Source organism: Pseudomonas allii (assembly GCF_055380095.1).
In genome coordinates this window covers 6,481,534-6,538,169 of record NZ_AP039450.1, presented here as the reverse complement: position 1 = coordinate 6,538,169, position 56,636 = coordinate 6,481,534, and the positions used below count along the sequence as shown (strand labels likewise).

At 61.6% G+C, this 56,636-nt stretch carries 49 protein-coding genes (2 of these 49 only partly in view); 22 read left to right on the top strand and 27 right to left on the bottom strand.

Features of this window, described 5'->3' with window-relative positions:
* The 6 genes from hflK to cfaB form a co-directional block, all read left to right on the top strand.
* A protein-coding gene (gene hflK / locus ACZ445_RS30100) for a protease modulator HflK (protein WP_179030131.1) crosses the window boundary here: on the top strand, positions 1 to 435 show its 3' portion. The gene continues 600 nt to the left of window position 1, outside the view; only the last 435 of its 1,035 coding nucleotides appear in the window; its start codon lies off the left edge, out of view; its stop codon occupies positions 433 to 435.
* Positions 432 to 2,318 carry a cation-translocating P-type ATPase gene (locus ACZ445_RS30095; RefSeq protein WP_179030132.1) on the top strand — a complete coding sequence of 629 codons (1,887 nt, stop codon included), beginning with the start codon at positions 432 to 434 and terminating at the stop codon, positions 2,316 to 2,318. Before hflK ends, ACZ445_RS30095 begins: the two co-directional genes overlap by 4 nt.
* 116 nt (positions 2,319 to 2,434) lie before the next feature.
* On the top strand, positions 2,435 to 2,686 hold the full coding sequence (bufA2, locus tag ACZ445_RS30090; protein WP_058424339.1) for a BufA2 family periplasmic bufferin-type metallophore: 252 nt from the start codon (positions 2,435 to 2,437) through the stop codon (positions 2,684 to 2,686).
* Between the two features lie 64 nt (positions 2,687 to 2,750).
* On the top strand, positions 2,751 to 3,596 hold the full coding sequence (bufB, locus tag ACZ445_RS30085; protein ID WP_310862906.1) for an MNIO family bufferin maturase: 846 nt from the start codon (positions 2,751 to 2,753) through the stop codon (positions 3,594 to 3,596).
* Positions 3,587 to 4,375 carry a DNA-binding domain-containing protein gene (locus ACZ445_RS30080; RefSeq protein WP_310862905.1) on the top strand — a complete coding sequence of 263 codons (789 nt, stop codon included), beginning with the start codon at positions 3,587 to 3,589 and terminating at the stop codon, positions 4,373 to 4,375. The genes bufB and ACZ445_RS30080 overlap by 10 nt, the downstream gene beginning before the upstream one ends.
* A gap of 87 nt (positions 4,376 to 4,462) precedes the next feature.
* Positions 4,463 to 5,647 (top strand): C17 cyclopropane fatty acid synthase CfaB, encoded by a 1,185-nt coding sequence (gene cfaB, locus ACZ445_RS30075; protein WP_310862904.1) that lies wholly within the window; start codon positions 4,463 to 4,465, stop codon positions 5,645 to 5,647.
* Positions 5,648 to 5,783: 136 nt separating this feature from the next.
* Here cfaB and cls read toward each other — a convergent pair whose 3' ends face one another.
* Complete coding sequence (cls, locus tag ACZ445_RS30070; RefSeq protein WP_058424335.1) at positions 5,784 to 7,223, bottom strand: cardiolipin synthase; 1,440 nt, start codon at positions 7,221 to 7,223, stop codon at positions 5,784 to 5,786.
* Between the two features lie 130 nt (positions 7,224 to 7,353).
* Here cls and ACZ445_RS30065 point away from each other — a divergent pair, with 130 nt between their 5' ends.
* On the top strand, positions 7,354 to 7,875 hold the full coding sequence (locus tag ACZ445_RS30065; protein ID WP_179030133.1) for a DUF3617 domain-containing protein: 522 nt from the start codon (positions 7,354 to 7,356) through the stop codon (positions 7,873 to 7,875).
* Here the strand turns inward: ACZ445_RS30065 and ACZ445_RS30060 are convergent.
* The 8 genes from ACZ445_RS30060 to folE2 are packed head-to-tail and all read right to left on the bottom strand — an operon-like array spanning position 7,859 to position 14,314.
* Positions 7,859 to 8,677 (bottom strand): His/Gly/Thr/Pro-type tRNA ligase C-terminal domain-containing protein, encoded by an 819-nt coding sequence (locus ACZ445_RS30060; RefSeq protein ID WP_179030134.1) that lies wholly within the window; start codon positions 8,675 to 8,677, stop codon positions 7,859 to 7,861. The genes ACZ445_RS30065 and ACZ445_RS30060 overlap by 17 nt on opposite strands.
* A gap of 11 nt (positions 8,678 to 8,688) precedes the next feature.
* A complete protein-coding gene (locus tag ACZ445_RS30055) occupies positions 8,689 to 10,026 on the bottom strand; it encodes a dihydroorotase (RefSeq protein WP_310862903.1) in 1,338 nt (445 codons plus the stop codon).
* Positions 10,027 to 10,029: 3 nt separating this feature from the next.
* Positions 10,030 to 10,590: a gamma carbonic anhydrase family protein gene (locus tag ACZ445_RS30050; RefSeq protein WP_058424331.1), complete on the bottom strand. Its 561-nt coding sequence runs from the start codon at positions 10,588 to 10,590 to the stop codon at positions 10,030 to 10,032.
* Positions 10,587 to 11,000 (bottom strand): phosphoribosyl-AMP cyclohydrolase, encoded by a 414-nt coding sequence (gene hisI, locus ACZ445_RS30045; RefSeq protein WP_058424330.1) that lies wholly within the window; start codon positions 10,998 to 11,000, stop codon positions 10,587 to 10,589. The genes ACZ445_RS30050 and hisI overlap by 4 nt, the downstream gene beginning before the upstream one ends.
* The gene (locus ACZ445_RS30040) at positions 10,997 to 11,875 is read right to left on the bottom strand and encodes a metal ABC transporter substrate-binding protein (RefSeq protein ID WP_058424329.1); all 879 of its coding nucleotides are present in this window, start codon (positions 11,873 to 11,875) and stop codon (positions 10,997 to 10,999) included. The genes hisI and ACZ445_RS30040 overlap by 4 nt, the downstream gene beginning before the upstream one ends.
* 11 nt (positions 11,876 to 11,886) lie before the next feature.
* Complete coding sequence (locus ACZ445_RS30035; RefSeq protein ID WP_058424328.1) at positions 11,887 to 12,753, bottom strand: metal ABC transporter permease; 867 nt, start codon at positions 12,751 to 12,753, stop codon at positions 11,887 to 11,889.
* On the bottom strand, positions 12,753 to 13,421 hold the full coding sequence (locus ACZ445_RS30030) for a metal ABC transporter ATP-binding protein (RefSeq protein ID WP_058424327.1): 669 nt from the start codon (positions 13,419 to 13,421) through the stop codon (positions 12,753 to 12,755). The genes ACZ445_RS30035 and ACZ445_RS30030 overlap by 1 nt, the downstream gene beginning before the upstream one ends.
* On the bottom strand, positions 13,418 to 14,314 hold the full coding sequence (gene folE2 / locus ACZ445_RS30025) for a GTP cyclohydrolase FolE2 (RefSeq protein ID WP_058424326.1): 897 nt from the start codon (positions 14,312 to 14,314) through the stop codon (positions 13,418 to 13,420). Before folE2 ends, ACZ445_RS30030 begins: the two co-directional genes overlap by 4 nt.
* Before the next feature lie 127 nt (positions 14,315 to 14,441).
* On the opposite strand from folE2, the gene ACZ445_RS30020 reads away from it, so the two are divergent.
* Positions 14,442 to 15,644 (top strand): N-acetylmuramoyl-L-alanine amidase, encoded by a 1,203-nt coding sequence (locus ACZ445_RS30020; protein WP_058424465.1) that lies wholly within the window; start codon positions 14,442 to 14,444, stop codon positions 15,642 to 15,644.
* Here ACZ445_RS30020 and ACZ445_RS30015 read toward each other — a convergent pair.
* A complete protein-coding gene (locus tag ACZ445_RS30015; protein WP_058424464.1) occupies positions 15,641 to 16,009 on the bottom strand; it encodes a hypothetical protein in 369 nt (122 codons plus the stop codon). The two genes, ACZ445_RS30020 and ACZ445_RS30015, sit on opposite strands and share 4 nt — an antisense overlap.
* Before the next feature lie 127 nt (positions 16,010 to 16,136).
* Here ACZ445_RS30015 and dksA point away from each other — a divergent pair, with 127 nt between their 5' ends.
* The 4 genes from dksA to ACZ445_RS29995 are packed head-to-tail and all read left to right on the top strand — an operon-like array spanning position 16,137 to position 19,428.
* On the top strand, positions 16,137 to 16,541 hold the full coding sequence (gene dksA, locus ACZ445_RS30010; RefSeq protein WP_058424325.1) for an RNA polymerase-binding protein DksA: 405 nt from the start codon (positions 16,137 to 16,139) through the stop codon (positions 16,539 to 16,541).
* A gap of 27 nt (positions 16,542 to 16,568) precedes the next feature.
* The gene (gene zigA, locus ACZ445_RS30005) at positions 16,569 to 17,777 is read left to right on the top strand and encodes a zinc metallochaperone GTPase ZigA (RefSeq protein WP_058424324.1); all 1,209 of its coding nucleotides are present in this window, start codon (positions 16,569 to 16,571) and stop codon (positions 17,775 to 17,777) included.
* On the top strand, positions 17,777 to 18,421 hold the full coding sequence (locus ACZ445_RS30000; protein WP_058424323.1) for a DUF1826 domain-containing protein: 645 nt from the start codon (positions 17,777 to 17,779) through the stop codon (positions 18,419 to 18,421). The genes zigA and ACZ445_RS30000 overlap by 1 nt, the downstream gene beginning before the upstream one ends.
* Before the next feature lie 44 nt (positions 18,422 to 18,465).
* A complete protein-coding gene (locus ACZ445_RS29995) occupies positions 18,466 to 19,428 on the top strand; it encodes a CobW family GTP-binding protein (protein WP_058424322.1) in 963 nt (320 codons plus the stop codon).
* Here ACZ445_RS29995 and ACZ445_RS29990 read toward each other — a convergent pair.
* The gene (locus ACZ445_RS29990; RefSeq protein WP_058424321.1) at positions 19,422 to 19,817 is read right to left on the bottom strand and encodes a DUF3301 domain-containing protein; all 396 of its coding nucleotides are present in this window, start codon (positions 19,815 to 19,817) and stop codon (positions 19,422 to 19,424) included. The two genes, ACZ445_RS29995 and ACZ445_RS29990, sit on opposite strands and share 7 nt — an antisense overlap.
* Before the next feature lie 117 nt (positions 19,818 to 19,934).
* Here ACZ445_RS29990 and pdxY point away from each other — a divergent pair, with 117 nt between their 5' ends.
* Entirely contained in the window at positions 19,935 to 20,807 is an 873-nt protein-coding gene (gene pdxY, locus ACZ445_RS29985) for a pyridoxal kinase PdxY (RefSeq protein WP_058424320.1), read from the top strand.
* Positions 20,808 to 20,889: 82 nt separating this feature from the next.
* Positions 20,890 to 21,918, top strand: a complete 1,029-nt coding sequence (locus ACZ445_RS29980) for a hypothetical protein (protein ID WP_058424319.1) — start codon at positions 20,890 to 20,892, stop codon at positions 21,916 to 21,918.
* 36 nt (positions 21,919 to 21,954) lie between these two features.
* Here ACZ445_RS29980 and ACZ445_RS29975 read toward each other — a convergent pair whose 3' ends face one another.
* Entirely contained in the window at positions 21,955 to 22,440 is a 486-nt protein-coding gene (locus ACZ445_RS29975) for an acyl-CoA thioesterase (RefSeq protein WP_033897247.1), read from the bottom strand.
* A 291-nt stretch (positions 22,441 to 22,731) separates the two neighbouring features.
* Between ACZ445_RS29975 and ACZ445_RS29970 the strand changes: the two genes are divergently transcribed.
* Positions 22,732 to 24,495 (top strand): cation:proton antiporter, encoded by a 1,764-nt coding sequence (locus tag ACZ445_RS29970; protein ID WP_058424318.1) that lies wholly within the window; start codon positions 22,732 to 22,734, stop codon positions 24,493 to 24,495.
* Between the two features lie 105 nt (positions 24,496 to 24,600).
* On the opposite strand, the gene ACZ445_RS29965 is transcribed toward ACZ445_RS29970, so the two are convergent.
* From ACZ445_RS29965 to uvrD, 3 genes are all read right to left on the bottom strand, one after another.
* Positions 24,601 to 25,008 (bottom strand): SMI1/KNR4 family protein, encoded by a 408-nt coding sequence (locus tag ACZ445_RS29965; RefSeq protein ID WP_028618538.1) that lies wholly within the window; start codon positions 25,006 to 25,008, stop codon positions 24,601 to 24,603.
* A gap of 135 nt (positions 25,009 to 25,143) precedes the next feature.
* Positions 25,144 to 26,013 (bottom strand): Tim44 domain-containing protein, encoded by an 870-nt coding sequence (locus tag ACZ445_RS29960; protein WP_058424317.1) that lies wholly within the window; start codon positions 26,011 to 26,013, stop codon positions 25,144 to 25,146.
* A gap of 189 nt (positions 26,014 to 26,202) precedes the next feature.
* A complete protein-coding gene (gene uvrD, locus ACZ445_RS29955; RefSeq protein WP_058424316.1) occupies positions 26,203 to 28,386 on the bottom strand; it encodes a DNA helicase II in 2,184 nt (727 codons plus the stop codon).
* A 246-nt stretch (positions 28,387 to 28,632) separates the two neighbouring features.
* Between uvrD and ACZ445_RS29950 the strand changes: the two genes are divergently transcribed.
* The 3 genes from ACZ445_RS29950 (at position 28,633) to ACZ445_RS29940 (ending at position 32,936) form a co-directional block, all read left to right on the top strand.
* On the top strand, positions 28,633 to 31,506 hold the full coding sequence (locus ACZ445_RS29950) for a GGDEF domain-containing phosphodiesterase (RefSeq protein WP_058424315.1): 2,874 nt from the start codon (positions 28,633 to 28,635) through the stop codon (positions 31,504 to 31,506).
* 161 nt (positions 31,507 to 31,667) lie between these two features.
* Positions 31,668 to 32,534 carry a transcriptional regulator HexR gene (gene hexR, locus ACZ445_RS29945; protein WP_003177007.1) on the top strand — a complete coding sequence of 289 codons (867 nt, stop codon included), beginning with the start codon at positions 31,668 to 31,670 and terminating at the stop codon, positions 32,532 to 32,534.
* Positions 32,535 to 32,738: 204 nt separating this feature from the next.
* Positions 32,739 to 32,936 (top strand): PA3496 family putative envelope integrity protein, encoded by a 198-nt coding sequence (locus tag ACZ445_RS29940; protein WP_081049250.1) that lies wholly within the window; start codon positions 32,739 to 32,741, stop codon positions 32,934 to 32,936.
* Here ACZ445_RS29940 and ACZ445_RS29935 read toward each other — a convergent pair.
* On the bottom strand, positions 32,866 to 33,840 hold the full coding sequence (locus ACZ445_RS29935; RefSeq protein ID WP_058424314.1) for a LysR family transcriptional regulator: 975 nt from the start codon (positions 33,838 to 33,840) through the stop codon (positions 32,866 to 32,868). The two genes, ACZ445_RS29940 and ACZ445_RS29935, sit on opposite strands and share 71 nt — an antisense overlap.
* Positions 33,841 to 34,035: 195 nt before the next feature.
* On the opposite strand from ACZ445_RS29935, the gene ACZ445_RS29930 reads away from it, so the two are divergent.
* Together ACZ445_RS29930 and oadA are read left to right on the top strand one after the other, a co-directional pair.
* Positions 34,036 to 35,451 carry an acetyl-CoA carboxylase biotin carboxylase subunit gene (locus ACZ445_RS29930; protein WP_003195732.1) on the top strand — a complete coding sequence of 472 codons (1,416 nt, stop codon included), beginning with the start codon at positions 34,036 to 34,038 and terminating at the stop codon, positions 35,449 to 35,451.
* Between the two features lie 11 nt (positions 35,452 to 35,462).
* Entirely contained in the window at positions 35,463 to 37,271 is a 1,809-nt protein-coding gene (oadA, locus tag ACZ445_RS29925) for a sodium-extruding oxaloacetate decarboxylase subunit alpha (RefSeq protein ID WP_058424313.1), read from the top strand.
* A gap of 73 nt (positions 37,272 to 37,344) precedes the next feature.
* On the opposite strand, the gene ACZ445_RS29920 is transcribed toward oadA, so the two are convergent.
* The 3 genes from ACZ445_RS29920 to ACZ445_RS29910 form a co-directional block, all read right to left on the bottom strand.
* On the bottom strand, positions 37,345 to 38,637 hold the full coding sequence (locus tag ACZ445_RS29920) for an autotransporter outer membrane beta-barrel domain-containing protein (protein ID WP_058424312.1): 1,293 nt from the start codon (positions 38,635 to 38,637) through the stop codon (positions 37,345 to 37,347).
* Positions 38,638 to 38,754: 117 nt separating this feature from the next.
* On the bottom strand, positions 38,755 to 39,525 hold the full coding sequence (locus ACZ445_RS29915) for an amino acid ABC transporter permease (RefSeq protein WP_081049249.1): 771 nt from the start codon (positions 39,523 to 39,525) through the stop codon (positions 38,755 to 38,757).
* Positions 39,526 to 39,572: 47 nt separating this feature from the next.
* Complete coding sequence (locus ACZ445_RS29910; RefSeq protein WP_058424310.1) at positions 39,573 to 40,394, bottom strand: ABC transporter substrate-binding protein; 822 nt, start codon at positions 40,392 to 40,394, stop codon at positions 39,573 to 39,575.
* Between the two features lie 113 nt (positions 40,395 to 40,507).
* Between ACZ445_RS29910 and ACZ445_RS29905 the strand changes: the two genes are divergently transcribed.
* Positions 40,508 to 41,407, top strand: coding sequence for a homocysteine S-methyltransferase family protein (locus ACZ445_RS29905; RefSeq protein ID WP_058424309.1), 900 nt, complete (start codon positions 40,508 to 40,510; stop codon positions 41,405 to 41,407).
* Positions 41,408 to 41,411: 4 nt separating this feature from the next.
* On the opposite strand, the gene ACZ445_RS29900 is transcribed toward ACZ445_RS29905, so the two are convergent.
* The 3 genes from ACZ445_RS29900 to ACZ445_RS29890 are packed head-to-tail and all read right to left on the bottom strand — an operon-like array spanning position 41,412 to position 43,184.
* Positions 41,412 to 42,092, bottom strand: coding sequence for a GNAT family N-acetyltransferase (locus ACZ445_RS29900; RefSeq protein ID WP_179028276.1), 681 nt, complete (start codon positions 42,090 to 42,092; stop codon positions 41,412 to 41,414).
* A gap of 10 nt (positions 42,093 to 42,102) precedes the next feature.
* Positions 42,103 to 42,549, bottom strand: coding sequence for a GNAT family N-acetyltransferase (locus tag ACZ445_RS29895; protein WP_179028275.1), 447 nt, complete (start codon positions 42,547 to 42,549; stop codon positions 42,103 to 42,105).
* Positions 42,546 to 43,184 carry an FMN-binding negative transcriptional regulator gene (locus ACZ445_RS29890; RefSeq protein ID WP_071494671.1) on the bottom strand — a complete coding sequence of 213 codons (639 nt, stop codon included), beginning with the start codon at positions 43,182 to 43,184 and terminating at the stop codon, positions 42,546 to 42,548. Before ACZ445_RS29890 ends, ACZ445_RS29895 begins: the two co-directional genes overlap by 4 nt.
* Before the next feature lie 87 nt (positions 43,185 to 43,271).
* Between ACZ445_RS29890 and pdxR the strand changes: the two genes are divergently transcribed.
* Positions 43,272 to 44,807, top strand: a complete 1,536-nt coding sequence (gene pdxR, locus ACZ445_RS29885) for a MocR-like pyridoxine biosynthesis transcription factor PdxR (protein WP_179028274.1) — start codon at positions 43,272 to 43,274, stop codon at positions 44,805 to 44,807.
* A gap of 25 nt (positions 44,808 to 44,832) precedes the next feature.
* Here pdxR and ACZ445_RS29880 read toward each other — a convergent pair whose 3' ends face one another.
* From ACZ445_RS29880 to ACZ445_RS29860, 5 genes are all read right to left on the bottom strand, one after another.
* Positions 44,833 to 49,464, bottom strand: coding sequence for a dermonecrotic toxin domain-containing protein (locus tag ACZ445_RS29880; RefSeq protein ID WP_310862902.1), 4,632 nt, complete (start codon positions 49,462 to 49,464; stop codon positions 44,833 to 44,835).
* A gap of 94 nt (positions 49,465 to 49,558) precedes the next feature.
* The gene (locus ACZ445_RS29875; protein ID WP_179028272.1) at positions 49,559 to 54,163 is read right to left on the bottom strand and encodes a dermonecrotic toxin domain-containing protein; all 4,605 of its coding nucleotides are present in this window, start codon (positions 54,161 to 54,163) and stop codon (positions 49,559 to 49,561) included.
* 104 nt (positions 54,164 to 54,267) lie between these two features.
* The gene (locus ACZ445_RS29870; RefSeq protein WP_464707866.1) at positions 54,268 to 55,359 is read right to left on the bottom strand and encodes a polyamine ABC transporter substrate-binding protein; all 1,092 of its coding nucleotides are present in this window, start codon (positions 55,357 to 55,359) and stop codon (positions 54,268 to 54,270) included.
* On the bottom strand, positions 55,356 to 56,390 hold the full coding sequence (locus ACZ445_RS29865; RefSeq protein WP_179028270.1) for a histone deacetylase family protein: 1,035 nt from the start codon (positions 56,388 to 56,390) through the stop codon (positions 55,356 to 55,358). The genes ACZ445_RS29870 and ACZ445_RS29865 overlap by 4 nt, the downstream gene beginning before the upstream one ends.
* A 131-nt stretch (positions 56,391 to 56,521) precedes the next feature.
* A protein-coding gene (locus ACZ445_RS29860) for an AraC family transcriptional regulator (RefSeq protein WP_058424300.1) crosses the window boundary here: on the bottom strand, positions 56,522 to 56,636 show its end. It continues 878 nt past the right edge of the window; 115 of the gene's 993 nt are visible here — the last part of the coding sequence; the start codon falls outside the window, past its right edge; the stop codon is at positions 56,522 to 56,524.

Here is a 56,636-nt window from a genome sequence, read left to right as displayed (position 1 = left end):
GTGCAAGGTATCAACAAGCGCCTCGTGGAGTTGGCGTCCACAGGCTTGGGTTTGGGTATCGAAGTGACCCGCGTCGATGTGCAGTCGAGCCTGCCAGGCCCGGCGGTGAATGCCTTCAATGCGGTGCTTACCGCCAGTCAGCAGGCGGATAAAGCTGTGGCCAACGCGCGCACCGACGCCGAGAAACTCACCCAGACCGCGACCCAGCAGGCCGACCGCCTGGTGCAAGTCGCCCATGCCCAGGCCAGTGAACGCCTGGCCAATGCCCAGGCGCAAACCGCCACGGTCGCCAGCCTGGCCCAGGTGAAAGACCCAGGCTTGCTGCTGCGCCTGTACCGCGAGCGCCTGCCGAAGATTCTCGGCCAGGCCGGTTCGGTGACCACGGTCGATCCTAAAGACGACTCCCGCTTGATCATCCAGGGAGCCGAACAATGAGCGCACCCATGCTGACCTCCGCCGAGCAGCGCAGTGCTGCCCGGCAATTGACCCTGGCCATGCTGGCCCTGGGGTTGCTGGTGCTGGGCCTGGTGTGGCGCTGGCTGGCGCCGGACCAGAGCGGTGTGAGCCAGTTGCTGCTGGGTGTCGCGTCGCTGTTGGTGGCGGTGCCGGTGATGCGTTCGGCCTGGTACAGCCTGCGGTTCCCGAGCCTGCACGGCATCACCGACCAACTGATCGCCCTGGCCATGCTGGGCGCCTGGGCTACGGGTGACCTGCTGACCGCCGCGTTGCTGCCGATCATCATGATTTTTGGCCATGTGCTGGAAGAACGCAGCGTGATCGGTTCCCAGGAGGCGATCCATGCCCTGGGCAAGCTGACCCGCAGCCATGCGCGTTTGGTGCAGGCCGATGGCAGCATTCAGGAAGTGGACAACGGCACGCTGAATACCGGTGACATCGTTGAGGTGCGCGCCGGCGACCGGGTGCCGGCGGATGGCGTGGTGCTGTCGGGCCAGGCGAGCCTGGACACGGCGCCGATTACCGGTGAGTCGGTGCCGCTGGAAGCCAGCGTTGGCGTGCAGGTGTTTGGTGGGGCGATCAACCTCGATGGGTTGTTGCGCCTGCAAGTGACCCGCACCGGTAACGAATCCACCCTGGGCAAAGTCATCGCGCTGATGCAGAACGCCGAGCGCTCCAAGCCGCCGATCACGCGGCTGCTGGAGCGGTATGCCGGCAGTTATATGGTGCTGGTGTTGTTGCTGGCGGCGGTGACCTGGTTTGTGACCAATGACGCCCAGGCGATGCTCGCCGTTCTGGTGGCGGCGTGCCCATGTGCGTTGGTGCTGTCGGCACCGGCCACGGCGATTGCCGGGATAGCAGTCGCGGCGCGGCATGGGATTCTGATTCGCAGCTCGGCGTTCCTCGAAGAGCTGGCGGACCTGACCTCGCTGGTGGTCGACAAGACCGGCACCCTGACCTTTGGCACCTTGCGCCTGCAATCCATCGACACCACGGCGCCGGACCGGCAGGTGTTGCTGAACCTGGCGGCGAGCCTGGGTTCGGCTAGCAGCCACCCGGTCAGCCGGGCGTTGGCGGGGTTGGCGACGCAGGAACAGATGCTGGCGTTGACAGACATCCGCGAACGCCAGGGCCTCGGCGTGGTGGCGCAGACCGATCAGGGCGAAGCGGCCTTGGGCAGGCCAGAGTTGTTCGAGCAGTTGGGCATCGTGACCACCGCGGTGCCGAACCACGATGGCCCCATCGCCGGGCTGGCGTTGAACGGTCAGTTTCTGGCCTGGCTGTTGCTGGCCGATAGCGTCAAGCCGGAGGCACGCCAGGCCCTGCAAGAACTGCGTGACCTCGGTCTCGGTCGCCAACTGCTGCTCACCGGTGACCGCCAGAGCGTCGCCGACAGCCTGGCGCTGGACGTGGGCATCAGTGACGTCGAAGCCCAGGCCCTGCCGGAAGACAAGCTCAACCGCGTACTGGGTGAAATCGGCAGCGGTTTCCGGCCCATGGTGGTGGGCGATGGCATCAACGATTCGCTGGCGCTCAAGGCCGGAGTGGTCGGCGTGGCCATGGGCGCAGGCGGTGCGGACATCGCCCTGGCGTCAGCGGACGTGGTGTTGATCGGCAGCGACCTGCGGCGCCTGGGCACCTGTGTGCGCTTGAGTCGCCAGTGCCGGCAGACGCTGCAGGTCAACGTGATCATCGGCCTGGGCTGGACCTTGGCAATCGTGATATTCGCCGCGTTTGGCTGGTTGGGCGCTGCCGGGGCGATGATTGCAGCGGTGTTGCATAACCTCAGTACCTTGCTGGTACTGGGCAATGCCGGGCGTTTGCTGCGCTTTCAGGAACCCCTTCTGAAGCTTGAAGAATAATTTTCAGAAATTTTTGCACACCCCTGTAACGCGGATGAGGGGCCTCACTCTAGTGGTGTGTCGAGACTGAACAATCCGTTCAGACCGACACCCCTACGATCATGAGGACTACAACAATGAACATCAAATCCGCTGCTGCTGGTGCCGCTCTCGCGATGGCTGCCGCCACTATGTTTGCCGGTGTTGCCACCCAGGTGCAGGCCGCAGATGCCACCGTTCACTGCTATGGCGTCAACGCCTGCAAAGGCCAGAACGACTGCAAGACCAAAGACCATGCGTGCAAAGGTCAGGGTTCCTGCAAGGGCCAGGGCTTCCTGTCGATGACCAAGTCGATGTGCGACGCCAAGGGCGGCACCGTCGGCGAATAACCGGCAATCCAGTGCTCCCGCAGCGGCTGCCCCCACCGCTGCGGACACTTCCCAGGAGTGTCTTATGCCTGCCTCCCTTTCAAGCCTCGGCTACGGCCTGGGTTTACGCAGCGAGTATTACCAGCAGATCCTAGAACAATCGCCGGCCGTGGATTGGTTCGAAGTGATCTCCGAGAATTACCTGGTCCAGGGCGGCAAAGCCTTGTACTACCTGGATGCGATAGCCGAGCGTTATCCCCTGGTGATGCATGGCGTATCCCTGTCCGTCGGCGGGCCGCATGCCCTCGACACCGACTACCTCAAGCAGATCAAACAGCTTGCTGAGCGCATCCAGCCGGCGTGGGTGTCCGATCACCTGTGCTGGAGCCGTGGCAGCGCCCATCAGTTGCATGACCTGCTACCGCTGCCTTACACCGAAGAAAGCCTCTACCACGTGGCCGCCCGCGTGCGCCAAGTGCAGGATGTGTTGGAACGTCCGCTGGTGCTGGAAAACGTCTCCAGCTACGTGCGTTCCAAAGCCGATGAATTCACCGAGTGGGAATTCCTCAACGCCCTGGCCCACCTGTCGGGGTGCCAGTTGTTGCTGGACGTCAACAATGTGTACGTCAGCTCGCGCAATCATGGTTTCGATGCCTGGACGTTTATCCGCAACCTGCCGCCGCAGAGCATCCGTCAGTTGCACCTGGCCGGGCACATGGACTACGGCGACTACGTGGTCGATACCCATGACCACCCTGTGTGTGACCCGGTGTGGGCGCTCTATCAACAAACGCTGGAGCACCTGGGGCCGGTGTCGACGCTGCTGGAACGGGACGACCATTTCCCACCCTTCGAGGAGTTGCTCACCGAGCTCAGCAAAGCCCGTGAGCTGGGGGCCATGGCGTTGGCCAGGAGATCTTTATGCGCATGACCGATTGGCAGTTGGCCTTTGAACAGCACCTGTTATCCGAAACACCCGTGGCCAACAGTGGCTTCGCCGCGACCCTGCTGGGCGGGCCGACGCTGGATGTGGACACGGGCCTGGCGATTTATCACAACGCCTATATCTCGCGATTGCAGGACGTCTTGCGGCATGACTTCAGCGCCATTCTCTATTGGCTGGGCGATGACGAGTTCGCCGCGCTGACCGAAGCCTACGTGCGCCGTTATCCCTCGGCCCATTACAGCCTGCGCTGGTTGGGCGAGCGTTTCCCGACGTTTATCCTTGAGCACCTGGTGGCGGAGCAAAGTGCGCCGCTGGCGGAGCTGGCGCGGTTGGAGTGGGCGTTTACCCTGGCGTTTGATGCGCCGCAGGGCGAACCGCTGACCCTCCACGACATGGCAAACCTGGCGCCTGAAGACTGGCCGGGCCTGCAAGTCACGCTGGTGCCCTCCGTGCAACAGGTCCTCTGCCACTTCAATACCGTGGCGATCTGGCGCGCCAGCAAGGACGAGTCTGACTTCCCCCACAGCCAGGCGCTGGACCCGGCGCACATCTGCCTGGTATGGCGGCACCAGAATGTGTGCCATTACCGCAGCCTGGAACCTGCAGAAATCTGCGCCCTGGCAAACATGGTGACCACCGGCTGGAGTTTTTCAGAACTGTGCGCCGAACTGGCAGTCACTTATGCAGAGGGTGCCCCATTGCAGGCCGTGACGTGGCTGAAACAGTGGGTCCAGGACGGTTTGCTCGAGCGTCGAGCCCCATAGAAGACGGCTATCAAATCGATAGCCTCCTACTTTGTCTTTGGATGGTCTACCCTCACAGCAGACGTCTGAAACAAGGGGGGACTACTCATGCTCGCGCAACTTCCACCGGCCTTACAGAATCTTCAGCTACCGCTGCGTCTTCGACTCTGGGACGGCCATGAATTCAACTTGGGCCCCGAGCCCAGTGTGACCATCGTGGTGAAGGACCCCACGGTCGTGACCAAGCTGACCCATCCCACGCTCGATTCACTGGGCGAAGCCTTCGTCGAGGGCAAATTGGAGCTGGAAGGCTCCATTTCCGAGGTCATCCGGGTGTGTGACGAATTGAGTCATGCCCTGATCGAAGACGACGAGGGGAGTCGTCCGGTGCGCTCGATCCACGACAAGGCCACCGACGCAGCGGCCATTTCCTACCATTACGACCTGTCCAACGAGTTCTACCAGCTGTGGCTGGACCAGGACATGGCGTACTCCTGTGGGTATTTCGAAACCGGCAGCGAATCCATCGACCAGGCGCAACAAGACAAATTTCGCCATCTGTGCCGCAAGCTGCGGCTACAGCCGGGGGAGTATTTACTCGATGTAGGTTGTGGTTGGGGTGGGTTGGCGCGGTTTGCTGCGCGGGAGTTTGGAGTCAAAGTGTTTGGCATCACCTTGAGCAAGGAGCAGTTGGCCCTGGCCCGGGAACGGGTGAAGGCCGAAGGGCTGCAAGATCAGGTGGACCTGCAACTGCTCGACTACCGCGACCTGCCGCAAGACGGCCGTTTCGACAAAGTGGTGAGCGTGGGCATGTTCGAACACGTCGGTCACGCCAACCTGGCGCAGTACTGCAAGACCCTGTTCGGCGCCGTGCGCGAAGGCGGCCTGGTGATGAACCACGGCATTACCGCCAAGCACACCGATGGTCGCCCGGTCGGTCGTGGTGCCGGCGAGTTCATCGAGCGTTATGTGTTCCCCAACGGTGAACTGCCGCACCTGGCGATGATGACCGCCGAAATCAGCGAGGTCGGGCTGGAAGTGGTCGACGTCGAAAGTCTGCGCCTGCACTACGCGCGCACCCTGGACCATTGGAGTGAGCGCCTGGAAGACAACCTGGAAGCGGCGGCGAAGATGGTGCCGGAGCAGGCGTTACGCATTTGGAGGCTGTACCTGGCCGGTTGTGCGTATGCGTTTGCCCGGGGCTGGATCAACCTGCACCAGATCCTGGCGGTGAAACCCCATGCCGATGGCAGCCACGACCTGCCGTGGACACGAGAAGATATCTACCGCTGAGTCCGTTTTTTCAGAACAATGAAGGTCAAGTGTGGGAGGGGGCTTGCCCCCGATGAAGGTGTGTCAGCCAATGCCTGAGTTGATTGAACCGCCGCTATCGGGGCAAGCCCCCTCCCACAGGGCTCACCGCAGTGCGTTAGAGAATCGGTGAAATAAGCCGCGCGACCCGCATGCCCAGTTGTTGCAGGCGGCGGGTCTCGCGGCTTTCTTGCTGGCTGACCTCGTGGGCCAGGGCGAAGTCGTCCAGCAGCATGTGCTCGACCTCGCGGGCGAAGGCCGCGTCCACCGTCAGCAACATCACTTCGAAATTCAACCGGAACGAACGGTTGTCCATGTTCGCACTGCCGATGGCACTGATTTCGCTGTCCACCAACACCACCTTCTGATGCAGAAAGCCCGGCGTGTAGCGGAACACCCGCACACCGGCGCGTACCGCTTCGATCGCGTAAAGGCTGGACGCCGCGTAGACGATGCGATGATCGGGCCGCGAGGGCAGCAACAGGCGCACGTCGACCCCGCGCAGCACCGCCAGGCGCAGGGCGGCGAACACCGCTTCGTCGGGGATGAAGTACGGGCTGGTGATCCATACGCGTTCGGTCGCCGCGTGGATGGCCTCGACAAAAAACAATGAGCAGGTTTCATACGGGTCGGCGGGACCGCTGGCAAGCAATTGGCAGAGCACGCCGTCTTCCGGGTAGGTATCCGGCAGGATCAGCGGCGGCAACTCGCGTGCCGCCCAAAACCAGTCTTCGGCAAACGACTCCTGCAGGCACGCCACCACCGGGCCGGTGACCTGCACGTGGGTATCGCGCCACGGCGCCAGCGGTGGTTTCTTGCCCAGGTATTCATCGCCGACGTTATGCCCGCCGACAAATCCGGTGATGCCGTCCACCACTACGATCTTGCGATGGTTGCGGAAGTTGACCTGGAAGCGATTGAGCCAGCCGCTGCGGGTAGCGAACGCTTTGACTTTCACCCCGGCGTCGCGCAGCGATTGCACATAACGATGGGGCAGGGCGTGGCTGCCGATGCGGTCGTAGAGCACGTGGATGTCTACGCCTTCAGCGGCTTTTTCCTTCAACAGGGCGTGCAGTTGGCCGCCAAGCTCGTCGTCATGAATGATAAAGAACTGGAACAGCACCGCTGTCCTGGCGTTGCGGATCGCCTCGAAGATTGCGCTGAACGTGGCCTCGCCATTGATCAACAAGCGCACTTCATTGTTGGCCAGGCACGGCATGCGGCCCAGCTTGGGCATGGCGCGCAGAGAGGTGTAGGCGCTGGAGTTGCGTGCTGCCAGGGCTTCCTCGACCCAGGGGCGCCAGTTCAGCGCGGTGATCGCGGTGTGCATTTCCTGGTTGGCCTGGCGGCGGGCCTGGATGTAGGCGTCGAACGTACTGCGGCCGAAGATCAGGTAGGGGATCAGCGTGAGATAGGGCATGAACATCAGCGACAAGGCCCAGGCGATCGAGCCTTGGGCGGTCCTGACGGTCAGCACCGCGTGGATCGCGGCAAGAGTCCCGAGAAAGTGCAGCGTGGCGATGAAGTAGGCGAGCAGGTGCGGGCCAAAAAAATCCATGGACGACGGTACTCCAGACAATCCAGTGCCTAACAGACCATGTTCGGTCACGAATGTCGCTATTTTATTTGGCGTGCAACACTGACGCCTTTGCGGCGTCTAACGCCAACAATTGCCCAGGAGTTACCCGATGAATGCTCGTCTGCTTGGTTTAGCCATGGTTATTGGTTTGTCGCTGCCCGTGGCAGCACAGGCGCAGATGCTGGCGCCGGGCTTGTGGGAATTGACCACCAGCAATATGAAAGTCGATAACCAGGACCTGCCGGACCTGTCGCTGATCCTCGGTCAACTCAAGCAACAGATGACCCCCGAACAGCGCGCTATGCTGGAAAAACAAGGCATCACCATGGCTGGCAAAGGCGTACAGGTGTGCCTGACACCGGCACAGGTGGCCTCTGATTCGATCCCCCTGACCGACCAGCAATCGGGCTGCAAACAGCAAGTGACCGACAAGACTGGCAACCAGTGGAAATTCCGCTTCAGTTGTCCGAAAGCCCAGGGCACGGGCGTCGCTACGTTCCAAAGCCAGAAAGAATTCACCACCACCGTCAACGGCACCTTCAATGCCACCGGCATTCAGCAGAAGGGCAGCCTGGACAGCCACGCCCAGTGGCTGGGTAACGATTGCGGTTCGGTCAAGCCCCGCGCTTAAGCCTTTCGCACAAGGCCTCGACGCTCATCTGACCGAGGTCTTCCCCCTGGCGGCTACGCAGGCTGACGTAACCGCCGGTTTTTTCCTTCTCGCCGACTATCACCAAATACGGTGTTTCGTGGAGGCAGTGTTCGCGGATCTTGTAGCCGATCTTCTCACTGCGCCGGTCCATGATCGCCCGTACGCCCACGCCTTTTAACGCATCGCATACCTGCTGGCCGAAGTCGACCTGGTGTTGACTCATCGTGAGCACCGCCACCTCCTGGCTGGCCCAGCAGGTGGCGGTGATGCGCTGCTGTGACGCATTGCTGACAACCCTGGTCAGTTTGAACGCCCGGATCACACCCGTGCTCGGCACGAGGGGGCCTTGGCTCGGGGCATCGAAATCTCCCAGGCGCCGTACCGAATGATTGGTGTTCGCCAGCTGGCGCATACGCGCCTCGAGCAGTTCCAGGTCGGTCGGCGTGAAGACGCGTTCGTAGGTCAAGTCAACGTAAAAACCGTCTTCGACTACCGCCCCGGCTACGCGTTGAGCGGCGGGAAACAGTTGTTTGACGGCCATCGCCAACAGGCTCGCGCAGGAGCGGCGCAGAATCTCCAACCCCTCGTGATCCTGGGTAGTGATGATCTGGAGCCGGGTGTCCTGTTCCAGCACGTGCTCGCAATCCACCAGCTCACCCTCGACGCGGCCGGCAACCGCCGCTTTGGCCAGCCCCACCCCGATACTGGCAGCCACTTCATAAACTGACAAAGCGCCGTCGTACTCGCGTTGGGTGCCGTCTGGCAGGGTGATGCGGATCATCGCCGTCGTCTCTAGCGCTGGAAATGCAAAGGTAATCCTTGGCAGCTGTCTATTACCTGACCGTTATCAAAGGCCAGGTGCCCGGACACCAGGGTGGTGCTGACGCTATGGCGAAAGCTGCGCTCGGCGAACGGCGTCCAGCCGCAGCGGGCCAGGATCGGTTGGCTGCTGACCGGTTTGCCTTCGGGCTCGGGTTTGATCAGTACCAGGTCGGCCCAATAGCCTTCGCGCAGATAACCGCGATCGGGGATGGCGAACAGATCGGCGACGCGGTGGCTGGTTTTCGCCACCAGGGTCGCCAGCGGCAGGTGCTCATCGGCTACCAACTCCAGTAGTGCGGGCAGGGCATGCTGAACCAGCGGCAAGCCCGCCGGCGCTTCACGGTAATCCAGCTGTTTTTGCGCCCAGCCATGCGGGGCGTGATCGCTGCCGATCACATCCAGGCGGTTGCTCAACAAGGCCAGGCGCAAGGCGTCGCGGTCGGCGCGGCTCTTGATCGCCGGGTTGCATTTGATCTGGTGACCGAGGCGGTGATAGTCGCGGTCATCGAACAGCAGGTGGTGCAGGCAGACTTCGGCGGTGATGCGTTTTTCGGCCAGGGGCTTGTCTTCGAACAGCGCCAGTTCGCGGGCGCTGGTCAGGTGCAGCACGTGCAGGCGCGTGCCATGGCGCTTGGCCAACTCCACCGCAAAAGATGAGGAGCGATAGCACGCCTCGGCATCGCGGATCAGCGGGTGCGCGACGGCGGGAATCTTGTCGCCGAAGCGTTCGCGCAGGCGCACTTCATTAGCCTGAATGCTTGACGTGTGTTCGCAATGGGCCAGCAGGATGGTCGGCACTTCGGCGAACAGTCGCTCCAGGATCCTCGGGTCATCCACCAGCATATTGCCGGTGGACGCACCCATGAACACTTTGACCCCGGCGACTTCACGCGGGTCGAGGGCAGCGACGGTGTCGAGGTTGTCGTTGCTCACGCCGAAGTGAAAGCCATAGTTGGCCACAGAGTGCAGGGCGGCGCGGCGTTTTTTATCGGCTAGGGCTTCCAGGTTCAAGGTGGCCGGGTTGGTGTTGGGCATGTCCATGAAGCTGGTGATGCCGCCGGCCACCGCTGCGCGGGATTCGCTGTAGAAGCTGCCTTTGTCCGGCGCGCCGGGTTCGCGAAAGTGCACCTGGTCATCGATCATGCCCGGCAGCAGCCACTGGCCTTGCGCGTCTATTTCCACTGGCTCGTTATAGCCGTCAAGGCTGCCGACGATCTTCTCGATACGGCCATTGGCGACCAGTACATCGGCGTCGAATTCCTGGCCTTCATTCACCAGGCGGGCATTGCGAATCAGCACGCGGCTCATGGCTCAGAACTCGTTTTGCAGGGCTTTGTAGCCGCGCACCAGATCGACGTTGGTACGCGCCACGTCTTCGGAAAACTCCGAGGCGCTCACGCTCACTGGCGGGAATTGCGACAGGTCGGTGTTGGGACCGATGCGGGTGGTGGAGGGCACGTAGAAGGCGGCGGGCAAATCGCGGCCGTCGACCACCGAGTTGTGGCGCACCACGCAGCCATCGCCCACGGCACAGTTGAACAGCACGCTGTTGAAACCGATGAACACGCGGTCGCCTACGCTGCAGGGGCCGTGGACGATGGAGCGGTGCGCAATGGAGGTGAACTCGCCGATGGTCACTGCTGCGCCGGACTTGGAGTGGATGACCACGCCGTCCTGGATGTTGGAGTTGGCGCCGATGGTGATCGGGTCCATGTCCCCGCTGGCGTCGACTTCATCGGCGCGGATCACCGCGTAGGGGCCGACGAAGACGTTCTCGCCGATGATGACCTTGCCGCAGATGATTGCGGTCTTGTCGACGTAGGCCGATTCGGCAATGACGGGAAGATCGCCGGACGGGTTTTTGCGGATCATGCTGAGGGCTCCGTGATGATGTGAACGTGGTCGCCATCGATAGCGTTGTAGAAGCAGGTAGGGCGGCGGGTATGACAGGCAGGGCCTTGCTGGTCGACGATCAGCAACACGGCGTCGCCGTCGCAATCCAGGCGCGCTTCGACCAGTTGTTGCCAATGGCCGGAGCTTTCGCCCTTGCGCCATAGCTGTTGGCGCGAGCGCGACCAGTAGCAGACTTGCCCGGTGGCCAGGGTTTCCTTGAGGGCCGGGCGGTTCATCCAGGCCAGCATCAACACCGCGCCGCTGCCGTGTTGCTGGGCAATGGCGGCGATCAGGCCGTCGCTGTTCCACGGCAGCGCATCAAGTACAGGTTCGAGTGGAAAGCGGCTGCCCACGGCAGCCCCTTCCAGGTCGAGCATGCTCAGGGTCATGGCTTGCTCAGGGCCGCACACAGGGTGTTGAGGTTGTACTCGAACAACCCGGTGAAGGTGCTGGCCGGGCCTTGCGCGGCGAGGGCGTCGGAGTACAGCGTGCCGCCGATCTGCGCGCCGCTTTCGTCTGCGATCTGCTTGAGCAGGCGCGAGTCCTTGATGTTTTCCATGAACACGGCCTTGACCTTGTCTTTGCGGATCTGGGTGATCAGAGCGGCGACTTCGGCGGCAGAAGGTTCACGTTCGGTGGACAGGCCCTGAGGCGCAAGGAACTCAATGCCGTAGGCCTGGCCCAGGTAGCCGAAGGCGTCATGGGAGGTGACGATGCGGCGGTTGCCTGCTGGCAGCGCACCGAACTTGGCCTTGGCTTCGGCCAGCAAGCGGTAGATTTCTTTCAGGTAGGCCTGGCTGTTGCGCAGGTAGTCAGCCTTGTTCGCCGGGTCGGCGGCGACCAGCGCCTTGGTGATGTTATTCACGTAGATTTCGGCGTTGGCCAGGTTATGCCAGGCGTGTGGGTCGGGGATGGTTTCGCCGTCTTCTTCCATGGTGTGGGAGATCACGCCTTTGCTGGCGGTGACCACGGTGGCCTTGGTTTCGGTGCTGGCCACCAGGCGGTCCAGCCACGGCTCGAAGCCCAGGCCGTTCTTGATGATCAGCTTGGCCTTGAGCAGCGCCTTGGCGTCGTCCGGTGTTGGCTCGTAGGTATGGGCGTCGGCGTCGGGGCCGACCATGTTGCTGATCTGGATGTGATCGCCACCAATCTGGTGGGTGATGTCATCGAGAATACTGAAGCTGGTCACCACCTGGAGTTTGTCGGCGGCCTGGGCCATCGACAGCGGCAGCAGCAGACTGAACAGCACGAGTAAAGCGCGCATCGGGAAACACCTCATTGGGATGTAAGAGAGGGCGGGCGGCGCAGCAAGCCGTGCACCGGACCGAAGACCACGGACAGCAGATACCCGGCGCCAGCCACCAGCACGATGGCCGGGCCGCTGGGCAACGAGTAGTAGAACGACAACAACAAACCCAGCCATACCGACAGGCATCCCAGCACTGCCGATACCGCAATCAACACCGGCAGGCGTCGGCTCCAGAAACGTGAAGCGATGGCCGGCAACATCATCAAACCCACCACCATCAAGGCGCCGATGGCCTGGAAACCGATCACCAGGTTCAGCACCACCAGGGTCAGGAACAACCCGTGGGCCAGTGGGCCGAGGCGGCTGACGGTTTGCAGGAACAGCGGGTCGAGGGTGTCCAGCAGCAATGGTCTGTAGATCACCGCCATGGCGATCAGGCTGAACCCCGAGACCCAGAGCATGCCGGTGAGGGTGGTTTCATCCACCGCCAGGGCGGAGCCGAACAGCAGGTGCAGCAAGTCCAGGCGCTTGCCGGCGATGCCGAGGATCAACACGCCGGCGGCGAGGGAGATGGGGTAGATGGCGGCGAGGCTGGCGTCTTCGCGCAGGCCGGTGCGGCGGGTGATCCATGCGGACAGGCCGGCCATGCTCAGGCCAGCGCCCAGGCCGCCGATGGTCAGGGCCGGCAGGCTGAGGCCCGCAAACCAGAAACCGAGGGCGGCGCCGGGCAGGATGCCGTGGGCCACGGCGTCACCGATCAGGCTCATGCGTCGCAGGATCAGGAACACCCCGAGCGGTGCGGTGCTGCAGGCGAGTACCAGTCCGCCGATCAGCGCGCGGCGCATGAACACGAAGTCGAGAAAGGGCATCCACAGGTGGGCGGTGAGGTGCATCAAGCCACCTGCATTTGGGGCTGCGGGCGGATCAGCTCTTTGCTGGGGCCGAACACGCAGCCGGTGTTTTTGATCTGCACCACCTGCTGGGTGTGGTGGCGCACGGAAGCAAGGTCATGGCAGACCACGATCAGCGTACGGCCTGCGTCGTGCCAGGCGTGGATGTGTTTCCAGCACAGCGCCTGGCCTTCTTCATCGAGGGCGGCGTGGGGTTCATCGAGCAGCAGCACCGGCGCTTCGGCCAGGCTCATGCGGGCGAGCAGGGCGCGTTGCAGCTCGCCGCCGGAGAGAGCCATCAGCGGGCGGTGTTCCAGGCCGCTGAGGCACCAGTCTTCCAGTACCGCGCCAAGGCGCTGGCTGCGTTGTTGCGGGGAGAGCTGGGTGCCCCAGAATCCGGCGGCGACCAGCTCCTGCAGGCTGATAGGGAACTGGCGGTCCAGGTGCTGTTGCTGCGGCAGGAACGATAGGCCGCCACGGCGTGGAACCGCCACCGTGACCTTACCCGCCAAGGGTTTTTGCAGGCCGGCGATGACTTTGAGCAGGCTGCTTTTGCCGGTGCCGTTGGCGCCGATGATGCCAGTGAGGCTGCCTTTTTCCAGGGTGAGGTCGAGGGCGGGCGTCAGTGGTTGGCCGGGTGCGCCCCAGCGTAAGGCGGTGCAGGTGATCATGCAGGGTTTCTCGTCCAGCGGCTCTCAGCGACGGCATCGTGCGCGTGCAGGCTTTCGGCGTGGATCACTTTCAGGTGGAAGGCTTTGACGGCATCCGAGCGTTTCAAGGCGAGGTTCAGGCGGCGGGCGGCGTCTTCGCAGAACATCAGGTTCTGCCCGTTGGCCAGGGCGAAGGCTTGTTCGTCCGCGCGTTTTACAGCGGTTTGTACGGCGGTGCCGAGGGCGGCTTCTACGTTATCAATCAGTTCAGTTATTGGCAGGCTGGGTTGGTTGCCGTCCAACTCGATCAGCAGTTGCGCGCTGCTGCGCTGGCTGTGAGGCGTGGCGACGATGCCATTGGCGCTGCCGAGCCAGGTCAACACATCCTCATGCTGCAGCGGCGTATTGCCGAAGTCTTCAAGAAATTGCTGCTGAATCAACTGCCTGGCGAGGGCAGCCGAGCACGGGCAGGTTGAGGAATAGGTAACGTCAATTTTTAGTTCCACGTGGAACATCTGGTTTTCCAGGCGTGCCTGGATGCTCACCGGGTAGCCTTTCCAGCCGGCCAACGGGCTGACCAGCGCCGAGCGCTTGAGCAGCAGATCAGTGTGGATGCGCAGGTAGGCGTTATTAGATAAACCTTCATGACTGTCGAGAAAACGCTGCAGTACATTACGCAGAAGTGCAGGCGTAAGCGGCTGCTGGTCGAGCATCTCCAGCGCCAGATACAGGCGTGACATATGAATGCCACGGGCGGTGCCATCGTGCAGGCTCACGCCCGCATCGGCGGTGGCGGTGAGGCGCTGGTCGTCGATGAGGATTGGCAGGGCGATGCCGCACATGCCTACCCAGTCGAGTGGCAAGGCTTGGCGTGAAGCCTGCGCGGCGATATCCGGCAGAGTCAGCGCATTCATGAGCAGGTCCATCATTGGAAATAAAAAGACATGTTATAGTATAACTATTGTGTCGACGATGGTTTTTCTGCGCCAGCCTTTTTTCAGTCATGTCGAGCAGGGACGCTCCTTTTTTGCGGTACTTTTCATGCACAGACGTCAGCTTCTTAACCTGCTTCTGGCCAGCCCTCTTTTCACCTTGCCATTCGCCGCCCACGCCACGCAGATCAGCAACGCCCGCCTGTGGCGCTCGGACGACAAGCTGCGGTTGGTGTTCGATCTCAGCGGCCCGGTGCAATACAAGACCTTCACACTGAGCGCGCCGGAACGCCTGATCATCGACCTGAGCGGCGCCGGCCTCAGCGGTGATTTCTCTCAATTGGCGTTGAAGAACAGCGGCATCACCTCGATTCGCTCGGGGCATTTTGGTAAAGGCGATACGCGCATCGTGCTGGACCTGGTCGCACCGATGCAGCTCAACAGCTTTCTATTGCCACCCCAGGACGGCCAGGGTCATCGCCTGGTGCTGGACCTGACCAGCGCCACCCAGGCGCCTCGCCAGATTGCCGCCGAACCTGCGCCGCGCGTGGATAAGGCCCACCCCAAGCGCGACATCATTGTGGTGGTCGACCCCGGCCACGGCGGCAAGGACCCGGGCGCGGTCGGCTCCAAGGGCCAGCGCGAAAAAGACGTGGTGCTGTCCATCGCGCAGCTGTTGGCCAAACGCTTGAAGCGCGAGAAGGGCTTTGATGTGAAGTTGGTGCGCAACGATGACTTCTTCGTACCGCTGCGCAAACGGGTGGAGATCGCTCACAAGCACAATGCCGACATGTTCATCTCGGTGCATGCGGACGCGGCGCCGCGCATCACTGCCTCGGGCGCCTCGGTGTATGCCTTGTCCGAAGGCGGCGCGACTTCAGCCACGGCGCGGTTCATGGCGCAACGGGAAAACGGCGCCGACTTGCTCGGCGCCACCAGCCTGCTGAATCTGAAGGACAAGGACCCGATGCTCGCCGGGGTAATCCTGGACATGTCGATGAACGCCACCATCGCCTCCAGCCTGCAACTGGGCAACTCGATCCTGGGCAGCCTGGAAGGTATCACCAGCCTGCATCAGAAACGCGTGGAACAGGCGGGATTCGCGGTACTCAAGTCACCCGACGTGCCGTCGATCCTGGTGGAAACCGGGTTTATCTCCAATGCGCGGGACAGCGCGCGGCTGGTCACCGCGCGGCATCAACAGGCGGTTGCCGATGGGTTATTCGAAGGTTTGAAAAAGTATTTCCAGAAGAACCCACCGATGAACAGCTACATGGCGTGGGTGCAGGAACAGAAGAACGCCCAGGTCTAACAGCCAGTAATGCGGCTGCAGGTGAATTTGGCGCTGGCGCCACCTGAACTGGAGAACCGGTTGAGGGTGGTCCAGCCCACGCGCCGCGTGTAGCCGACCCACGCCTCACCGTCCGACGCCAACCCGGTAAAGAACGTCAGCTGCCCGTAGCGGCTGTTTGTCTGCGCCCAGTAGCGCTTGCCGATCACCTCATACCCGCGCAGATACGTCGTACTGCCGACCGTCGCCACGCTGTAGGCATTGCCCAACGGGTCAACACAAGCCAGCAGGTTGGCGCTGCGCGTGCAGTGGGCCAACAGGTTGGGGGCCTGGGCGCAGGCAGGTCCCGCCGCAGCCAACAACAGGGCGCACACCAGGTATTTCATCAGGTTTCTCGCGGCAGGGAAGTGTTCAAGCATTGCGCCCTTCATCGTGGTGAGCAAGAGGGGATTGGCTTATTTGTATTGTTATACTATAACATTAAAACACAGCCTGACCCGTGAACCGCTCTCCATGACCGAACAAGACCTGCTGGCCCAACCGCCCGCCGACTATATGAATGAAGCCCAGCAGGGCTTCTTCCGTGAGTTGCTGCTGGCGCAACGCAATGAGCTGCAAGCGCGTATCGACGCCGAATTCCTGCTGCTGCGCGAGCAGGAAACCAACAGCGACCCTGCCGATGTGGGTAGCGCCGAAGAACAGCGCCAATGGCAACTGCGCCTGCTGGAGCGGGAAAAGAAGCTGCTGGACAAGATCGACGACGCCCTCGAATTGCTGGCGCGCGGCGAGTACGGCTGGTGCCGCGAAACCGGCGAGCCCATCGGCCTGCAGCGCTTGTTGCTGCGTCCTACCGCCACCCTGTGTATCGAAGCCAAAGAACGTGAAGAGCTGCGCGAACGCCATAAACGGGCGATTTGACCGGCCAACCCTGATGAGGAATACCTGATGCCCGATCGCCTCCCCGTTACTGTGTTGTCCGGCTTTCTCGGCGCCGGTAAAAGCACGCTGCTCAACTACGTCCTGCGCAACCGCGAAAATCTGCGGGTGGCGGTGATCGTCAACGATATGAGCGAAATCAACATTGATGGCAGCGAAGTCCAGCGCGATGTCACCCTCAACCGTGCCGAAGAAAAACTGGTGGAGATGAGCAACGGCTGCATCTGCTGCACCTTGCGTGAAGACTTGTTGGAAGAGGTCGGAAAACTCGCCAAGGAAGGTCGCTTCGATTACCTGCTGATCGAATCCACCGGCATCTCCGAGCCCTTGCCGGTGGCCGAGACCTTCACCTTTCGTGACGAGAACGAGCAAAGCCTGGCCGATATCGCCCGCCTGGACACCATGGTCACCGTGGTCGACGGCATGAACTTCCTGCTCGACTACCAGGCCGCCGAAAGCCTGGCCTCGCGCGGTGAAACCCTGGGTGAAGAAGACGAGCGCTCGATCACCGACCTGCTGATCGAGCAGATCGAATTCGCCGACGTGATCCTCATCAGCAAGATCGACCTGATCAGCAGCCGCGAACGTGAAGAGTTGATGGCAATCCTTGAGCGCCTCAACGCCCAGGCGGAAATCATCCCGATGGTCATGGGTGAGGTGCCGCTGAACAAGATCCTCAACACCGGTCGATTCGATTTCGAGCGCGCCGCCCAGGCGCCGGGCTGGTTGCAGGAGTTGCGCGGTGAACATGTGCCCGAAACCGAAGAGTACGGCATAGCCTCCACCGCTTACCGCGCGCGCCGCCCGTTTCATCCACAGCGCTTTTTCGACTTTATCGACCGCCCCTGGGTCAACGGCAAACTGCTGCGTTCCAAGGGGTTTTTCTGGCTGGCCAGCAAACACCAGGATGCGGGCAGTTGGTCCCAGGCCGGTGGCCTGATGCGTCATGGTTTTGCCGGCCGCTGGTGGCGCTTCGTGCCAAAAAGCCAGTGGCCTCAGGACGAAGAAAACGTCGCGGCGATCATGGGCAACTGGCAACTGAGCACCGGCGACTGCCGCCAGGAACTGGTGTTTATCGGCCAGAACATCGACTTCACCCGCATGCGCGCCGAGTTGGATGCGTGCTTGCTCAACGATGAAGAAATGGCCCTGGGCGTCGAAGGCTGGCGCCTGCTGGCCGATCCTTTTGGCCCCTGGTATGAGGAGGCAGCCGCCTGATGCTGGCCCCGGTTATCCCCCTGCGTCACGTGATTCGCCAGACCCGTGGTGACACCCCGCTGGCGCTGTCCGACATCCTCGAAGACGGCGTCAACCTGGCGCTGTGGCAGCGCCAGCTGCCGCTGCACATCGCCGAGTTCGGCGCCTTGTTGGTGTCGCTCAACGAGCCGTTGGCCGATTCCATGGTCATTGAACTTAACAACGAAGACGCCGAGCCAAACTTGCAGGACTTGGCGTCGAGTTGTCGTGATCTAGAGGGCTACGAAGGCTTTATCGCCGATGTGTCGTGGCTGGTCAGTGCGTTCGCCTGCCTGCTCGGCGCCAAGCGTATCGGCGTGCGCTTGCGTTTGTTGGATAAAGCCATGTGCCCGCGTTTTCACGTCGACCACGTGCCGGTGCGTCTGATCACCACCTATGCCGGGATCGGCAGCCAGTGGTTGCGTGAAGGCGTGATGGACCGTCGCAAACTCAGCCAGCCGGATGCCGAACCCACCGAGCGTATCGAGCAGATCCACTGCGGCGAAGTGGCCTTGCTCAAGGGCACCAAATGGCATGGCAATGAAGGCCATGGCCTGATTCACCGTTCTCCCGCACTGAGGGCCGACGAGCGCCGCTTGATCCTGACACTGGATTGGCTCGCATAACCGCGTAGGATCAAACGCTCTACACGGTCCGAACGATGCCTCTCATGCTGCAGAACATTCCCACCCATGTGATTGCCGGGCCCTTGGGCGCCGGCAAGACCAGCCTCATCCAGCACCTGCTTGCCCAGCGCCCGGCCAACGAGCGCTGGGCTGTGCTGATCAACGAGTTCGGGCAGATCGGTCTGGACGCTGCCTTGCTCACGCAAGATGACGACGGCATTGCCTTGGGCGAAGTTGCGGGAGGTTGCCTGTGTTGTGTGAATGGCGCTCCGTTTCAGGTAGGTCTGGGCCGTTTGCTGCGTAAGGCTAAGCCCGATCGGTTGTTTATCGAACCCTCGGGCCTGGGTCATCCGGCGCAGTTGCTCAAGCAGTTGCGCGAAGCGCCGTGGCAGAGCGTGCTGGCCGTCCAGCCGTGCGTGCTGGTGTTGGATGCGCAAGCGCTGGCGGCGGGCAAGCCCTTGCCCCAAGCACAGCAGGAGGCGTTGGTGAGTGCCGGGTTGCTGGTATTGAACAAGGACGAAGCACTGGATGCGACGCAGCGCGAGGTGATCGAGCGGCAGTTACCCGAATGCCCGCTTTACTGGACTCGCCAGGCGCATCTACCGCTAGCGCATTTACCTGGCCTTGACGCACGGGCTGTTGCGGCTGTGGATAACTTCGCCGTGCCCACAGGCCTGGGGCAAATGCCGGCTATCTGGAACGATCCTGACCAACCCATTTGCCTGAGTCAGGCTCAAGAGGGCGGTTGGAGCATTGGTTGGCGCTGGCACCCCAGCCAGCAGTTCGACACCCGGCAGTTGCACAACTGGCTTACAAGCCTTGATTGGCGCCGCGCCAAGCTGGTTATCCACAGTGTCGAAGGCTGGGTGTCCGCCAACGCGGTGGATAACGGCCCGCTCGCCTGGCAACCCAGCGAATGGCGCCGCGATTCGCGTATCGAATTGATCTTCAGTGAGCCACAGGATGTGAATGCACTTCAGCGTGCGCTGGCCGCCAGCCGTCAGTGACGGTTCTTGGACGCGTGGTCCTGGCGCCACTGGCTCAGCTCAATCACTTCGGCGCTGGGCAGCGGCGTCTTGATCTCGAACGGGTAGGGCGCCAGTTCGATCTGCGCGCTGTGCGCACCGAACTGGGTGATAGTCCCCGGATGGCGGGTTTCACCGGTCACGGTGAACTCGAAGTTGTAGATGCGCGCCAGGCGCCGCCGACCGTTGGCGTCCTTTACAAAGCCAATGCGCTTGAGCGCCACCGCACCGTCCAGCAGTTCGATGTCGAGCTTGGCGCAATGCTGCTTGACCCGCTCCAGCGCCCGCTCGCGCAGGCCGTGGTTGTGCCACACCCAGGCAGCACCGGTCGCCAGCAGCATCAACACGAACATGTTTCCCAGGGTCAGCATGCGAAAAACTCCAACAAAGTGAGAGCAGCTTAACTGTGTCGCCGGTCTGTCGTACAGGCTGCGTTTAGTCGCATACTGCGCGGCCAGAATTTAATTGGTTTTACGGAAATCTCCCGCATGAAACGCACACCTCATCTGCTTGCGATCCAGTCTCATGTGGTCTTCGGCCACGCCGGAAACAGCGCCGCCGTGTTCCCCATGCAGCGCGTCGGGGTGAACGTCTGGCCGCTGAACACGGTGCAGTTCTCCAACCACACCCAGTATGGTCAATGGGCGGGAGAAGTGTTGGCGCCACAGCAGATTCCCGCGTTGGTGGAAGGCATTGCCGCCATCGGCGAGCTGGGCAATTGCGATGCGATTCTGTCCGGCTATCTGGGCAGTGCGGATCAGGGCCGGGCGATCCTGACCGGTGTGGCGCGCATCAAGGCCATCAACCCAAAGGCCTTGTACTTGTGCGACCCGGTGATGGGGCATCCGGAAAAGGGCTGCATCGTGCCCCAGGAAGTCAGCGATTTTCTGCTGGACGAAGCTGCGGCCATGGCCGACTTCCTGTGCCCCAACCAGCTGGAGCTGGACAGCTTTGCCGGGCGCAAGCCGCAATCTCTGTTCGATTGCCTGGCCATGGCCAAGGCATTGCTGGCGCGTGGGCCGAAGGCCGTATTGGTCAAACACCTGGATTATCCAGGTAAGCTGCCGGACGGTTTCGAGATGCTACTGGTGACCACCGAAGGCAGTTGGCACCTGCGGCGGCCGCTGCTGGCGTTCCCCCGTCAGCCGGTGGGCGTCGGCGATTTGACCTCGGGGCTGTTTCTGGCGCGTGTTCTGTTGGGCGACAGCCTGCTCGCCGCCTTCGAATTCACCGCCGCAGCGGTGCATGAAGTGTTGTTGGAAACCCAGGCCTGCGCCAGTTACGAACTGGAGCTGGTGCGCGCCCAGGATCGCATTGCCCATCCTCGCGTACGTTTCGAAGCCACGCCTATCGGGTTGTAGGAATATTCCTGATTGAGCCAGGCAAAGGGCGTCCGGTACTATCGGGCGCCTTTTAGTCCCCTGTGTTTTTCAAGGAAGAACCATGTCCCCTGTATTTCCTTCGCCACGGGCGCTGACCGCCCTGGTGCTGACATCGTTGCTGGCCGGTTGCAGTGTGAACGGGACTTACCCTGACGCTACCGAGCCGGACGCTGCGAAACTGCGCTTCATCTCCAATACGTCCAACACCACCATCGACGTCTACGATGCGCAGCATTGCATGGGCCAGACCACCGGCATGCTCAATAATATTTTCCTGGTCGATACCCGGCGGCGTGTCGGCATGTCGGTGCCCCCTCCGGCCAAGGCCAGGGGCTTGCTGGAGTTCAAGCTGGCACCCGGCAAAGAAACCATGCTGATGATCAACACCAATGGCGGCAGCTATGTCTGCGGCAAGTCAATGAGCCTCACGCCAAAGGCCGGGGAAGAGTACGAAGTGACCTTCGATATGGCGCGGGGCATCTGCACGACCTCGTTGCAGCGCCTGACGCGCTCGGGGGGCAAGGATGTGCGCATTCCACAGCCGATATTCGAGAACGGCATGCCATCGTGCGCGGGCAAAAGCCCGATATTCGGCAAGGTGATCCCGGATACGCCCCACCGAACCGCGTTGATCAACGCAATCGTTGAAACCCATATGCAACTCATCACGTTGATGGAGCCTGACACGGCGCAGCGCCCGCAAGCCGTCGAGGAGGAAATCGCCGAGCGCAAGGCGCGATTCGGCCAGTTCACTCCGCCTGAGGCCTATTGGACTCAATACCGTCAGAACTATGCACTGGTAAATCAGGAAATGGCTGGCCGCAAGGCGCGTACCCTCGCGCTGTATGAGCGGGTTTACCGCATGCGCCTGAGCGGCACCGAAGATGCCATCCTGGAGCAATGGCAGAACCCGACGGACGCCGGCGTGGTCGAGCGCGTCAAGGCGAACGACAAGTTGATGGCGCAGTACTACCAGAACACCAGCAAAGCGGTGATGGTGGACATCGTGAACCATCATATGGAGCGCATGAGCCAGTTGGACCAGCGCTTTGATGTCTGTGCCCACGATGATCAGTGCTGGCGGCTGTAGGAGCGCGGTTGTTCGCTCCTACAACAGGGAAAGGGCCTACAGCGCGTCTGCCTTGATTTCCTGGTAGCGCTTCTCCAGTTCCTGACGGATCTGCCGGCGCTGCTGGGCCTGCACGAACCGGCGCTTGTCTTCGCTGTTCTGTGGTTGCAGCGGGGGCACGGCGGCCGGTTTGCGCTGGTCGTCCACGGCCACCATGGTGAAGAAGCAGCTGTTGGTATGGCGCACCGAGCGTTCGCGGATGTTCTCGGTCACCACCTTGATGCCCACCTCCATTGAGGTGTTGCCGGTGTAGTTGACGGACGCGAGGAAGGTCACCAGCTCGCCGACATGGATCGGCTCGCGGAAGATCACCTGGTCCACCGACAGCGTGACCACATAGCGGCCGGCATAACGGCTCGCGCAGGCGTAGGCCACTTCGTCGAGGTACTTGAGCAGGGTGCCGCCGTGGACATTGCCTGAGAAGTTGGCCATGTCAGGGGTCATCAATACCGTCATCGACAGCTGGGCGTTTCCGGGTTCCATAGCACACTCACGGGTTGTAGGCATTGGTTGGGGGGCACCTCTGCGGGTGCTGGAATCTTTGCAGCGCCATCCTTAACGGGACGCCGGTAGGCGGCTTGCCGTCACGCTTGTACCGATCTGTTTCCATATATTGCACCGGCTTTCCGGCGGAAGTCGCGGTGTTAACCTTCAAAAGCCCGTCTCAGGGTATTTCTTACGATCAAGGCAGACTTTTCCTTCCGCACTTTGCGACATTTCAAAGGCGCGCGCGGAAGTGGGAAAAGCGCCAGTACCCTCAAGGAGCCCCTCGCCATGCACGCCATCAGCTTTATCCAGGACTTGGCCGTGATCATGCTGGTGGCAGGGGTTGTCACCATCCTGTTTCACCGCCTCAAGCAGCCGGTGGTGCTGGGCTACATCGTCGCTGGGTTCATTATCGGCCCGCACACCCCGCCGTTCGGCCTGATCCACGACGAAGACACCATCAAGACCCTCGCCGAGCTGGGGGTGATCTTCCTGATGTTCTGCCTGGGCCTGGAGTTCAGCCTGCGCAAGCTGTTCAAGGTCGGCGCCACCGCGTTCATCGCGGCCTTCCTGGAAATCATCCTGATGATCTGGATCGGCTACGAAATCGGTCGCTGGTTCGACTGGAACACCATGGACTCACTGTTCCTCGGCGCGATCCTGGCGATTTCCTCGACCACCATCATCGTCAAGGCGCTCAACGACCTGAAGATGAAGAACCAGCGTTTCGCCCAACTGATTTTTGGCGTGCTGATCGTCGAGGACATCCTCGGCATTGGCATCATCGCCTTGCTGTCGAGCATCGCCGTCAGCGGCACGGTCAGCTCCGGCGAAGTGTTCTCCACCGTCGGCAAGCTCTCGCTGTTCATGATTGTCGCGCTGGTCATCGGCATTTTGCTGGTGCCGCGTTTGCTGGCGTACGTGGCCAAATTCGAAAGCAACGAGATGTTGCTGATCACCGTACTTGGGTTGTGTTTCGGTTTCTGCCTGCTGGTGGTCAAGCTGGAATACAGCATGGTGCTGGGCGCGTTCCTGATCGGCGCGATCATGGCCGAATCCCGGCAGTTGATTAAGATCGAGCGCCTGATCGAGCCGGTTCGCGACATGTTCAGCGCCATCTTCTTTGTTGCCATTGGCTTGATGATCGACCCGCAGATCCTGCTGCAATACGCCTGGCCGATTGCGGTCATCACCGTGGCCGTGGTGCTGGGCAAGATGCTGTCCTGCGGCCTAGGGGCGTTTATCGCCGGCAATGACGGCCGCACCTCACTGCGCGTGGGCATGGGGCTGTCACAGATTGGCGAGTTTTCCTTCATCATCGCGGCGCTGGGGATGACGTTGCAGGTGACCAGTGATTTCCTCTACCCGGTGGCGGTAGCGGTTTCGGCCATCACCACACTGCTCACGCCGTACCTGATTCGCGGTGCCGACCCGCTGTCGTTGAAGATCGCGTCGGTCATGCCCCAGCGTATGAGCCGAGTATTCGGCATGTATGGCGAATGGCTGCGCAGTATTCAGCCACAAGGCGAGGGCGCGATGCTGGCGTCGATGATCCGCAAGATCATCCTGCAAGTGGGCGTTAACCTGGCGCTGGTGATTGCGATCTTCTTTGCCGGCGGCTTTTTCGCGGCGCGCATCGGTGGGTATCTGGAAGGCTGGATCAGCGATCCGAGCTGGCAGAAGGCGTTGATCTGGGGCGGGGCGTTGCTGTTGTCACTGCCGTTCTTGATTGCCGCGTATCGCAAGCTCAAGGCGCTGTCGATGCTGCTGGCGGAGATGAGCGTGAAGCCGGAAATGGCCGGGCGGCATACCCAGCGCGTACGAAGGGTGATCGCGGAACTGATCCCGATCCTCTCGCTGCTGGTGATCTTCCTGCTGTTGGCAGCCTTGTCGGCCAGTATTTTGCCGACCAACAAGTTACTGGTCCTGATTGCCGTGGTCACGGCGGCGGTGGCGGCGGTGCTCTGGCGGTGGTTCATCCGCGTGCATACGCGGATGCAGGTCGCCTTGTTGGAGACGCTGGATAACCATAAGGATACGCCGGAGCATTGAGTAGGGTTACGGGGGAGGGGGCTGCTTCGCAGCCCGACGCGGGGCAAGCCCGCTCGCCACAGCAAGCCGGCTCACCATAGGAAGCATGGCAGCCTAGCAACGCTGTCAGCTTTCCAGCCAGACGTCCCGCGCCCAATGCCACACCGATTCCCAGGTTTCTTCGGTGACGATTTCTTCTTCGCCGGACCACAGCACCACGGTGCCGTCTTCTTCGACGCAGTAGTAGTCGTCGCCGTCCTGGCAGATCGGGATCAGGCTACGATCGACACCGGCATCCCAGGCGTTGGCGGCCACGTCCGGCAGGTAGGTGTGGGACTGCGGGTCGGTGACGGTCACCGGCTCCAGGCTGCCGTACACCACGTCGCTGACGGTCAGCAGGAATTCACGGAAGACAAACGGGATGTCGATGAACAGTTGTTCCTCGATCTCCACCAGTTGGTCTTCGTCAGGCAGCTCCAAGGGAACCGGGACCGGTTCGTTGGCTTCACGCAATTGTTCGATGATTTCTTCCACGGCCGGGATCCTCTTGCTAGATGGCGCGGTTTATAGGGGCGTTTTATACAGTAGCTCGCTATAAGTGCAACCGTGAAATAGAAAACCCCGGACAGGTCCGGGGTTTTTTGTATCTGTTTACCAAGCGTGCAGGGATCAGCCGTTCTGGCGGATACCGGCGACCAGCCATGGCTGGTTGTCGCCCTGTGCACGTTCCATGTTCCAGCTTTCGCTGAACACTTCGCCCTGGTCGAAACGCGAGGACTTCGACACACCGCTGAAGGTCAGGGTGGCGATGGTCTTGTCGGCGCGATCATCCACACCGTCCAGCTGCACGCGCAGGTCGTCGATGTAGGTCGACTGGAATGCATCACCAATCTCGGCGCGTTCGCGCTTGAGGAACTCCAGCAGTTGCGGGGTCACGAATTCGGCGATCTTGTCCATTTCGTTGGCGTCCCAGTGCTGTTGCAGGGACTGGAAGTGGCTGCGAGCCGCCTCTACGAAACGTTCTTCGTTGAACCAGGCCGGTGCATTGATCACCGGACGGGCCGCGGCAGGTGCTGCCGAACCACCGAAGATCGAACCCATGGCTGGTTTTTGCTCGAACACTTCACGTTGCATCGGCGCGCCGGCTGGAGCCAGGTGCTCCTGCTGCTTGCGGCGACGAGCGGCGATAAAGCGGAAGACCAGGAAGGCGATGACCGCCATGATCAGGATGTCGAAGATCTGCATGCCCTGGAAGCCGCCGCCCATGAACATGGAGGCGAGCAGGCCACCGGCGGCGATGCCGGCAAGAGGGCCCAACCAGCGCGAAGCACCGCCGGCCTTGGCCGCAGCGCCTGCAGCACCGGCGGCGCCTGCGGTGGCCGCAGCACCGCCGGCACCGGCGGATGGAGCCATTTGGCTGGTCTGGTGAGTCGGTGCTGCGCCTGAGCTTTTGCCGCCACCGAAGCGTTTGGCGTTGGCGTCGAGGCTCATCGTCAGACCGATGCACAACGCCATGGCGATGCTAAGAAAACGTTTCATAAAGGGAATTCCCATTTGTGGATTGCACGCGCGCCATGTTGCACAGGTGTGGTGACAGTGGCTAGCGGCATAATGTTTCGGGCTTTTGCGTAGGACCGATTCAGAATGGTCTGTAGGACTTGTTACAGATATTGGCCCGCGCTCGTTAAAAACAAGGGCGGGCCAAAAACCTTCATGTAGGCAAATGTTTCAAATGGCTTCGAGTTTCGCGTAACCCATCATCAGCCACTTGCTGCCTTCGGCGAAATTCACCTGCACACGGGCCTGGGCACCGGCACCCTCGAAGTTGAGGATCACCCCTTCGCCGAACACAGAATGCCTGACCTGCTGGCCCAGGCTGAACTGGGTCTGCGGAATCTCCGAGCCCGCAAACATGCTGCTGGAGTTCTGCTGCTGGCCCCCGCCGAACGGGCGGCTGACGCTGTTGGACAGGCGCACTTCCTGGATCAGCCCCTTCGGTACTTCACGTACGAAGCGCGACACCTTGTTGTAGGTCTCGCTGCCGTACAGGCGTCGGGTCTCGGCGTAGGTCATCACCAGGTTCTGCATCGCCCGGGTGATGCCCACGTAGGCCAGGCGACGTTCTTCCTCAAGGCGGCCGGGCTCTTCCAGGCTCATCTTGTGCGGGAACAGGCCTTCTTCCATGCCCACCAGGAACACATACGGGAATTCGAGGCCCTTGGCGCTGTGCAAGGTCATCAGCTGGACGCTGTCTTCATGCTCGTCGGCCTGGGTATCACCGGCTTCCAGCGACGCGTGGCCGAGGAATGCGGCCAGCGGGGTCAGCTCTTCGTCTTCCTCGGTGTTTTCGAACGCACGGGCGGCGCTGACCAGTTCCTCAAGGTTTTCTACCCGGGCCTGGCCTTTCTCGCCTTTTTCCGCTTCGTGATAGGCGATCAGCCCGGATTGCTCGATCACGGTCTGGGTCATCAAATGCAGGGGCATTTCCGCGCACTTGGCCGCCAGGTTCTCGATCAGCTCGACAAACACACCCAGCGCGCCCGCCGCACGACCGGTCAGGCCCTTGTTGGCGATGAGCAGGCGCATGGCTTCCCACATCGACACATCGGCGTGGCGCGCGTGATCGCGAATGGCTTCGACGGTTTTCTCACCGATGCCACGGGCCGGGATATTGATCACCCGTTCCAGCGCCGCATCGTTGCCACGGCCTTCCAGCAAGCGCAGGTAAGCCATGGCGTTCTTGATTTCCGCGCGCTCGAAGAAGCGCTGGCCGCCATAGATACGGTATGGGATGCGTTCGCGCAGCAAGGCTTCTTCCAACACTCGCGATTGGGCGTTGGAGCGGTACAGAATCGCGATGTCGCTGCGTGCCAGGCCGGTTTTCAGCGCGCTTTCGATGGTTTCCACCACGTAGCGCGCTTCATCGTGTTCGTTGAACGCGGCGTACAGGTTGATCGCTTCGCCTTCGCCGCCGTCGGTCCACAGTTCTTTGCCCAGGCGCCCGGTGTTGTTGGCGATCAAGGCGTTGGCCGCCTTGAGGATCCCGGCAGTGGAGCGGTAGTTCTGCTCCAGGCGGATGGTGACCGCGTCCGGGAAGTCTTCGGAGTACTGGTAGATGTTCTCGATTTTCGCGCCACGCCAGCCGTAGATCGACTGGTCGTCGTCGCCCACCACCATCAGGCTGTCGCCACCCTTGGCCAGCAGGCGCAGCCAGGCGTACTGCACGGCGTTGGTGTCCTGGAATTCGTCCACCAGGATGTGTCGGAAACGTTTCTGGTAATGCGCCAGCAGGCCTGGGTTGTCGCGCCACAGGTCGAGGGCGCGCAGCAGCAGCTCGGAAAAGTCGATAACCCCGGCGCGCACGCAGGCGGCCTCGTAGGCTTCATAGATGCTGCGCATGGTGGCCAGGAACAGATCGCCGCTGGCCTGGATGTGTTGCGGGCGCAGGCCTTCGTCTTTCTGGCCGTTGATGAACCATTGTGCCTGGCGCGCTGGCCAGCGTTGTTCGTCGAGGCCCAGCTCGCGGATCACCCGCTTGACCAGGCGTTGCTGGTCATCGCTGTCGAGGATCTGGAAGGTCTGGGCCAGGCCCGCTTCCTGCCAGTGCGCCCGCAGCAAGCGGTGCGCCAGGCCGTGGAAGGTGCCCACCCACATGCCGGCCGGGCTGATGCCCATCAGCTGTTCGATGCGGTGGCGCATCTCGGCAGCGGCCTTGTTGGTGAAGGTCACCGACAGGATGGAATGCGGGGACGCGTTCTCGACCTGGATCAACCAGGCGATACGGTGCACCAGCACTCGGGTTTTACCGGAGCCAGCACCGGCCAGGACCAACTGACGGCCAACGGGGGCCGCTACGGCCTGGCGTTGGGCATCGTTGAGGGAGTTCAGCAAAAGGGAGAGATCATCGCGCATCGGCGCATTCTATGGCCCCCGGGGAAGTGGGGCAAATGCCAATGCCCGGTGGTCGACGGAAAACCTTCGGGGTGATGACCGGTCGGTCGATGGCCGCAGCCCGCGCCGCGTCTCGCTCAAGCCGTCTGGCCCGGAAGTTTGCGCGGCATGACCGTGCGGTTTTATGACATGGAGCAGTTTGGCCCAAGCGCTTGCTTGTGTATGCTCCGTCGACGTTTCGGGCTCACCATTATAAGAACACTGCCTATGACCCTTAGCACCGACCTGCTTGGCCCCTCGGCGGCTCCCGCGCAGGTTATCCGTAAACACTACGCCACGGAGATGGCGGTCGAGCGCACACGCCTGCTGTATCAAGGCTCGCTGCTGCCGACCCTGTTGATGTTGGTCAATGGCCTGGTCTGCGCCTGGCTACTGTGGAACCCCCAGCGATACCTGTTGGACAGCGTCTGGTTGGTCTGGCTGCTGGCCCTGGTGGCGATGCGCGTGATCCAGGTGGCCGCGTTTGACTCGGCGATGCCCAGCCGCCAGGCCCAGCCGGTGTGGCAACGCATGTTCCTGCTCGGCTCGGCGGTCAGTGGCCTGACGCTGGCAACGGCCGCCATCGCCCTGGTGCCGGTGGACAGCTTCATGCAACAGGCCTGGGTGTTCGGCCTGATCGGCGCGGCGACCTTGTCGGCCAGCGTGGCGTACGCCGTGAGCCTGCCGGCGTTCCTGTCCTTTGCCTTGCCGTGCCTGGTGCCGTCTATCCTCTACCTGTTCTGGAGCGGCGACCCGCAGCAGCGCGGTTGGGGTGTACTTGGCCTGATCCTGCTGGCGTCCTTGAGCCTGGTGGCGTGGCAGGTCAATCGCCTGATCCAGCGTGGGCTGTTGCGCCGCTTCCAGAACCAGGCGCTGATTGAGCATCTGCAACAGGCGCAGCAGCGCAGCGAGCAACTCAACCAGGAGTTGGTGCGCGAAGTCGAACAGCGCCGTCAAGCCGAGCAGGAGCTGCGTGACGCCCAGATCGGCCTGCAAGACCGTGTGGCACAGCGCAGCCAGGAACTGGACGCCGCCAGTTTGGCCCTGAATAAAAGCGAAGCGCGCCTGGCCATGGCGCTGCAAGCCAGTGAACTGGGCCTATGGGACTGGAACCTGCAAACCGATGAGGTCCATCACACCCAGCTCAAGGAACTGTTCGGCCTGGAGCCAGAGTACGTCACGGCAATGCTCAGCCACCTCAAGCCGCGCCTGCACCCCGAAGACCTGCCGCTGCTCAAGCGTGCCCTGGTGGAACACCTCAAGGGCCGCAGCGAGGACTACCAGGTGGAATACCGCGTGCGCCATGGCGATGGGCACTGGGTGTGGATCGAAGACCGTGGCCGCGCCGTGGAGCGTGCGCCCAGTGGCCGGGTCACGCGCATGCTCGGGACGCGCCGCGATATCAGCGCCGGCAAGGCCCTGGAGGAACAGCAGCGTTTGGCCTCGACCGTATTTGAAGCCGCCAGCGAAGGCATTGTGATCCTTGATCCGGACTACAAGCTGATCGCCGTCAACCAAGCCTTCAGCCGTGTCACGGGGTTCGAAACCGACGACATGATTGGCCGCAACGTGGTGGAACTGCCCAGCAGCCGTGACGCTCGCCGCCATTTCCCGGTGATCCGCCAGGCGTTGCTCAGCCACGGTACGTGGCAGGGTGAATTGGTGGAGACACGCAAGAACGGCGAGCTTTACCCGCAGTGGCTGCAATTGAACGTTGTGCGTGATATCCGAGGAAAAGTCAGCCATATCGTGGGCTTCTTCGCCGATCTTTCCGCGCGGCGTGAGTCGGAAGAGCGTATGCGTTACCTCACTCACTACGACGAACTGACCGGCCTGGCCAACCGCTCGCTGTTCCGCGAAAGGTTGCGCGAGGCTCACCAGCGTGTACGCCAGGGTGGGCGCAGCCTGGCGCTGCTGCACATCAACCTCGACCGCTTCAAGCTGTTGAATGACAGCCTGGGCCATGAAGTGGCCGACCAGTTGCTGCAAAAAATGGCGCGACGCCTGATCAATGCCTTGCCCGAGGCCGACACCATTGCACGCCTGTCCGGTGATGAGTTTGCCGTGTTGTTCGACGCCTATGGCAACCTGTCGAGCCTGGCGCGGGTCGCCACGCGGCTGCTGGCCAAGCTGCGGGTGCCGGTGACCGTGGAAGGGCATGAGTTGGTGGTGAGTGCTTCCATGGGGGTCAGCCTGTTGCCGGACAACGCGCGTGAAATTTCCGCATTGGTCAGCCAATCGAACATGGCCATGCAACACGCCAAACACCTGGGCGGCAACAACTTCCAGTTCTACACCGACAGCCTGCAAGCCAGCACCCTGGAGCGCTTGCAGCTGGAAAACCACCTGCGCAAGGCCATCGAAGAGCGTCAGCTCACGGTGTTCTACCAACCGAAGCTGTGCCTGGCCAGCGGCAAGCTGAATGCGGCCGAGGCGCTGATCCGTTGGGAGCACCCGCAGTGGGGCATGGTGCCGCCGGGCGACTTTATCGGCCTGGCCGAAGAGACCGGCCTGATCGTGCCGCTGGGTGAATTCGTGCTGCGCGAGGCCTGCTGGCAGGCGTGTGAATGGCAGCGCCAGGGGCTGGCACCGATCCGGGTATCGGTGAACCTCTCGGTACACCAACTGCGCCAGGGGAAGTTGGTCAGCCTGGTACGCCAGGTGCTCGAAGAAACCGGCCTGGACCCGCAATACCTGGAGCTGGAGCTGACCGAAAGCCAACTGCTCGACAGCGTCGAACACATCATCGCGACCTTCCAGCAACTGCGGGACCTGGGGGTGAAGTTGGCGATTGACGATTTCGGCACCGGTTATTCGTCCCTCAGCTACCTCAAGCGCATTCCCGTGGACTACGTGAAGATCGACCAGACCTTCATCCGCGGCCTGGGTCAGGGGCGCGAAGACGCAGCCATCACTCGGGCAATCATCGCCATGGCCCACGGGCTGGCGCTGAAGGTAGTGGCGGAGGGTGTGGAAGATCAGCAGCAGCTGGATTTTCTGCGGGGTGAGCGTTGTGACGAAGTGCAGGGCTATCTGATCAGCCGGCCGATGCAGGCTGATGGGTTGGCAGATTTGTTACGGAAAAATGCAGAATTTCCTTAACGACGCCGGGGACGCCCCTGTGGCTACAACGCGGCTGCCCTTAGATTCAAAGGGGAGCAGGGCGATTTAGTGATGCGTCGGACGGGCAAAACGGCAATTCTTGTAGTATAACTACAAGCTTGCTACATCTCTGGCCCTGCCCATAACAAGAGTCCTGCCCTTTGAACCTGTTGCAACATATCGCCCAGTCGCGCCACCTGTTACGCAAATCGGAACTCAAGGTTGCCGATCACGTGCTGCTTGACCCTGCGGCTGTGATGCACAGTTCCATGGCCGACCTGGCCCATAGCGTGGGCATCAGCGAACCGACCATCGTGCGCTTCTGCCGCGCTATTGGTTGCTCCGGGTTCCAGGACTTGAAACTCAAGCTGGCGCAAAGCCTGGCCGCTGGCGCCAGCTTCGGCCAATTCGCGATCCATGAAGACGACTCTGTCGCCGACTACAGCCTGAAAATCTTCGACACCACCTTGCATACCCTGATGGAAGTGCGCGAGAAGCTCGACCCGGTGGAGTTGCAAAAGGCCGTGACCGCCATGTCCCAGGCCCAGCGCGTGGAGTTCTATGGCTTTGGTGCTTCGGGCGCGGTGGCTGCTGATGCCCAGCACAAATTCTTCCGTTTGCTGCTCACCGCCGCGGCCTACAGCGACCCCCACATGCAAGCCATGTCGGCGGTGACCTTGAAGCCTACGGACGTGGCCATCTGCATTTCCCAGTCGGGCCGCTCCAAGGACCTGCTGATCACCGCCAACCTGGTGCGTGAAAGCGGTGCATCGCTGATCACCCTGTGCCCGAGCCAGACGCCGTTGGCGGAACTGTCTACGGTCAACCTGGCGATCGACGTGCACGAAGACACCGAAATCTACACGCCACTGACTTCGCGCATAGCCCACCTGGTGGTGATCGACGTGCTGGCGATGGGCGTGGCCATGGCGCGTGGGCCGAGCCTGGTCAACCACCTCAAGAGCGTGAAGCGCAGTCTGCGCAGCCTGCGTCTGTCGCCCAAATCCGTCAAAGCCCTCGACGATTGACCTGAGGTCAAAATGTGGGAGGGGGCTTGCCCCCGATTGCGGTGTGTCAGTCACCAAATGCATTGCCTGACCCACTGTTATCGGGGGCAAGCCCCCTCCCACATTTGGATCTCCTGCGAACCCAGAATCTTCATCAGGCTGTCATCGCTGCGTCATCGCCCAGGGCCATCCTGAACTCCCCGTACTCGCATTGGGAGACTCCAAATGGCCCGGACTTACGAAGACAGCAACAGCTCCGTCAAAACCCGTCGTCAGCAGGAAGACCAACGCCGCATGGCGTTCCGTCGCGCAATCGAAGACCGTTGTGAGGAGCGCCAGTTGCTCCAGAGCATCAGTGACTACCCGGAACTCCACTGGCAGGCACCCGCGGCTGCCCAGCGAAACGCTCAGCCAACACGCTGATCTGCACCCGTTCGCTGCGGATAAAGCCCAGGAACGCATGGGCCACCGGTGACAGGCGCTTGGCCTTGGCCTGCACCAGGCACCAACTGCGGTACAGCGGCAGTTCCTCCACCGGCAGCTCCTTGAGCCCGCCGGTGGCCAACTCCATGTTGACCGCATGACGCGTCAGCAGGGCTACGCCCAATCCCGCACAGACACACTCACGCTGCGCCTCGGCCGAGGCCACTTCCACCGTCTGGGTGAAGTGCACGCGTTTTTCCTTGAAGTACTCCTCGCAGGCCAGTCGCGTGCCGGAGCCCGGTTCGCGCAGCAACAGCGTGTAGGGCTCCAGGTCCTGCAGGCGCAGCGGGCCTTGCAGGCTCAAGGGATGGTCGGGCGGCGCCACGGCGACAATCGGGTTGTTGAGGAATGGCAGGAATTCCAGGCCCATGTCCTGGGGCACCATGGACATGATGACCAGGTCATCCCGGTTGTCCGAAAGCCGGCGAATCACCTGGGCGCGGTTCACCACCGTCAACTGCAACTGCACCTCCGGATGCTGGCGCTTGAAGGCGGCGAACAGGTGCGGCACGAAGTACTTGGCGCTGGATTCAATCGCCAGTTTCAGCTGGCCCTGCAACGAACCCTGCATGTCCGAAAGCTGCATATCGAGGTTTTCCAGGCGTCCGAAGATGTCACGGCTGGCGCGCTGCAAGGCTTCGGCGGCCTCGGTCATGTAGAGCTTCTTGCCCACGTAATCGAACAGCGGCTGGCCGATCAGCTCTTCCAGTTGACGGATTTGCAGGCTGACGGCCGGTTGCGTGAGGGACATTTCCTCGGCTGCACGGCTGTAGGAGCGCAAATCGCACACCTCATGGAAGATCTGCAATTGACGCAATGTCAGTCGCATCAATGACTTACGCATTTTCTAATTCTCTCGCCACCGGCTGTTCGGGCAACTATAAGTCTTTACTTATGCCCAACCCAATAATTATTGATTTTTGTTAATCCCTTGGCGGGCTTAGTGTGTGTCTCGCGACTGTCATGAAACATTTGGTCACGCGCCGACCCGGTTCCAGCGGGTCGAAGAACGCAGCAATCGGCTCAAGGGAATTTCCAAGTGATAAAAAAGATCCTGATCGCCAACCGTGGTGAAATTGCCGTACGAATCGTGCGTGCCTGCGCCGAGATGGGCATTCGCTCGGTCGCGGTCTACTCCGACGCCGACCGCCACGCGTTGCACGTCAAGCGTGCCGACGAAGCCCACAGCATTGGTGCCGAGCCCCTGGCCGGCTACCTGAACCCGCGCAAGCTGGTGAACCTGGCGGTGGAAACCGGCTGCGATGCGCTGCACCCCGGCTACGGCTTCCTGTCGGAAAATGCCGAATTGGCAGACATCTGCGCTGAACGCGGCATCAAATTCATTGGGCCATCGGCTGAAGTGATTCGCCGCATGGGTGACAAGACCGAAGCGCGCCGCAGCATGATCAAGGCCGGTGTGCCGGTCACGCCGGGCACCGAAGGCAATGTCGCGGATATCCACGAGGCACTCACCGAAGGCGACCGCATTGGTTACCCGGTGATGCTCAAGGCCACGTCCGGTGGTGGTGGTCGTGGTATCCGTCGCTGCAACAGCCGCGAAGAACTTGAACAAGCCTTCCCCCGCGTGATTTCCGAGGCCACCAAGGCCTTCGGTTCGGCGGAAGTGTTCCTGGAAAAGTGCATCGTCAATCCCAAGCACATCGAGGCGCAGATCCTCGGTGACAGTTTCGGCAACGTGGTGCACCTGTTCGAGCGTGATTGCTCGATCCAGCGCCGTAACCAGAAGCTCATCGAAATCGCCCCGAGCCCGCAACTGACCCCTGAACAGCGCGCCTACATCGGCGACCTGTCGGTGCGCGCCGCCAAGGCCGTGGGCTACGAGAACGCCGGCACCGTGGAGTTCCTGCTCGCCGAGGGCGAGGTGTACTTCATGGAGATGAACACCCGGGTGCAGGTGGAACACACCATCACCGAAGAAATCACCGGGATCGACATCGTCCGCGAACAGATCCGCATCGCCTCCGGCCTGCCGCTGTCGGTGAAACAGGAAGACATCCAGCACCGTGGTTTCGCGTTGCAGTTTCGTATCAACGCCGAAGACCCGAAGAACAACTTCCTGCCCAGTTTCGGCAAGATCACCCGTTACTACGCCCCCGGCGGTCCCGGCGTGCGTACCGACACGGCGATCTACACCGGCTACACCATCCCGCCGTTCTACGATTCCATGTGCCTGAAACTGGTGGTGTGGGCGTTGACCTGGGAAGAAGCCATGGACCGCGGCCTGCGTGCCCTGGATGACATGCGCCTGCAAGGCGTGAAGACCACTGCCGCCTACTACCAGGAAATCCTGCGCAATCCGGAATTCCGCAGCGGCCAGTTCAACACCAGTTTCGTGGAAAGCCACCCTGAGCTGACCAACTACTCGATCAAGCGCAAACCCGAAGAGCTGGCCCTGGCCATCGCCGCCGCCATCGCCGCCCACGCAGGCCTGTGAGGAATACAACAATGTCCAAGAAAATCTTTGTCACCGACACCATCCTGCGCGACGCCCACCAATCGTTGCTGGCCACCCGCATGCGCACCGACGACATGCTGCCGATCTGCGACAAGCTCGACAAAGTCGGCTACTGGTCCCTGGAAGTCTGGGGCGGCGCGACCTTCGACGCCTGCGTGCGCTTCCTCAAGGAAGACCCGTGGGAGCGCCTGCGCAAACTGCGTGCCGCGTTGCCTAACACCCGCCTGCAAATGCTGCTGCGCGGCCAGAACCTGCTGGGCTACCGCCACTACAGTGATGACGTGGTCAAGGCCTTCGTGGCCAAGGCCGCCGTGAATGGGATCGACGTATTCCGCATTTTCGACGCCATGAACGACGTGCGTAACCTGCGCGTGGCCATCGAAGCGGTGAAGGCGGCCGGCAAGCATGCCCAGGGCACCATCGCCTACACCACCAGCCCGGTGCACACCGTCGAAGCCTTTGTGGCACAGGCCAAGCAGCTGGAATCCATGGGCTGCGACTCCATCGCCATCAAAGACATGGCCGGCCTGTTGACCCCGTATGCCACGGGCGAGCTGGTCAAGGCGCTGAAGGCCGAGCAAAGTCTGCCGATCTTTATTCACTCGCATGACACTGCAGGTTTGGCCGCGATGTGCCAACTCAAGGCCATCGAGAACGGTGCTGACCATATCGACACCGCCATCTCCAGCTTCGCCTGGGGCACCAGCCACCCAGGGACCGAGTCGATGGTCGCCGCCCTTAAAGGCAGCGAGTTTGACACTGGCCTGAGCCTGGAGCTGCTGCAAGAGATCGGCCTGTACTTCTATGCCGTGCGCAAGAAATACCACCAGTTCGAAAGCGAATTCACCGCGGTCGACACCCGTGTGCAAGTCAACCAGGTGCCGGGCGGGATGATTTCCAACCTGGCCAACCAGTTGAAAGAGCAGGGCGCCCTCAACCGCATGAGCGAAGTGCTGGCCGAGATCCCGCGCGTACGTGAAGACCTCGGGTTCCCGCCGCTGGTCACCCCGACCTCGCAGATCGTCGGCACCCAGGCGTTCTTCAACGTGCTCGCCGGCGAGCGCTACAAGACCATCACCAACGAAGTGAAGCTGTACCTGCAAGGCGGCTACGGCAAGGCGCCGGGCACGGTGAACGAGAAACTGCGGCGCCAGGCCATTGGCAGCGAAGAAGTGATCGACGTGCGCCCGGCCGACCTGCTCAAGCCGGAAATGACCAAGCTGCGTGGCGAAATCGGCGCGCTGGCCAAGTCCGAAGAAGACGTGCTGACTTACGCGATGTTCCCGGACATCGGGCGCAAGTTCCTCGAAGAACGCGACGCCGGCACCCTGGCGCCGGAAGTACTGCTGCCAATCCCGGAGGCGGGCGGTGTGGCGCGTGCCGGTGGCGAAGGCGTACCGACCGAGTTCGTCATCGACGTGCATGGTGAAAGCTACCGCGTGGACATCACCGGTGTTGGCGTCAAGGCCGAGGGCAAGCGCCACTTCTACCTGTCCATCGACGGCATGCCGGAAGAAGTGGTGTTCGAACCGCTCAACGAGTTTGTCAGCGGTGGCAGCAGCAACCGCAAGCACGCGACCGCGCCGGGCCATGTCAGCACAGCGATGCCGGGCAATATCGTCGACGTGCTGGTCAAGGAAGGCGATGTGGTCAAGGCCGGCCAGGCCGTGCTGATTACCGAAGCCATGAAGATGGAAACCGAAGTGCAGGCTGCGATTGCCGGCAAGGTCACCGCCGTTCATGTGGCCAAGGGCGACCGGGTCAACCCTGGCGAAATCCTGATTGAGATCGAAGGCTGATACAGCCTTCGACACGACCGTTTAATCCTCGGGGGGGCAGGTGCCCCCCTTTTTTTGCCTGGGATTTGGTGGTTCAGAAGCTCATCTTCCATTGCCCCATCAGGCCTTGGTTACGGCTGTTGGTACCGGCCTGGGCGCTGTAGGTCAGGCCGACGGTGTGTTGTGTCGACACGGCCAGATCCAGCCCGGCTTGCAGATCCAGGCTATTGCGATCCAGCGAGGTGCCCTTGACCGTGAAGCCGTCAACCAGCCCTGGCAGTGCGCGGTAGGACTGGCGCACCTGGCTGTCGACCTCGCCGTAGAGGTGTTTCCAGCTGGTGCTGAGGTGGGGCGTAAGGCTGACCTGGTTATCGAATCGATACACCGTTGCCAGGCGAAGGCCCACGGTGCTGCTCAGGTTCTGCTGGGTTTGTGCGCCAACGTTCAGTGCGGTCAGGCCACCGGTTTCCTTGAAGCTGTCGCGGTGGTAGCGCTGGAAGCCGAGGCCGGCGAAGGGCTCCACGCTGAGATCCGTGCTGCCCAGTTGATAGCCCAGCTCGGAAAACAGGGTTTGGCTCTGGGCGTTGTATTGGCCCCTGAGGTGCTCCTTGTAATCCAGCAGGTTGGCGTTACGTTTGTTCTGCCCCGCGTGGTCGCTGTAGATCGCGCCCAGGCGCAGGGCCAGTGGGCCGTCCTGGCGCACGGCATAACCGCCCAGGTGCCAACTGTCCAACTCGGAGGCGAAGCGGGGGGTGTCTAAATGACTGGTGGATTTTGCGCCCATCACACCCACGCGCCAGGCGTGATCCAGTGCCCAGTCGGCGCCCAACAGCAGGCCTTCGGTGCTGTATTTCAGGCCGGCGCTGCCGCTTTGTTTATCGAGGCGGCCGTCGTGGCCCAGGCCTTGAACCCATAAGTGTCCTTCGTCGTCGACGGGGAGTGTGCGCAGGGTTGAAAGCAATTGGCCGGCGATGTGTTGTGTGGTGTTTTGCGTTGCGCCCGCGAGGTTGGCGTTCTGGCTACCAGCCAACTGCTCAAGGCTGGCACCTATTCCGCCGGGTTGTTTCTCCAGCGCATCTCCGAATTTTTCCAGGGCTTTGATTTGCTCGGATGTCAGCTCCCCGGAGTGCAGCAAACGAATCAGCGCGGGCTCCAGCACTTTGGCCACTTGCAAGCCGTTGTGCGAAGTGGCCTTGCGGGTGAGATAACCGTCGAGGGGTGTCGCTTTGGTTTCGGGCACGTAGACCCACGCGTCATCCAGCGCATCGTAGGGCTGATAGCAGTACGGCGTGTATTCGATATCGCCCCGCGCCTGTGCGGTTTGAAGGCTGGCGGCGCTGAGAGCAAGGGCAATGACAAGGACAACTCTGTGCGGTGTAAAAGGCATGAAATCCCAACCTCTGATGAATGAGGCCGGGAATTTAGCGAGATGGTGGGGTGATAACTGTCAGGCCATCGACTCCTGGTTTGCGGGAGTTGTCTTTACTGGCGGGAGATTAAGAACTTACCCCTTGCGCGCATACCCCTTGCCGTAGTGCCGCTCCATTTGCGCCTGGATCAACTCAAGTCCGAGGGACATCACCCAGTAGATAATCGCCGCCGTAGTGAGCATTTCGATATAGCGGTAGCTGGAGCGTCCGTAGGACTGCGCCAGAAACATCACTTCCCATACCCCCATCACTGAAATCAGCGACGAGTCCTTGAGCATGGAGATGAACTGGTTGGTGGCTGGCGGGATGATGGTGCGCATGGCCTGGGGCAGGGTGACGTGCCAGAAGATCGCGCTGTCGCGCATGCCCAGGGCCAGGGCGGCTTCCCGCTGGCCGTGGGGTACGCCGAGGATACCCGCACGGAAGATCTCACTCAGGTAGGCCCCATAGTTCAGCGACAGCGCGATGATCCCGGCAACGATTGCACCAGGCACCACACCCAATTGCGGCAGGCCCAGGTAGATCAGCAGGATCTGGATCAGCAAGGGTGTGCCGCGAAAGAACGAAGCGTAGAAACTGGCGACGCCGAAAGCCACGGCGCTGTTCGACAGCCGCCCCAGCGCTGTGACAAAGCCCAGCAGCGACGAGGCCACCATCGAGCACAGGCACAGGAATACGGTGAGTGCCGCCCCTTGCAGGAAGCCGTTGGGCGCCAGGTGTACGCCGATCAGGTTGGGCAGTTTGTCGAGAATGATCGAGAACTTCAGGTCAAAGCTCAGGAAAAAGCTGGCGAACAGGCAGAACAACGTCGCCCAGGTCAAGTAAAGCCGAGTCCGGAATCCCATGAGGCGCCGTGTGTTCACCGGTGGCTTGGGAGGTGTGGGGAATGCAGTCATTGGCTGATATCGGCGCCGATCCATTTTTGCGACAGCTTGCTCAGGGTACCGTCCTGTTTCAGTTGGGCGAAGACCTCACGCACCTTGCTGTCCCACTGTGGGTCGCCTTTTTCGATGGCCACCGAGTTGGGTTCGGCATACAGCGCATCGCCGGCGAGCTTGAAGCGCTTGTCCTGGTCCAGGCGCGGTTGGGCAGTGACCAGATTGGTGAGGATCGCATCCAGGCGCACGCCGGCGCCCAGGCCCAAGTCCTGGAACGCTACGTTGTCGGTGTCGTATGGAGCGATCTGCACGTTGTCGAAAGGGTACTGCAGGTGGGTATCTTCGGCGCCTTCGATCACCAGATTCTTGTTCAGATAGCTTTCATAGCTGGAGGCGCTGGTGAGGCCGACTTTCTTGCCGCTCAGGTCCCTGGCGCCGTGAATACGGTCATCCTTGGCGTTGACCACAATCACGGCAGGCGACGCGTAGTATTGCACCGGGAAATCGAACACCTCGGCGCGGGCTTTGCTCGGCGTCATGGAGCAGATGCAGATGTCGTAGCGCCCGCTCCAGCGACCTGCGGCGATTACGTCCCAGGAAGGCGTTTCCAGGCGCAGCTTCACCCCCAGTTTTTGCGCAACCGCCTTGGCGACATCCACGTCGAAACCGTCGAGTTGGTTCTGCTCGTTAAGAAACGAGAACGGCGGGTAGCTTTCCATCAACACGCCGACCAGTTCCTTTTTTTGCTCGACCCGGTCCAGCGTCGTGCCGGCGGAGGCTTGAGTCGAGGTGGCCAATATCGTCAGGGCCAGGAACAGCAGCGGATTTAGTTTCACAATCGACACCTGAATAAAAAAGAGGTTGTTAATAACCGGATGCCGCGTATTAAATAGTTATAAGAACGACTCTCATAGTGAGTTATTTTCATAAGCTTATGAGTAAAAGGCATATGGGCACGGCACGCACAGTAATCCTCGACGGCGGCATGGGCCGTGAACTGCAACGCAGGGGCGCACCTTTCCGGCAGCCGGAGTGGTCAGCACTGGCACTGAGTGAAGCACCGCAGGCGGTGGAAGCGGTACACGCGGCGTATATCCAGAGCGGTGCGACCGTCATCACCAGCAACAGCTATGCCGTGGTGCCGTTTCACATCGGAGAAGCGCGGTTTGCCGCAGAGGGCCAGGCGTTGGCCGCACTCGCCGGGGAGTTGGCGCGCCGTGCCGTAGAGGCCTCGGGCAAAGCCGTACTGGTCGCCGGTTCGCTGCCGCCGTTGTTTGGTTCGTACCGCCCTGACCTGTTCGAACCGCAGCGCGTGTCTGAATTGTTGACCCCACTGGTGCAAGGCCTGTCGCCCCATGTCGACCTGTGGCTGGCGGAAACCCAGAGTTCGATTGCGGAGGCACGTGCCATCCACGCCGGCCTGCCCAAGGACGGTAAGCCGTTCTGGCTGTCGTTTACCCTCAAGGATGAAGACACTGACGAGATTCCCCGCCTGCGTTCCGGCGAACCGGTGGCTGACGCGGCCGAAGCGGCTGCGCAACTGGGTGTGCACGTGCTGCTGTTCAATTGCAGCCAGCCGGAAGTGATTGGCGCGGCTATCGACGCGTCCTGCCAGACGTTCGAACGCCTCGGGGTGAAGATCCAGGTCGGCGCCTATGCCAACGCCTTCCCGCCGCAACCCAAGGAGGCCACCGCCAATGATGGCCTGGACCCGCTGCGCGAGGACCTCGACCCGCCAGGTTACCTGCGCTGGGCTGCCGACTGGCAGGCACGGGGTGCCAGCCACCTGGGGGGATGCTGCGGGATCGGGCCGGAGCACATTGCAGTGCTGGCCCAGCAGTTGGGCTAAGCCCTCAACGCGCCTGGCGGCGACAGTCCGCCAGGCCTTTCACCTGACCTGAACCGGTCTGGTTAGCCTCCGACAGCCACTCCTCGAAACCGGCCTGGATTGCCGACCATTCCGCGTCGATGATCGAATACCACGCCGTATCGCGGTTTTTGCCCTTCACCACCATGTGCTGGCGGAACACTCCTTCAAAGCTGAATCCCAACCGCTCAGCCGCGTATCTGGAGCGATCGTTGGCGTTGTTGCACTTCCATTCCAGGCGGCGGTAGCCCTGATCGAACGCGTGTTTGGCCAGCAGGTACACCGCTTCGGTGCTCTTCGGCGAGCGCTGCATCGGTGCGCCGAAGGTGACGTGGCCGATTTCGATGCGGCCCTGTGCGGGGACGATGGACATCAGGCTGAGGAGGCCTTGCACCTGGCCGGTCTGGCGGTCGACCACGCAGAAGAAGTACGGGTCGCTGTGGGCCGCGTGGTTGTTCAGCCAGTCATTGAAGGCGCCGCGTTCCGGGAAGGGGCCATACGGCAAGTAGTCCCACAGCTTGCGGTCGGCACCGGGGCCCTGGAGAGCCTGGAACAATTCGTCGCCATGGCGGGCCGGGTCGAGTTTTTCCAGGCGGATGAAGCGCCCTTCAAGCAGTTTGACGCTAGGCGCCGGGGCGCCTTTCCAGTCGGCGAGGGAAGTAGTCATGCTGCGCTCCTTAAAGACCTTTGCGAAATTGGATGAACCCAGGGCGTTCGGCGATGCGTTCGTAGAGTTGGATCGCGGTGGCATTGGTCTCGTGGGTCAGCCAGTGCACCTTGGCGCAGCCATCGGCCTTGGCGGTTGCGTAGACGAACTCGATCAGCTTGCGACCGACGCCGGTGCCGCGTTGGGCCGGGTCCACCAGCAAGTCCTGCAGGTAGCAGGAATTCTCGATGCTCCAGTTGGAGCGATGATAGATGAAGTTGACCATGCCCACCGCCTTGCCGTCCTGCCAGGCCAGCGCCGAATGGGTCGGCTCGCTGGCGTCGATCAGGCGTTGCCAGGTGTTTTGGCTGACGGCTTCCGGCAGTTCGGTTTCGTAGAACTTCAAATACGCCTGCCACAGCGGCAACCAGGCAGCATGGTCGGCGGCGGTGACCTGGCGGATGTCGATCGGGCTCATTCTGGGGCTCCTTGGGGAATAAAGCGGGCGAGGGTCTGGTCGCGCACATCGGCGCTGGTTGCCAGGCCCGCACGCACGCCGGCCATGTCGGCCGCACTGCGGTTCTGGCTGAGTTTGCGTTTGCCGATCAGGCGCTCGATCGGCAGGGCGAAGCCGACGATGGCCTTGAGCATGCCGTCGATGTAGTCGGCCGGGGCATCGCTGACTTTCCAGGGCTGGGCGCGGCCGCCTTCATGGCGATCGGTCAACGCAGTGACCACCGCGAGCAAGCGCTCGGCATCGTTGAACACCTCGGCTTTGCCATAGGCGTGCACGGCGATGTAGTTCCAAGTGGGTACCACTTTGCCGTGCTCGGCCTTGGCCGGGTAGAACGCCGGGCTGATGTAAGCCTCGGCACCCGCGAAGATCACCAGCGCTTCGCTGCCGTCCTGCAGGTCTTTCCACTGTGGATTGGCCTTGGCCAGGTGTCCGTAGAGTGTGCCGTTCGGGCCTTCATCGGGGTTGAGCAGCAACGGCAAGTGGCTGGCCTGCAGGCCTTGCTCGCCAAAGGTCACCAACTGCGCCAGGCGGGTGTGCTGGATCAATTGCTGCAGTTCGGGCAAATCGTCGAGGGCAAAGGCGCGAGGTGTGTACATGGAAATATTCCTTGGCGAATGCCTGCATCCTAGGCAGGCTAATGGCTCGTTGAAAGAGCCATCTGGCCCCCATTTCATAGGTCCAATATGTCGCCTGTCTCGCCGCCCCTGTCGTTCAACCCTGCCGGAATTGAGCTGGATCGCCGCCAAGGCCTGACGCGCCAGCTGTATGACGCCCTGCGCCAGCGCGTACTGGACGGGCGATTGGTCAGCGGCACGCGCTTGCCGGCCACCCGTGACTTGGCGACGGCGTTGTCGATTTCCCGTAACAGCGTGGTGCGCGCCTACGATCAGCTATATGCGGAGGGGTTTATTGAAAGCCGAGTCGGCGATGGCACCTATGTCGCCCAATTGCCCACTGCAAAGAAACTATCCACAAAAGTATCCACAGGGTTTTCAACAGGCTTATCCCCAACCTTATCCACAAAATGGGCGGATTTGCCGGAAGACCTCGACAGTGAAGTTATCCACAGTGCGGGCTTGGCGCGGATAAGAACCAACCACCTGTCCCTGCCTCCAGCGGGGCCGCCACGGGCATTTCGCGTGGGCGTGCCCGCCTTCGATCTGTTCCCTTTCGAGGTCTGGGCCAAGCTGAATGGGGCGTTCTGGCGCAAGCCGGACCTGGAACTGTTGTGCTACGGCGACCCTGCGGGTGACGGTCGCCTGCGCGGCCTGATTGCCGCCTACTTGCGCAGCTCACGCGGCATGCAGTGCTCGGCTGAACAAATAGTGATCACCAGTGGCGCGCAGCAGGCCATCAGCCTTTGTGCACAGTTGCTGGTGGAGCCCGGGGACGGCGTGGCGGTGGAAAACCCCGGCTATCGTGCGGCCGGGCATGCGTTCGCCCTGGCGGGCGGGAAATTGCACGGCGTGCCGGTGGATGGCGAAGGTATTGATTGCCAGGTGCTCAACACCTTGAGCGATTGCCGCGTGGCCTATGTCACACCCTCCCACCAGTACCCGATGGGGGTGGTGATGAGCCTGGCGCGGCGCCTGGAGTTGCTCGCCTGGGCGGAACGCACGGGCGGATGGATCATCGAGGACGACTATGACGGTGAGTACCGCTACAGCGGTGCACCGTTGTCGCCCCTGGCCGCGCTGGATCGCAGTGGGCGCGTGCTGTATGTCGGTACCTTCGGCAAGGTGGCCTTCCCCGCGTTGCGCCTTGGTTATCTGGTGTTGCCGGCGGGCCTGGTGGATGCGTTCGCCCGGCGCCGTGCCGTCGACATGCGTCACTCCGAGGTCAGCACCCAGGCGGTGATGGCTGAATTCATGGCCGCTGGGCATTTCCAGCGCCATATCCGCCGCATGCGCCGTGCCGCGTTGAGCCGGCGCAATACCTTGCTGGCGGGTTGGCCAAGCGGTTTGGCCGGTGTCGGCGAGTTGCCCAGTGTCGCCGCAGGGTTGCATCTGACGGTGCGTGTGGACAGCCTGGCCCGCGAGCAGCAGTTGCTCGAACTGTCGCGGGCCGCTGAGGTTGAAATCAATGGCCTGAGCAGCTACTGGCTGGCGCAACCCAGCCCGCCTGCGGACCAGCGTGCAGGGCTGGTACTGGGGTTCGCCGCCGTACCGGAGCCGGCGATTATCCAGGCGCTGGAGCGATTGCGCCGGGTATGGCGGTGAGCGAACCCTTAGGCCTGTCTGTGGCTCAGGTGTTGAAAAACATCAAGCCGGCCAATGGTTTGCCAATGGCTGCGCGTTCAATGGCGATTTGCTCCTTGTCTGAGAGTCCTGTGGCCTGGAAGGCACCCCCGAGTTTTTGTTGCGCAACGGTCTTGAAGTGCCCGGCGACGAAGTCTGCGTTGCCTGCCTGCATCGAGCGGTAATGAAAGTGGGCATACCACAACACGGCCCGGGTCTTGTGATCGAATACTTCATATTCGTCCAGAAAGTCTCTGTGACGTTGTAGGCGCCGGCGTGTGAGGGTTTTCCTGAAACCCACCTCGCCCTGCTCATACAACCACTGAATACGATGGGCGACGGGCACCTGCTCCTTGATCATCTTGATGCGCGTGGCTTTGCCCTTTTCATACAGCTGCTGCACCGCGGCATTGAGCTTGAGCTTGAGTTGGGCCGCGGCGGGGTGGTCGATTTCAGTCAGGTTGCGTTGGGTGAGGGCCTCCTCGAGGGTTTCGACAGCGCGCTCAAGGGGTGGCACTTCCAGGTGAAACATCCCTTCGATGTCTGCTGGCAGGCGCCAGGGTTTGTTGGCATGGCCTTCAAGGCGTTTGATCGTGGCGGGTATCGCATCCAGAAGGGTCTGCCCCTCTTTGAGGCTGGTGTCCAGGCTGATCGGCTTCGAGGCGGGCGGGCGGGCAGGCTCCTTGACCCGCTCCGCCCATTGCCCCGGTGTTTTTTCGTGGAAGGTGGCAATCACGTTGCCGGTCAGCGGCGCTTTGACATCTACCAGGGAAGGATCCGACTCGCGCGGTTCACCCACGACAACACCGTGAAAGCGTGTCTTGATGACCTTGCGTGGTGCCGCGGATAGGGGCCGAGAGGGGCCTGGCTTGGGCTCCAGGGCCTTGCGCTCGCGCAACAGTCGCGCCAAGTCGTGAGTCGCACGTTGGTTGAATTCGTCGACGAGTCGTAACAGGTCGTTGAGCGGTTCCCTGAGCACCTGTTCGGGGGCGTCGGTATGCAGGTCCAGCAGGCGCTGGTCGACACTGGTGAATTGGTCGACCAGGCTATCGAGCACTTCGATACGCTCCGCCAAGGGGCTGTCGGTTTCGTTTTGCAAGGTCTCGAGGTAGCTTTGCACGGCGAGATCGGCCTTCTCCACTATGGTGTTCAGTTGGGCGCGTGCCTGCAGCTGTTCCGTAGCGTTACCGTTTTTAATGCACAGGAACCGAGACACCGTGACTTGCAAGGCTTTCAGGTCGTGCAGGTTCAGGTTCGGCAGAGCCTTGGAAGTCGTCTGCATCACCTGCGCGCCGGCGGTACCCAGCTTCGAAAGTTCCTTGTAGCGCGAGTCGACGTACTCCAGGCGGCTGATCATTTCCAGGTTCAGCGTGGACATTTCCTGGGCCAGATCGGCGGTGCTCTGGGGGATCTCGGAGGTGGCTTCATCCAGTAACCCAACCGTGTCGAGCAAGGTATCCCGATAGGGACGCAGGCGCTCCTCAACGGCGGACCGCGTGAGCAGCAACTGTTTGTTCAGATAATCGACCATGGCGATCTGGTAGTTGGGCACTGTGTCGATAACGCCCAGCGCCGTGAGTTGGCGGATTGGCACGTCGTATTCCTCCAGTCGCCGGTCGACGTCTCCGATATAGGCATCGCGCCTTCGCGCGGTCGAGGGGCCAGGCTCGGAGCCGATGGCGGCGAGGGAGTCGGAAAGCTCCGCCTGGCGGCGACTCTCGTTGGCATCGAAGTCAGTGAGGCTTTTCCTCAGCTCAGTGATGCGCTGCGGCTTCTGCCCCTGAGCGGCACGCCGCCGACTGCGAAAGCCTCCCCCGCGCAGGCGTAGCCGTACGTCGACGAACCATTGGCCGGACCGGTTGCTGACCAGCAACGGGCCAGTGCGCGCGGGATCGCTGGGATCGGCGATGACCACATTGTCGTTGTCGTCCAGGCTGACCTCGAACCAGCGCTCGCCGACAGGTGCATACCACTTGTCCTTGTCCGGATACAGATGCAGATGAACGCCGGGTGTTCTGTTCTGCTCGCCAAGGGTGGCGGGTTTGTCGGTTTTGAATGTGTCCAGCCGTGTACCCAGGCTCGAAGGCGCGCGACTGAGTGCGCCGCTGATGTGCAGGGTTTCCTGATGTAACGGGGTCAGGTCGGTGCCAGGCAAGTCCGGCAATTGCTTGTTGGCGACCACCAAGGTCTGCGGTAGCGGGTCTTCGGGCTTGATCGGTTTTTCGGGGATAGGTTCAAGCCGAGGCTGGGTGGGTTCGATCACGGGCTCACGGGTCGGATGACGCAGTCCTACGTGCAGGGCCAATGCCATACCGAGGTTGAGCCATAAGTCGACGATCGCGTTCCAGCCCTCGGATTTGTCGGGTTTGTCCACCGCCTGCTCGGCCTGCTCCAGGTCTTCCATGATTTGCCACATCCACGCGGCAACCCCCACGGTCGGCCCCAGGAACGGCAGCACGGCGTTGAAGATCTGCCAGCCGGTCTGGCGAAAGGTCGCCCAGCGCTTCTGCTCATTGGAGATCGATTGACGGGTCGCCAACTCGACCATCGCGTTGGCGTTGGCCTTGAACAGCGTGATCAGGGCGCCGTCGCCCAACACGTCATCGCTCAATTCGATAGGCCCGCTCATATCCACCACCGTCGCCGGCTCGACAATCACTCGCACAACGGTCCAAGGCGACGGCAGGGTGTCGGGAAACACGTACTGCTCGTAGTTGAAGCGCACCTTTTCGGGTAACCAGGACAACACGGATTCGCGCAGGTCAGGGTCCTGCTTGATCATGTACACCAGGTTTTGCCGGGACGGGAACTGGGCCAGCACCGGTTCGAGCAGTGGGCGGTACAACACACAGGGACCGGCGGACGGGTCGCGCGGACCGATCACAAACATATTGGCCACTTCATCCCTCTGTGTGCCGCTGCGCAAGGTCGGGACAAACGCGAGGGGACGGATCACGATCGGCTGCCCGTCAACCTGCTGGTCGTGCTTCTCCACCTGCATCACCGCCGCGACGTAGCGGTAGCCGAGTTCGTCCATGCCCTGGCGTTGCTGGATCTTCAACTGCAGGGCCAACAAGGGCAGTTGCACGCGTAAATGGCTGATGTAGAGCAATTGCCTGGCCCTGGACCTGATCGGCTCGTCGAGCAACGTGCTTTTGATCAGCGCCGGGTAATATTTCCCAATGTCGATTTTGCCGATGACTTCCTTCAGGTAACTGAAGCTCAACCACTGCGGCGCGACCGAGCCGTTGTAGTACACAGTGGGTTGGCCGGTGGGCAGTCCGGTGAGGTTTTCCAGGGCCAGGTCGATCAGGTTGTGCCGGGTCACATCGACCTCGCCCGGTATTGCGAATGTGCCCCAGATCACTGGGCTTTCGATCGTCACGGCGACCTTGTTCAGGTTCAGGTGCTCACCTTCTTTGTGAGTACGGATCTGTTCTTGCAGCTTCTGAAGGGCGTAGTCGCGTATCGGCGGGATACCGTCTTGAAAAGAGTGGCCCTGGTTGAAGGAGTGGATTTGCGCCAATTCAATGATGTAGCGGCTGTAGATGGCGATGTCCTGGTCGGAAGCATTGGCCAGCCAGGCCGGCATTTGCTGATGTATCTGGCGGATATGGGAGAGCGCATGGTCGCTCAGGTTCTCAATGTTGGGCACGATCCTGGAGAGCGTGGTGGGGGTCACGGGCTGTGGCGCGGATGATTCGTCAACCAGCTGCTCAGCCTCACCGATGGCCTGGATCTGCATGGCGATCAGGGCACAGGCGAAGCTGTCGAAAAAGCTATCGGCAGGCTCGTACAGCTTCCATTGCAGCGTCGTCCCCGGTTGCAGCTGGACAAGCTTGGCCGGCAATGCCTTGCCCAGCTCTTCAAGAGACCCGAAGCGCTCGTAGCCGCTGACCAGCGAGTACGCCAGGATCATCGTGCGCTCGTTGTGCTCGCCGATCAGTACCGCCATGTCCAGTATTCCAACATGCACGGTGAAACCGTCGCGCAGCAGGCTGGCATCTACCACATAGGCGCGGCTGTTGTAGCGGCCATTGACCCTGCGTTGGGCGCGCAACGGGAACTGGTAAAGCTCCCTTGCCATGTCACACTCAAGTACATCCCAGTCTTCAACGGTGGTGACGTTCCAGGACTTGCGCAATGAATGGGAAAAAGTCTGCCAGCGTGGCCAGGAGCTGCCGTTCGAGGCGTTCCAGTAATCCAGTTGACGCTCCTGAAACGCAGCGAACAGCAGGCCACCCAGCTCATTGATCAGGCGCGCAATGGCGTCGACTTTCACCGGCAAGTGTACGGCTGCGGGGGACTCCGGGTGCAGCGTGAGGAAGTGTTCGCCTTCGAGGTAGATGACCGGGGTGGGTGATAGCATCTGGCGTGCCAGCACCGTGGTTATCGATTCGGCATGGGGCGGGAGCGGCATGATGACCGACTCAAGCACCCGCCAGCGCGGGGTGACGATCATCGTCAGGTCCGGATCGATATTGAGCGTGGGGTACTGCTCCTTGAGTACCCAGCGCAAGGTAAAAGACGCCACTTCACGAGCAGACGGGCCGGTGGTCAATTGGGTGAGCAATTCGTAGGCGTTGGTGGGGCGCCCGTTCAGGGTGTGGTTATTGTTGTTGTGCGCGTTTTTGGACATTGGCGGCTCCTTCTGTCGTTGGCCAGGGCGAACAGCGAACGCGCACGGTAGCGACAGCAGGAGTGGCTGGGACGGTAGATAAGTAACGGCGAAATCAGGTCTTTTTCTTCTCGAAAAACAGCCGGCTCGCCGGCTCCAGGCCGATCTCGCTGAGGTAGAAGTCAATCCGTTCGGCTTCGTTCAGACCTACGGTTGTATCGGCGGCCACCCCCTGCAGGTGTTCGGCCACGGTTTTCAAACGCGCTGCGATGTAGTACTTGGCCGGTGTCCAGGCGGTGCTGTAGTGAAAGTGCGCATACCACAGGGGCTGGCCGGAGCGACGATCGGTAATGCTGTACTCGTCCAGGAAATCGGGTCGCGGGCTCCTGAGCTTGCGTCGAGTAAGGGTCTTCTTGATCGTGATTTCATTCTGCGCGAGCAGCCACTCCAGGTTCTGGATCGTCGGAGGCAACTTCTTGTACAGCCTGAGTACGTGGTCGCGGCTGCGGCGGTATATATCTGCAATGGCGTCGGTGAGCGCTTTGTTGACGGTGCTGGCGGAGTGGCTCTCGTTGTCCGTGATGTTGTTGTGGGTCAAGGCGCGGTCGATGGCTTCGCTGGCCTGTTCCAGGCGCAGGGCGTGCTGGTGATAGAGGTACTCGATACCCATCGGCGTACGGGTTTCCTGACGTGCCAGGGTGTCGGCGCGGCTATGAAAGTCGGGCAGCGCGTCCAGTAGGGCCTGGCCTTGGCTGATAGCCACCGGGGTGCTGACGAGGGGCGTGGGCTGTGCCGGCACACGGAGGCGCTCGACCCAGACGCCAGGGGTTTTCTCGTGGTAGGTGGCGATGATCTTTTGGGTGATCGGCGAGCGGATATCCACGAGGTCGGTCTCCAACCCGATCTCCGTCAGGCGCGGTTCACCGATGCGGATGCCGTCGTAATGCGTGCGAATGAAGCGGGTGACCGGTCGGGGTACCGTGGGTGGCGGTGTGGGGCGCAGCCTGAGGGCGTCTCGGTCGACTATCAACAGCGCCAGGTTCTGTGAGGCCCGCAGGCTGAATTCGCTGAGATGTTCACGCAGGTTTCTTATCCGTTCCGGCTGGGCATGCCGGTTGAACGTTTCGGCAAAATCGCCCAGGCGCTCGTCCAGTATCTGGAACTGGCCGATCAGGCTGCCCAACGTGTCGATACGTTCGTCCAGGCGCGACTCACTGCGCTCCTGCAACGTATCGGTCAGGCATTGGATGACGATGTCGGCGGAGTCGACGATGGCATCTATGGTCGACCACGCCTGCGTGGCAGTGGTCAGTGTACTTCTGGGCAGACACAGATGACGCGTGAGCGTGACCTGCAAGGCCTTGAGATGTTCGCGGGTGTAGGCCGGCAACGTGCCCTTGGTGTCGCGGATCAAGGTGACGCCCTCCTTGGACAGCAACTTGAGTTCATCGAAGCGTGTGTTCATGTAGTCAAGACGGCCGATCATGTCCTGGGCCAGGTCGACCATCTGGTGTGCGTCGTCGATGGGCCGTTCTGTGGGGGACCCGGAGGGGTTATGAAGTTGGTCCAGCACTGTGCGCATCTTCGGCGTGAAGCGAGTGAGTGCCTCACGGATGCCCGCGTTGGTGAATTCGATCTGTGCCTTGATATAGGTGATTGCTCTGGCGGCGTAGTCCGACGAGGGGGCGAAGACGTTTAACTGTTTGAGCTGTTGCAGTGCCGATTCGTAGCTTTCCCGCTGAGTGATCAGGGTCTGCATGTAGTTTTGCCGCCGTGCCTCGGCCGTGCTGGCGCTGCCTTCGGTCATGGTCTTATGGGCTTTTTGCAGTTCGGCCTGGGCGTCTTTCTTGGTTTTCTCGAAGTCACTCAATTGGGTCCGCAGACGTTGCGCGCGCTCTTCAGCCCGGGCCTTGGCGAGCCTTGCCTTCAAGGTGGGGCCACCACCACGCAAGCGCAGGCGCGTATCGATGAACCAGTTGCCTTGGCGATTGCCGGCCAGAAGGGGGCCCAGGCGGGACAATTCCTTCGGATCGACAACGATCACGTTGTCGCCCTCGTCAACAATCACCTGAAACCAGCGATTTCCCACGGGGGCGTAGTACTTGTCGGCGAGCTGGTAGAGGTGTTGTCTGGGGCCGCTTTCGCTGATCGGCTTACCCAGGTTGTCGGGCTTATCGATTTTGTAGCTGTCCAGGAATGTACCCAGTTGTGAAGGGTTGCGATGGGACGCGCCACTGGTGTGCAGCGGTTGCGAGCGGTCTGAAGGGATCTCGGAAGTGTTGACGTCAGCAATCTTGCGAAGGGTGGTCGGCATCCGTTCTACCGGCGTGGGCTCGACCGGTTTGGGTAGCTTGGCGATGGTGGGAGGCTCTGACTCCAACGGGCGCCGGGTCACGCGGTGCAACGTGATCGCCATGCCCAGGTTGAGCAGCAGATCGGTGAGGGCGCTCCAGCGTGAGCGGTGTTGCGGGTCGTCTTCGGCCTCCACGACTTCTTGCAGTTGATCCATGATTTGCCAGATCCACGCCGCGACCCCCACCGTCGACCCAAGGAATGGCAAGGCCGCGTTGAAGATCAACCAGCCGGTGTGCTTGAAGGTGGCCCAGCGTGCGTCGGCGTTGGACACCGATTCGCGATTGGCCAATTCCACCAGCGCATTGGCGTTGGCCTTGAACAGCGCGCTGAGCACATCGCCATTGAGGGTTTCATCGCCCAACAGCAGCGGGCCGCTCAATTCCAGGACCTTGGCGGGGTCCACCAGAAAGTCCACTACCGACCATGGAGAAGGCAAGGCGCCCGGGAACACATACCGGCTGTAATCCGTGCGCACGCTGTCAGGCAGCCAGGCGAGCACCGATTCGCGCAGGCTGGGGGATTGCTGGATCGCGTAGATCAGGTTGGCGGGGGAAGGGTATTGGCTCAGTGGTTCGTCGAGCAACGGGCGGTACAACAGACAGGGCCCGGCCAGCAGGTCTACAGGCCCGATCACGAACATATTCGCGACGGTGTCCCGCGTGCCTTTGTGGTGCCGGGTCAGGAAGGACAATGGCCGTACGACAATGGTATTGCCTTCCACCTTGCGGTCTGCGGCGCTCTCTTGCAGCGCGGCGATCACATAGCGGTAACCGCGTTCGTCGATGCCGCCTTGCTGGTTGAGTTTGTAATGCAGCGCCAGCATCGGTAGCTGGATGCGCAGTTGGCTGGTGTAGAGCTTCTCGCGGCGCCATGACTCCACCTGGTCGTCCAGCAATGTGCGTTTGATCAGAGCCGGATAGGTGCGGCCGATATCGATACGGGTAATCAGCGTTTCCACATAATCGACAGTCAGCCAGTCTGGAATCGCCCTGCCGTTTTTCCTGCGCAAGGTCTTGTTGCCCAAGGGCAGGGCGATCAGGTTTTGCAGGGCCAGCTGCGCCAGGCTGAACGTCGTGGTCACGGTCTGCCCCGGCACGGTGAACGAGCCCCAGATGACAGGGCTCTGGACCACTATGTCGAACCTATCCAGGGGCAAGTGCCTGGCGTCCTCATGGTCTTTGACCATCTCGGTTTTCAGGATGCCGAGTGCGTATTGCTCGATGGGCGCGATGCCGTCGTTGTAGGCCTGGCCCTCGTTCAGGCTGTGCAACGCCGCCAAGTCTTTGAGGTGGCGGCCATAGGCGTCCTGATCTGAACTGGAGGCGTTGCCGAGCCAGTCGGGCAAGGCTTCCCGGAACCAGTTCAGGCCGGGGGCCTTCTTGGTGACGCCGTTGCCGGCCGGTGCGGTGACAGGGCCGGGTAAGCTCTGGGTGTTGGTAAAGCGGAGGGCGCCGATGGCGTCGATCTGGATCGAGATCAGAATGCAGGCCTGCTGGTCGAAAAAATTGCCGCTGGGTTCGTACAGGCGCCAGTCGACTGTTTTGCCCAGCGCGTGTTCCGGCAAATAGTTCTCCAGAACGTTGCCCAACTCTTCGATGGAGTCGAATTTGTCATAGCCGTGCCCTGGCGAGTAGGTCAGCAGTACCTCTCGCCCCTGCTGTTTGCCGACCAGTACGGCGATCAGGCTGTCATTGAGGTGAGTGGCCTTGCCATCGTCTCCGATCAGGAAGATATCCACCAGGCAGGCCCGGGATTGGTAAGGGTCGTTACGCTTGCGCACCGCCGGGTCCGGGGCGGTGTACAGGCTGCGCGCCATGACGCAGTCGTCATGGGTCCAACCCTCCACCGCATCGACATTCCAGAAGCTGCGCAGGGCGCTGGACAGCTCGTACCAATGGGGGCCGGAACTGCCGTTGGACTGGTTCCAGTATTCGGCCTGCTGTTCCTGGAACCCGGTGATCATGACCGGTGCCAGCAAATTGATGATGTTGGCGATTTCTTCGATGCGCACCTGCAGGTGCACAGGCGGCTCGACAATCGGCAATTGCGTGAGGAAGTGTTCCCCCTCGAGGTAGATCGTCGGCACGCCGAGCACGGCTTGCTTGGCCAGGACATCAGCCAGCGCTTGGTAACGGGGTGGCCTGGCCACGACCTGATCGCCGACGATGTCCCAGACCGCCGTGCCCACCAGGGTGATGTTCGGGTCGATATCCAGATTCGGGTAATGCGCCTTGAGCTCACGTCGCAGCAATACGGCGGCCACTTCCCGAAATGCCGGGCCGGTGGACAGTTGAGTGATCAAGGTGGCGGTTGAGTAATAGCGCGGCGGCTGCTGCGTGGCAGAAGCTTTTTTGGTTGAAGTCATAGGGGAGCCTGACATGCGTGGGATGGACAACACCCGAGGCCAGGCCCCGGGTGTTGCCATGCTAGAAAGCGCGCAGTCAGGCAGGCGGTGTTTATGTAGGCCCGTCAGGTCCCGGACTTGATCTTGGTCCAGGCGCGGGTCCTGGCGCGCTCGGCATCACGGCCCAGGGGTTTCAAGGTATAGAGCGTCGCCATCGCCGCCTCGGTGGGGTACAGGTTGGGGTTGTTGCGGATCGCCGGGTCGACCTGCCCGGTGGCATCCTTGTTCGGGTTGGGGTAGCCGACAAAATCGCTGATCGGCGCGATCACCTGGGGCTGCAGCAGGTAGTTGATAAAGGCGTAGGCGTCCTGCTGGTTCTGCGCGCCTTTGGGAATGGCGAGCATGTCGAACCAGATCGGTGCGCCTTCCTTGGGCAGGCGCATATCCACCACCACGCCGTTCTTGGCCTCCTTGGCCCGGTTGGCCGCCTGGGAGAAGCTGCCCGAATAACCGACGGCCACGCAGATGTTACCGTTGGCGATATCGGCCATGTACTTGGACGAATGGAAATAGGTGATGTACGGGCGGATCTTCATCAACAGCGCCTCGGCCTTGACGTAGTCCTTGGGGTTACTGCTGTTGGGGTCCAGGCCCAGATGCTGCAGGGCCAGCGGCAGGATCTCCGAAGGCGAGTCCAGCAGGGCCACGCCGCATTGCTTGAGCTTGCTGATGTTCTCTTCCTTGAAGATCAGGTCCCAGCTGTCCACCGGGGCGTTGTCGCCGAGCGCGGCCTTGACCTTGGCCGGGTTGAAGCCGATCAGGATGGTGCCGTACATATAGGGCACGGCGAATTTATTGCCGGGGTCATTGGCTTCGATCAGCTTCATCAGCTTGGGGTCGAGGTGGTTCCAGTTGGGCAATTGGCTGCGGTCCAGGGGCTGGAACACGCCGGCTTCGATCTGCTTGGCGAGAAACACATTGGACGGCACCACCACGTCATAGCCGGAGTTGCCGGTCAGCAGCTTGGCCTCCAGTGCTTCGTTGGTGTCGAAGATGTCGTAGACCAGTTTGATCGCCGGGTTCTGCGCCTTGAAGTCCTCCAGCGCCTTGGGCGTGATGTAGTCGAACCAGTTATAGACCTTCAGGGTTTTTTCTTCGGCGTGCGCGGCGCTGCTCAGCACGGCGGCGCAGAGCACAAGCGACTTGAGCATGTTCATTGGGCTGACCTCTCAAAACCTTCGAGCACGTTGACGGCATTGATGCCGATTTCTTCCACCGCGTAACCGCCCTCCATCACGAACAGCGTCGGCTTGCCCAGGCGTGCGATGCGCGCGCCCATGGCCAGGTAGTCCGGGCTGTCGAGCTTGAACTGGGAGATCGGGTCATCCTTGAAGGTGTCCACACCCAGTGAGACCACGATGATGTCGGCGCCGTAGCGTTCGATCTCCCGGCAGGCCTGCTCCAGCGCTGCGTTCCAGGTGTCCCAGCCAGAGCCGGCGGGTAGCGGGTAGTTGAAGTTGAAGCCTTCCCCGGCGCCTTCGCCCCTCTCATCGGCATAGCCCAGGAAAAACGGAAACTCGGCCTCCGGGTGCCCGTGGATCGAGGTAAACAGCACATCGCTGCGGTCGTAGAAAATCGACTGGGTGCCGTTGCCGTGGTGGTAGTCCACATCGAGGATCGCGACCTTGCGGTGGCCTTGGTCGAGAAACGCCTGGGCGGCGATCGCAGCGTTGTTCAGGTAGCAATAACCGCCCATCAAGTCACTGGCGGCGTGATGCCCCGGCGGGCGACACAACGCGAACGCACTGTGGGCGCCGTGCTGGATCGCGTGTTGCGCGGTGAGCGCCACTTGCGCCGCCGAGTAGGCCGCCTGCCAGGTTCCGGCGGTGATCGGCGCGCCGCCGTCGAAGCTGTAGTAGCCCAACTGGCCGTGCAGGCTGGTGGGCAGCACCCGGCGCAGGGTACGCGCGGGCCAGGTGTAGGGCAGCAGGTCGCCGTCCTGGCCGTATTCGGTCCAGCGCGCCCAGGCGCCTTTGAAGAAGTCCAGGTAATCGCGGCTGTGGATGCGTTGCAACGCCGCCAAGCCAAAGTCCTGGGGCGCCTGCACCGGGCCCAGTTCGCGGTCCCTGACCCGTTGCAGCACATGGTCGGCCCGCGAGGGCATTTCGAAGCAGGGCATCAACTGCCCGTCCATCAGTTCGCAGCGGCCGTGGTGCAGGTGGTGATCGTCCGAGTAGATCGTCAGCATTCTTGTTCTCCGCAGGCTGTGTCGGTGCCTGCAGTCTTGCGGTGGGCGCGGTTTAAGAGAACGGCAGGAGCGGCCAAAAGGGGATGAATATGGCCAAAGTGTCTGTCCGCAATTCGCCCCTCAATGGCGCATCATGCTCGAAACTGGCTCGGCGCCACGCCGCTCCAGCGTACAAATGCATGCCGGAAACTGGCCGTTTCGCTGAACCCCAACGCTTCGGCAATCCTGTAGATCGGCCACTGATCC

Excerpts from the sequence above, each read along its gene's own strand:
- ACZ445_RS30095 (WP_179030132.1), top strand. The coding sequence starts at position 432 with ATGAGCGCACCCATGCTGACCTCCGCCGAGCAGCGCAGTGCTGCCCGG.
- bufA2 (WP_058424339.1), top strand. The coding sequence starts at position 2,435 with ATGAACATCAAATCCGCTGCTGCTGGTGCCGCTCTCGCGATGGCTGCC.
- bufB (WP_310862906.1), top strand. The coding sequence starts at position 2,751 with ATGCCTGCCTCCCTTTCAAGCCTCGGCTACGGCCTGGGTTTACGCAGC.
- ACZ445_RS30080 (WP_310862905.1), top strand. The coding sequence starts at position 3,587 with ATGCGCATGACCGATTGGCAGTTGGCCTTTGAACAGCACCTGTTATCC.
- cfaB (WP_310862904.1), top strand. The coding sequence starts at position 4,463 with ATGCTCGCGCAACTTCCACCGGCCTTACAGAATCTTCAGCTACCGCTG.
- cls (WP_058424335.1), bottom strand. The coding sequence starts at position 7,223 with ATGGATTTTTTTGGCCCGCACCTGCTCGCCTACTTCATCGCCACGCTG.
- ACZ445_RS30065 (WP_179030133.1), top strand. The coding sequence starts at position 7,354 with ATGAATGCTCGTCTGCTTGGTTTAGCCATGGTTATTGGTTTGTCGCTG.
- ACZ445_RS30060 (WP_179030134.1), bottom strand. The coding sequence starts at position 8,677 with ATGATCCGCATCACCCTGCCAGACGGCACCCAACGCGAGTACGACGGC.
- ACZ445_RS30055 (WP_310862903.1), bottom strand. The coding sequence starts at position 10,026 with ATGAGCCGCGTGCTGATTCGCAATGCCCGCCTGGTGAATGAAGGCCAG.
- ACZ445_RS30050 (WP_058424331.1), bottom strand. The coding sequence starts at position 10,590 with ATGATCCGCAAAAACCCGTCCGGCGATCTTCCCGTCATTGCCGAATCG.
- hisI (WP_058424330.1), bottom strand. The coding sequence starts at position 11,000 with ATGACCCTGAGCATGCTCGACCTGGAAGGGGCTGCCGTGGGCAGCCGC.
- ACZ445_RS30040 (WP_058424329.1), bottom strand. The coding sequence starts at position 11,875 with ATGCGCGCTTTACTCGTGCTGTTCAGTCTGCTGCTGCCGCTGTCGATG.
- ACZ445_RS30035 (WP_058424328.1), bottom strand. The coding sequence starts at position 12,753 with ATGCACCTCACCGCCCACCTGTGGATGCCCTTTCTCGACTTCGTGTTC.
- ACZ445_RS30030 (WP_058424327.1), bottom strand. The coding sequence starts at position 13,421 with ATGATCACCTGCACCGCCTTACGCTGGGGCGCACCCGGCCAACCACTG.
- folE2 (WP_058424326.1), bottom strand. The coding sequence starts at position 14,314 with ATGAATGCGCTGACTCTGCCGGATATCGCCGCGCAGGCTTCACGCCAA.
- ACZ445_RS30020 (WP_058424465.1), top strand. The coding sequence starts at position 14,442 with ATGCACAGACGTCAGCTTCTTAACCTGCTTCTGGCCAGCCCTCTTTTC.
- ACZ445_RS30015 (WP_058424464.1), bottom strand. The coding sequence starts at position 16,009 with ATGAAATACCTGGTGTGCGCCCTGTTGTTGGCTGCGGCGGGACCTGCC.
- dksA (WP_058424325.1), top strand. The coding sequence starts at position 16,137 with ATGACCGAACAAGACCTGCTGGCCCAACCGCCCGCCGACTATATGAAT.
- zigA (WP_058424324.1), top strand. The coding sequence starts at position 16,569 with ATGCCCGATCGCCTCCCCGTTACTGTGTTGTCCGGCTTTCTCGGCGCC.
- ACZ445_RS30000 (WP_058424323.1), top strand. The coding sequence starts at position 17,777 with ATGCTGGCCCCGGTTATCCCCCTGCGTCACGTGATTCGCCAGACCCGT.
- ACZ445_RS29995 (WP_058424322.1), top strand. The coding sequence starts at position 18,466 with ATGCTGCAGAACATTCCCACCCATGTGATTGCCGGGCCCTTGGGCGCC.
- ACZ445_RS29990 (WP_058424321.1), bottom strand. The coding sequence starts at position 19,817 with ATGCTGACCCTGGGAAACATGTTCGTGTTGATGCTGCTGGCGACCGGT.
- pdxY (WP_058424320.1), top strand. The coding sequence starts at position 19,935 with ATGAAACGCACACCTCATCTGCTTGCGATCCAGTCTCATGTGGTCTTC.
- ACZ445_RS29980 (WP_058424319.1), top strand. The coding sequence starts at position 20,890 with ATGTCCCCTGTATTTCCTTCGCCACGGGCGCTGACCGCCCTGGTGCTG.
- ACZ445_RS29975 (WP_033897247.1), bottom strand. The coding sequence starts at position 22,440 with ATGGAACCCGGAAACGCCCAGCTGTCGATGACGGTATTGATGACCCCT.
- ACZ445_RS29970 (WP_058424318.1), top strand. The coding sequence starts at position 22,732 with ATGCACGCCATCAGCTTTATCCAGGACTTGGCCGTGATCATGCTGGTG.
- ACZ445_RS29960 (WP_058424317.1), bottom strand. The coding sequence starts at position 26,013 with ATGAAACGTTTTCTTAGCATCGCCATGGCGTTGTGCATCGGTCTGACG.
- uvrD (WP_058424316.1), bottom strand. The coding sequence starts at position 28,386 with ATGCGCGATGATCTCTCCCTTTTGCTGAACTCCCTCAACGATGCCCAA.
- ACZ445_RS29950 (WP_058424315.1), top strand. The coding sequence starts at position 28,633 with ATGACCCTTAGCACCGACCTGCTTGGCCCCTCGGCGGCTCCCGCGCAG.
- ACZ445_RS29940 (WP_081049250.1), top strand. The coding sequence starts at position 32,739 with ATGGCCCGGACTTACGAAGACAGCAACAGCTCCGTCAAAACCCGTCGT.
- ACZ445_RS29935 (WP_058424314.1), bottom strand. The coding sequence starts at position 33,840 with ATGCGTAAGTCATTGATGCGACTGACATTGCGTCAATTGCAGATCTTC.
- oadA (WP_058424313.1), top strand. The coding sequence starts at position 35,463 with ATGTCCAAGAAAATCTTTGTCACCGACACCATCCTGCGCGACGCCCAC.
- ACZ445_RS29920 (WP_058424312.1), bottom strand. The coding sequence starts at position 38,637 with ATGCCTTTTACACCGCACAGAGTTGTCCTTGTCATTGCCCTTGCTCTC.
- ACZ445_RS29915 (WP_081049249.1), bottom strand. The coding sequence starts at position 39,525 with ATGGGATTCCGGACTCGGCTTTACTTGACCTGGGCGACGTTGTTCTGC.
- ACZ445_RS29905 (WP_058424309.1), top strand. The coding sequence starts at position 40,508 with ATGGGCACGGCACGCACAGTAATCCTCGACGGCGGCATGGGCCGTGAA.
- ACZ445_RS29900 (WP_179028276.1), bottom strand. The coding sequence starts at position 42,092 with ATGACTACTTCCCTCGCCGACTGGAAAGGCGCCCCGGCGCCTAGCGTC.
- ACZ445_RS29895 (WP_179028275.1), bottom strand. The coding sequence starts at position 42,549 with ATGAGCCCGATCGACATCCGCCAGGTCACCGCCGCCGACCATGCTGCC.
- ACZ445_RS29890 (WP_071494671.1), bottom strand. The coding sequence starts at position 43,184 with ATGTACACACCTCGCGCCTTTGCCCTCGACGATTTGCCCGAACTGCAG.
- pdxR (WP_179028274.1), top strand. The coding sequence starts at position 43,272 with ATGTCGCCTGTCTCGCCGCCCCTGTCGTTCAACCCTGCCGGAATTGAG.
- ACZ445_RS29880 (WP_310862902.1), bottom strand. The coding sequence starts at position 49,464 with ATGTCCAAAAACGCGCACAACAACAATAACCACACCCTGAACGGGCGC.
- ACZ445_RS29875 (WP_179028272.1), bottom strand. The coding sequence starts at position 54,163 with ATGACTTCAACCAAAAAAGCTTCTGCCACGCAGCAGCCGCCGCGCTAT.
- ACZ445_RS29870 (WP_464707866.1), bottom strand. The coding sequence starts at position 55,359 with ATGAACATGCTCAAGTCGCTTGTGCTCTGCGCCGCCGTGCTGAGCAGC.
- ACZ445_RS29865 (WP_179028270.1), bottom strand. The coding sequence starts at position 56,390 with ATGCTGACGATCTACTCGGACGATCACCACCTGCACCACGGCCGCTGC.